General features: G+C 73.3%; 43 protein-coding genes (2 of these 43 cut by a window edge). 28 read left to right on the top strand and 15 right to left on the bottom strand.

Annotation, left to right across the window (positions count from 1 at the left end):
- From ACZ7LB_RS26960 to ACZ7LB_RS26950, 3 genes are all read left to right on the top strand, one after another.
- Nucleotides 1-1339, top strand: partial view of an FAD-binding oxidoreductase gene (locus ACZ7LB_RS26960; RefSeq protein ID WP_471471816.1) — the 3' portion only. Its footprint begins 167 nt before the window's first position; 1339 of the gene's 1506 nt are visible here — the last part of the coding sequence; its start codon lies off the left edge, out of view; it ends in the stop codon at nucleotides 1337-1339.
- Nucleotides 1340-1385: 46 nt separating this feature from the next.
- Nucleotides 1386-2594 carry an acyl-CoA dehydrogenase family protein gene (locus ACZ7LB_RS26955; RefSeq protein WP_471471815.1) on the top strand — a complete coding sequence of 403 codons (1209 nt, stop codon included), beginning with the start codon at nucleotides 1386-1388 and terminating at the stop codon, nucleotides 2592-2594.
- Nucleotides 2595-3555: 961 nt separating this feature from the next.
- Nucleotides 3556-4956, top strand: a complete 1401-nt coding sequence (locus tag ACZ7LB_RS26950; protein ID WP_471471814.1) for a DUF7507 domain-containing protein — start codon at nucleotides 3556-3558, stop codon at nucleotides 4954-4956.
- 146 nt (nucleotides 4957-5102) lie between these two features.
- Here the strand turns inward: ACZ7LB_RS26950 and ACZ7LB_RS26945 are convergent, their stop codons facing one another.
- On the bottom strand, nucleotides 5103-5456 hold the full coding sequence (locus tag ACZ7LB_RS26945; protein ID WP_471471813.1) for a hypothetical protein: 354 nt from the start codon (nucleotides 5454-5456) through the stop codon (nucleotides 5103-5105).
- 720 nt (nucleotides 5457-6176) lie between these two features.
- Between ACZ7LB_RS26945 and ACZ7LB_RS26940 the strand changes: the two genes are divergently transcribed.
- Nucleotides 6177-7271 carry a response regulator gene (locus ACZ7LB_RS26940; protein ID WP_471471812.1) on the top strand — a complete coding sequence of 365 codons (1095 nt, stop codon included), beginning with the start codon at nucleotides 6177-6179 and terminating at the stop codon, nucleotides 7269-7271.
- 22 nt (nucleotides 7272-7293) lie between these two features.
- Here ACZ7LB_RS26940 and ACZ7LB_RS26935 read toward each other — a convergent pair whose 3' ends face one another.
- Complete coding sequence (locus ACZ7LB_RS26935; protein WP_471471811.1) at nucleotides 7294-8013, bottom strand: DUF981 family protein; 720 nt, start codon at nucleotides 8011-8013, stop codon at nucleotides 7294-7296.
- A 355-nt stretch (nucleotides 8014-8368) separates the two neighbouring features.
- Here ACZ7LB_RS26935 and ACZ7LB_RS26930 point away from each other — a divergent pair, with 355 nt between their 5' ends.
- From ACZ7LB_RS26930 to ACZ7LB_RS26910, 5 genes are all read left to right on the top strand, one after another.
- Nucleotides 8369-10765: a UvrD-helicase domain-containing protein gene (locus tag ACZ7LB_RS26930; protein WP_471471810.1), complete on the top strand. Its 2397-nt coding sequence runs from the start codon at nucleotides 8369-8371 to the stop codon at nucleotides 10763-10765.
- Nucleotides 10766-11115: 350 nt separating this feature from the next.
- Entirely contained in the window at nucleotides 11116-11820 is a 705-nt protein-coding gene (locus ACZ7LB_RS26925) for a TetR/AcrR family transcriptional regulator (protein WP_471471809.1), read from the top strand.
- Nucleotides 11821-12019: 199 nt separating this feature from the next.
- Nucleotides 12020-13555 (top strand): MFS transporter, encoded by a 1536-nt coding sequence (locus tag ACZ7LB_RS26920; protein WP_471471808.1) that lies wholly within the window; start codon nucleotides 12020-12022, stop codon nucleotides 13553-13555.
- Nucleotides 13556-14358: 803 nt separating this feature from the next.
- Nucleotides 14359-15768, top strand: coding sequence for a DEAD/DEAH box helicase (locus ACZ7LB_RS26915; RefSeq protein ID WP_471471807.1), 1410 nt, complete (start codon nucleotides 14359-14361; stop codon nucleotides 15766-15768).
- A 214-nt stretch (nucleotides 15769-15982) separates the two neighbouring features.
- The gene (locus ACZ7LB_RS26910; RefSeq protein WP_471471806.1) at nucleotides 15983-16237 is read left to right on the top strand and encodes a DUF5302 domain-containing protein; all 255 of its coding nucleotides are present in this window, start codon (nucleotides 15983-15985) and stop codon (nucleotides 16235-16237) included.
- 155 nt (nucleotides 16238-16392) lie between these two features.
- Here the strand turns inward: ACZ7LB_RS26910 and ACZ7LB_RS26905 are convergent, their stop codons facing one another.
- The 3 genes from ACZ7LB_RS26905 to ACZ7LB_RS26895 all read right to left on the bottom strand — a co-directional run bounded on the left by ACZ7LB_RS26905 (nucleotide 16393) and on the right by ACZ7LB_RS26895 (nucleotide 18791).
- Nucleotides 16393-16785, bottom strand: coding sequence for a hypothetical protein (locus tag ACZ7LB_RS26905; RefSeq protein WP_471471805.1), 393 nt, complete (start codon nucleotides 16783-16785; stop codon nucleotides 16393-16395).
- A 951-nt stretch (nucleotides 16786-17736) separates the two neighbouring features.
- Nucleotides 17737-18069 (bottom strand): transcriptional regulator, encoded by a 333-nt coding sequence (locus tag ACZ7LB_RS26900; RefSeq protein WP_471471804.1) that lies wholly within the window; start codon nucleotides 18067-18069, stop codon nucleotides 17737-17739.
- Complete coding sequence (locus tag ACZ7LB_RS26895; protein ID WP_471471803.1) at nucleotides 18066-18791, bottom strand: hypothetical protein; 726 nt, start codon at nucleotides 18789-18791, stop codon at nucleotides 18066-18068. Before ACZ7LB_RS26895 ends, ACZ7LB_RS26900 begins: the two co-directional genes overlap by 4 nt.
- A gap of 299 nt (nucleotides 18792-19090) precedes the next feature.
- On the opposite strand from ACZ7LB_RS26895, the gene ACZ7LB_RS26890 reads away from it, so the two are divergent.
- The 9 genes from ACZ7LB_RS26890 (at nucleotide 19091) to ACZ7LB_RS26850 (ending at nucleotide 32120) form a co-directional block, all read left to right on the top strand.
- Nucleotides 19091-20041: a MurR/RpiR family transcriptional regulator gene (locus ACZ7LB_RS26890; protein ID WP_471471802.1), complete on the top strand. Its 951-nt coding sequence runs from the start codon at nucleotides 19091-19093 to the stop codon at nucleotides 20039-20041.
- The gene (locus tag ACZ7LB_RS26885; protein WP_471471801.1) at nucleotides 20041-21177 is read left to right on the top strand and encodes an amidohydrolase family protein; all 1137 of its coding nucleotides are present in this window, start codon (nucleotides 20041-20043) and stop codon (nucleotides 21175-21177) included. Before ACZ7LB_RS26890 ends, ACZ7LB_RS26885 begins: the two co-directional genes overlap by 1 nt.
- Nucleotides 21174-22406: a M20 metallopeptidase family protein gene (locus tag ACZ7LB_RS26880; protein WP_471471800.1), complete on the top strand. Its 1233-nt coding sequence runs from the start codon at nucleotides 21174-21176 to the stop codon at nucleotides 22404-22406. Before ACZ7LB_RS26885 ends, ACZ7LB_RS26880 begins: the two co-directional genes overlap by 4 nt.
- Entirely contained in the window at nucleotides 22390-23736 is a 1347-nt protein-coding gene (locus ACZ7LB_RS26875; protein ID WP_471471799.1) for a type I glutamate--ammonia ligase, read from the top strand. Before ACZ7LB_RS26880 ends, ACZ7LB_RS26875 begins: the two co-directional genes overlap by 17 nt.
- A gap of 41 nt (nucleotides 23737-23777) precedes the next feature.
- Nucleotides 23778-24947, top strand: a complete 1170-nt coding sequence (locus ACZ7LB_RS26870; protein WP_471471798.1) for an NAD(P)/FAD-dependent oxidoreductase — start codon at nucleotides 23778-23780, stop codon at nucleotides 24945-24947.
- On the top strand, nucleotides 24940-27777 hold the full coding sequence (locus tag ACZ7LB_RS26865; RefSeq protein WP_471471797.1) for an FAD-binding and (Fe-S)-binding domain-containing protein: 2838 nt from the start codon (nucleotides 24940-24942) through the stop codon (nucleotides 27775-27777). Before ACZ7LB_RS26870 ends, ACZ7LB_RS26865 begins: the two co-directional genes overlap by 8 nt.
- Nucleotides 27778-27914: 137 nt before the next feature.
- Nucleotides 27915-29351 (top strand): 2-oxoadipate dioxygenase/decarboxylase, encoded by a 1437-nt coding sequence (hglS, locus tag ACZ7LB_RS26860; RefSeq protein ID WP_471471796.1) that lies wholly within the window; start codon nucleotides 27915-27917, stop codon nucleotides 29349-29351.
- A gap of 35 nt (nucleotides 29352-29386) precedes the next feature.
- The gene (gene amaB / locus ACZ7LB_RS26855) at nucleotides 29387-30934 is read left to right on the top strand and encodes an L-piperidine-6-carboxylate dehydrogenase (protein WP_471471795.1); all 1548 of its coding nucleotides are present in this window, start codon (nucleotides 29387-29389) and stop codon (nucleotides 30932-30934) included.
- Nucleotides 30935-30980: 46 nt separating this feature from the next.
- Nucleotides 30981-32120, top strand: a complete 1140-nt coding sequence (locus ACZ7LB_RS26850) for a Glu/Leu/Phe/Val family dehydrogenase (RefSeq protein WP_471471794.1) — start codon at nucleotides 30981-30983, stop codon at nucleotides 32118-32120.
- Between the two features lie 69 nt (nucleotides 32121-32189).
- On the opposite strand, the gene ACZ7LB_RS26845 is transcribed toward ACZ7LB_RS26850, so the two are convergent.
- Nucleotides 32190-33089 carry a LysR family transcriptional regulator gene (locus ACZ7LB_RS26845; RefSeq protein WP_471471793.1) on the bottom strand — a complete coding sequence of 300 codons (900 nt, stop codon included), beginning with the start codon at nucleotides 33087-33089 and terminating at the stop codon, nucleotides 32190-32192.
- Between the two features lie 244 nt (nucleotides 33090-33333).
- Between ACZ7LB_RS26845 and ACZ7LB_RS26840 the strand changes: the two genes are divergently transcribed.
- The 9 genes from ACZ7LB_RS26840 (at nucleotide 33334) to ACZ7LB_RS26800 (ending at nucleotide 46617) form a co-directional block, all read left to right on the top strand.
- Entirely contained in the window at nucleotides 33334-34794 is a 1461-nt protein-coding gene (locus tag ACZ7LB_RS26840) for an APC family permease (RefSeq protein ID WP_471471792.1), read from the top strand.
- Between the two features lie 613 nt (nucleotides 34795-35407).
- Nucleotides 35408-36163 (top strand): (5-formylfuran-3-yl)methyl phosphate synthase, encoded by a 756-nt coding sequence (locus ACZ7LB_RS26835; protein WP_471471791.1) that lies wholly within the window; start codon nucleotides 35408-35410, stop codon nucleotides 36161-36163.
- Between the two features lie 10 nt (nucleotides 36164-36173).
- Nucleotides 36174-37577, top strand: coding sequence for an aldehyde dehydrogenase family protein (locus ACZ7LB_RS26830; RefSeq protein ID WP_471471790.1), 1404 nt, complete (start codon nucleotides 36174-36176; stop codon nucleotides 37575-37577).
- Nucleotides 37578-37579: 2 nt separating this feature from the next.
- Nucleotides 37580-38683 carry an NAD(P)-dependent alcohol dehydrogenase gene (locus ACZ7LB_RS26825; protein ID WP_471471789.1) on the top strand — a complete coding sequence of 368 codons (1104 nt, stop codon included), beginning with the start codon at nucleotides 37580-37582 and terminating at the stop codon, nucleotides 38681-38683.
- 232 nt (nucleotides 38684-38915) lie between these two features.
- Entirely contained in the window at nucleotides 38916-39824 is a 909-nt protein-coding gene (locus tag ACZ7LB_RS26820; protein ID WP_471471788.1) for a class I SAM-dependent methyltransferase, read from the top strand.
- 635 nt (nucleotides 39825-40459) lie between these two features.
- A complete protein-coding gene (locus ACZ7LB_RS26815; protein ID WP_471471787.1) occupies nucleotides 40460-41677 on the top strand; it encodes an eCIS core domain-containing protein in 1218 nt (405 codons plus the stop codon).
- A gap of 605 nt (nucleotides 41678-42282) precedes the next feature.
- Complete coding sequence (locus tag ACZ7LB_RS26810; protein WP_471471786.1) at nucleotides 42283-42771, top strand: GNAT family N-acetyltransferase; 489 nt, start codon at nucleotides 42283-42285, stop codon at nucleotides 42769-42771.
- Between the two features lie 538 nt (nucleotides 42772-43309).
- A complete protein-coding gene (locus ACZ7LB_RS26805) occupies nucleotides 43310-44125 on the top strand; it encodes an ABC transporter ATP-binding protein (protein ID WP_471471785.1) in 816 nt (271 codons plus the stop codon).
- Nucleotides 44122-46617, top strand: coding sequence for an ABC transporter permease (locus ACZ7LB_RS26800; RefSeq protein ID WP_471471784.1), 2496 nt, complete (start codon nucleotides 44122-44124; stop codon nucleotides 46615-46617). Before ACZ7LB_RS26805 ends, ACZ7LB_RS26800 begins: the two co-directional genes overlap by 4 nt.
- A gap of 217 nt (nucleotides 46618-46834) precedes the next feature.
- On the opposite strand, the gene ACZ7LB_RS26795 is transcribed toward ACZ7LB_RS26800, so the two are convergent.
- A complete protein-coding gene (locus ACZ7LB_RS26795; RefSeq protein WP_471471783.1) occupies nucleotides 46835-47080 on the bottom strand; it encodes a hypothetical protein in 246 nt (81 codons plus the stop codon).
- Nucleotides 47081-47367: 287 nt separating this feature from the next.
- Nucleotides 47368-48930: a PH domain-containing protein gene (locus ACZ7LB_RS26790; protein ID WP_471471782.1), complete on the bottom strand. Its 1563-nt coding sequence runs from the start codon at nucleotides 48928-48930 to the stop codon at nucleotides 47368-47370.
- 770 nt (nucleotides 48931-49700) lie between these two features.
- Here ACZ7LB_RS26790 and ACZ7LB_RS26785 point away from each other — a divergent pair.
- Nucleotides 49701-51227, top strand: coding sequence for an MFS transporter (locus ACZ7LB_RS26785; RefSeq protein WP_471471781.1), 1527 nt, complete (start codon nucleotides 49701-49703; stop codon nucleotides 51225-51227).
- Between the two features lie 350 nt (nucleotides 51228-51577).
- Here ACZ7LB_RS26785 and ACZ7LB_RS26780 read toward each other — a convergent pair whose 3' ends face one another.
- The 7 genes from ACZ7LB_RS26780 to ACZ7LB_RS26750 all read right to left on the bottom strand — a co-directional run.
- Entirely contained in the window at nucleotides 51578-52042 is a 465-nt protein-coding gene (locus ACZ7LB_RS26780; RefSeq protein WP_471471780.1) for a hypothetical protein, read from the bottom strand.
- Nucleotides 52043-52392: 350 nt separating this feature from the next.
- Nucleotides 52393-54006 carry a bifunctional 3-(3-hydroxy-phenyl)propionate/3-hydroxycinnamic acid hydroxylase MhpA gene (gene mhpA, locus ACZ7LB_RS26775; RefSeq protein ID WP_471471779.1) on the bottom strand — a complete coding sequence of 538 codons (1614 nt, stop codon included), beginning with the start codon at nucleotides 54004-54006 and terminating at the stop codon, nucleotides 52393-52395.
- On the bottom strand, nucleotides 54003-54722 hold the full coding sequence (locus ACZ7LB_RS26770) for an HpcH/HpaI aldolase family protein (RefSeq protein ID WP_471471778.1): 720 nt from the start codon (nucleotides 54720-54722) through the stop codon (nucleotides 54003-54005). Before ACZ7LB_RS26770 ends, mhpA begins: the two co-directional genes overlap by 4 nt.
- Before the next feature lie 47 nt (nucleotides 54723-54769).
- A complete protein-coding gene (locus tag ACZ7LB_RS26765; protein WP_471471777.1) occupies nucleotides 54770-55234 on the bottom strand; it encodes a nuclear transport factor 2 family protein in 465 nt (154 codons plus the stop codon).
- A gap of 2 nt (nucleotides 55235-55236) precedes the next feature.
- Nucleotides 55237-56031: a 2-keto-4-pentenoate hydratase gene (locus tag ACZ7LB_RS26760; RefSeq protein WP_471471776.1), complete on the bottom strand. Its 795-nt coding sequence runs from the start codon at nucleotides 56029-56031 to the stop codon at nucleotides 55237-55239.
- 13 nt (nucleotides 56032-56044) lie between these two features.
- A complete protein-coding gene (locus ACZ7LB_RS26755) occupies nucleotides 56045-56929 on the bottom strand; it encodes an alpha/beta fold hydrolase (protein WP_471471775.1) in 885 nt (294 codons plus the stop codon).
- A protein-coding gene (locus ACZ7LB_RS26750) for a 3-carboxyethylcatechol 2,3-dioxygenase (protein WP_471471774.1) crosses the window boundary here: on the bottom strand, nucleotides 56926-57671 show its 3' portion. It continues 190 nt past the right edge of the window; only the last 746 of its 936 coding nucleotides appear in the window; the start codon falls outside the window, past its right edge; its stop codon occupies nucleotides 56926-56928. Before ACZ7LB_RS26750 ends, ACZ7LB_RS26755 begins: the two co-directional genes overlap by 4 nt.

The following is a 57671-nucleotide window of genomic DNA, read 5'->3' as shown; positions in this document are numbered from 1 at the left end:
CTCCCGCCGGGTCGCGGCGGTCCTGCGGCCCGCCACCGCCGAGCAGGTCGCCGAGATCGTCGGGCTGTTCTCCCGCACGCCGGACTCCGGGAGCCTGCACGCCGTCAGCACCGGCCGGAACTGGGGCCTCGGATCCCGCGAACCGGCACAGGACGGCGCCACCGTGCTCGACCTCGGCGGCCTCGACCGGGTCCGGGAACTGGACCTGGACGCGGGATGGGCCGTCATCGAGCCCGGCGTCACCCAGGGCGGGCTGTCGCGGCTGCTGGAGGGCACGCCCCGGATCACCAACGTCACCGTCTCCGCCGCGTCGACCAGCGTCCTGGGCAACGCCCTGGACCGCGGCGTGGGCCTGCGCGGTCAGCGCACCGAGGACCTCGCCGGGCTGGAGGTGGTCCTGCCGGGCGGGGAGAGGGTCCGTGTCGGCTGGTGGCCCGCCCCGGGCCGCACCGCACCGCTCTACCCGCACGGCCTGGGCCCCTCCGCGCTGCCCCTGTTCGTCCAGTCCAACCTGGGCGTGGTGACCGCCGCCGTCGTCCGGCTGCCCCCACGGCCCGAGGCCGTCCGGGTGACCCGGCTGACCTTCCGGCACGCCGACCTGGCCGCGGTGACGGACACCGTGCGCCGCTGGGTCGCCCAGGGGCTGACCCGGGGCGTCCCGAGGATCTATGATCCCGCCGCCGCACGCTCCTACGGCGGCGACGGGGACGCGTACATGGCGCACCTCCCGGTCGACGGCACCCCCGCGTCGGTGGAGGCGCTCACCTCCGTCCTGACCGCCGAGGCCCACCGCTGCGGCCTGTTCAACGATGTCAGCAGTACCGAGGGCACCGACCCCGGCCACCCCCTGCACGAGATCACCGGCCTGGTGGAGCGCGCCTACGCGGGCGACCCCGACCTCGCCGACCGCCTCTTCGAGGACAAGATGGGCGTACCGGCCCACGAGGTCGACAGCGCCGCGGGATTCCTCTTCTTCCTGCCGCTGCTGCCCTTCGCCGGCGACGCCGTCGCCCGCGCGGACGGGCTGCTCCGCGAGGTGGCGGAGGAGACCGGGGTACGGCTCTCGGCGACCCTGCACCTGCTCGGCCCCGACCTCATCGACTGCGTGGTGGCGATGAAGTTCCCCCACGAGACGGAGGCCGCCGAGCGGGCCCACCGGGCACTGGACCGGCTGTACGCGGCGTACGCCGCCGCCGGGTTCACTCCCTACCGGCTGGACGTCGACCACGCCGGTGAGCGCGACGCGCTGGCCCCCGACCCCGCCGCCGTCGCCCTCACCCGGCGGCTCAAGGCCCTCCTCGACCCCAACGACGCCATCGCACCCGGGCGTTACCGCTGACCGTGGAACACCGTCGCACCACCGGATGAGACAGGGGACTACGCACATGGCCACACCCCAGGCGCCCGCCACCGGGCGCACCCCCACCGCGCCGGACACGGCGGAGGAACTGCTCCGGCGGGCCGAGGAACTCGTCCCGGTGCTGCGGGCCGCCTCCCCCGACATCGAGGAGGCCCGCAGACTGCCCGGCACGGTCGTCCAACAGCTCCGCGACGCGGGCGTCTTCCGCATGGGCGTACCGGTCGACCGGGGCGGCCCGGGGCTCGACTCCGTCCAGCAGACACTCCTCGTGGAGATCCTCGCCCGCGGCGACACCTCCGCCGCCTGGTGCGCCATGATCGGCATGGACACCCCGCTGTACGCGCAGTTCCTGCCCGAGTCCGTCGCCCGGGACGAACTGGGCGACCCGGACACCGTCACCGCCGGGCTGATCCTGCCCCTGGGCCGGGCGGACCGCGTCCCGGGAGGCTACCGGGTGACCGGACGCTGGCCGTTCGGCAGCGGCATCACCCACGCCGACTGGGTGGTGGCCGGGTGTTTCGTCCACAAGGACGGCCGGCCCGAACCCGGGCCCCCGGGAGCGCCGGGCCTCTGGCGCATCATGCTCGCCCGCCGCGAGGAGTTCGAGGTCCTCGACACCTGGCACACCACGGGCCTGGCCGGCAGCGGGAGCCGCGACTACCGGGCCGAGGACCTGTTCGTCCCCGAGCGGCACTCCTTCAGCCTCGGCTCCCCCCGCGTCTCCGGTCCGTACGCCACCCCGGAGGCGATCCTGCGCAACATGCCCGGGGTACCGCTCGGCGTGGCGCGGGCCGCCCTGGACCACGTGCGCGAACTGACCGCCGGGCGCGTCGAGCGGGCCACCGGCGTCCCGTGGGCCGAGTCCTACCGGGTGCAAGTGGCCGTCGGCGAATGCGAGATGGAGCTGTCCGCGGCCCGGCACGCCGTCTACGGCAGCCTGCGGCGGCAGAGCGCCGTCCTCGCGTCGGGACGCGACCCGCTCCCCGACGAGCGGGTGGACACCGTCCTCGCCCGGGTCAACGCCTTCCGGGTGGCGCGCGGCATCGTCACCCGCCTCTACGACCTCATGGCGACCGCGGCCATCTACCGGCCCTCGCCGCTGGACCGCTGGTTGCGCGATCTGACCACGATGCGCCAGCACGTGATCGCGCAGGACCAGATCCTCCAGTCCGCCGGGGCGCATCTGCTCGGCGGCACCCCGCAGAACCCGTTCAGCCTGGGCCTGGTGCCCTGACCGACCCCTGCGTACCGGCCCCCGCCCGGCAGTTCGCGCGTACCGGCCCCTGCTCGGGGGTCCGTGCGTACCGGCACTCGCTCGGCCCTCCGGGGCGGGGGAGACCCGGCCCGGACCGCCGGGCGGGGGCCGCCGCCCGGCCCGCCGCGCCTGCCCGTCGGCCCGCACCGGATCACGTCGGCCGACGTGTGCGGGTGCGGTGCGGTTCGGGGTGCGTCGGAGGTGGAGGCGGAGGTGGAGGCGGGTGGGGGTGGGGGTGAGGGCGAGGGCGGGGCCGGCCCCGGGGCACGGGCCCCGACTCCCTCCGCACGACCGCGCGGGGGAGTCCCACGCCCCGTGCCGCTCCCGGCCGGGGTGCCTTTGCGCGGGCGGATCCGCGCCCCGCGCCGTCCCTGCTCGTCCCGCCTGCCGTCCCTCCAGCGGGTCCGTCCGGTCCCGTCCGGTCCCGTCCGGTCCCGTCCGGCTCGTCGCCCGGCCGCGCGCCGCTTCCCCGTACGGCCGTGAGCCATCCGGCGGTGAAGCACCGTCCCCCGGGGTTCCGCGCGGCGACGGACGGCGCGCGGCGGGAACCCACGACGATCCGCCCACCCCTCCAGGCCGCTCCTCTCGCCGTCCCGCGCGTCAACACCGGGGCGATTGATTCACCTGCGGAAAGGGTGAACGGAACCTGGAGCGCAGGGGGTGTCCGGTCAGGACCGTCGCGTACGCCGGGGGCGGGAGAGGACAGGTGGGGCGGATGCGACGCGCCCGCCCGCGCCGGAGCGCACGGCGGGCGGGCGCCGTGGGGAACCGCGGGGGCAAACCCACCGGCGCACTTCTGGCCGGTTGCGTACCACCCCTCCTTCACCTTCCCACGCGGATGCGGTGCCCTTCGACGCGTACCGGGCCCGCGTCGGCACACGTACGGACACAGCGGACCGCCGGGCCCATCCAGCAGCCTCGCATCACAGGGGGAAGACCCATGACCACACCTCCTTCCGTTCCGCTGCGCGTCACCCTGGCCAACGGCGGCTTCGAGGAGCCCGCCGTCACCGGGGTGGAGATCCTCCCCGACTCCTCCCAGACCCAGGCCGCCAAGAGGGTCCCGGGCTGGCTCACCACCGCCACCGACCACATGATCGAGCTGTGGCGCTCGGGCTTCCAGGGCGTGCCGTCGGCCGTCGGCGCCCAGTTCGCCGAGCTGAACGCCAACCAGGTCTCCACGCTCTACCAGGACCTGCCCACCACCCCGGGCAGCACGCTCTACTGGCGGCTGTACCACCGCGGCCGGCTTGGCGACGACACCATGGCCCTGGACATCGGCGCACCGGGCGCGGCCGTCGAACAGCGCCGCTTCACCGACGGCAAGAACGCCTGGGGCCACTACACCGGCACCTACACCGTCCCGGCGGGCCAGAACCTGACCCGCTTCGCCTTCCGCTCCGTCTCCGCCGCCGGCGGCAACCAGGGCATCGGCAACTTCCTGGACGGCATCTTCTTCGGCACCGCCCCCCACCTCGTCCTCGACAAGAGCGCGATCCCCGCCGGGCCGCTGGAGATCGGGGACGTCGTCACCTACCGCGTCACCGCCAGGAACGAGGGCGGCGGCGCGGCCGAGAACCTCGTCCTCACCGACGCCGTGCCCGCCGGGACCACGTATCTGCCGGGCTCCCTGCGGATCGTCGACGGCCCCAACGCCGGTCCCAAGACCGACGCCCAGGGCGACGACCAGGCCTACTACGACGCCGCCGGGCGCAAGGTGGTGTTCCGGCTGGGCAACGGTGCGACCGCCGCCGAGGGCGGCAGCCTGCCCAGCACCGAGACCCTCCCGGCGGGCACCACGGCCGAGTACCGGGTCACCATCGACCGCTCCGCCGCGGGCCGGGAGGTCAGCAACACGGCCACCGCCTCCTACGAGAACCGCCTCGGCACGGTGCCGCAGCCCCTGACGGCCACCTCCGAGACCCGGACCACCCGGGTCAGGCCCGCCGCCGACCTGAGTGTCGCCAAGGCGGCCGACGCGACCACCGTCACCGTCGGCCAGACCGTCACCTACCGCGTCACGGTCCGCAACGCGGGGCCGAACGGTGCCACCGGGGTCACCGTCACCGACCGGCTCCCCGAGGGCCTCGTCCTCCTGTCCGCCGACACCGCGAGCGGCACCTACGACCCGGCCACCGACCGGTGGAACGTGGGCGACCTCACCGACGGGGCCTCCGCCACCCTCGTGCTGCGGGCCAAGGCCACCCGGACCGGCCTCGTCACCAACTCCGCCACCGTCACCGCCCGCGAGAAGGACCCCGACACCTCCGACAACACCGACAGCGTCTCCGTCTGCGTCACCCCGGCGCCCTCCTGCTGCACCCCCTGCGCCGGGAAGTAGCCCCGCCGCACACCTGCCGCGCCCCGCCCGGTGCTCCGGGGCGCGGCTCCGCCGTACGCGTCTCCGACGGTTCCGCCGGTGCGCGCCGGCCCGCGCGGTTCCGCCGGGGCGGGCGCCGGCGGAACCGCGCGGAGCGCCCCGGCCCCTCAGCCGTCCCTGCCTCCGACCCCGTCCCCGCCTCCGTCCCCGGAGGGGTCCCGCTGCCAGAGCATCTCCAGGCCCAGCACGATCGCGCACAGCACCGCCGCCGTACCGGGAACGGCCACGAACGCGACATGGATCAGCCGGTTCTCGTCCGGGAGGAAGAGGTCCACCCACCCCAGGGTCAGCGACAGGGCGGCGGAGACCCCGCCGATCCGGGAGGCCCAGGAGAACAGGCGCGCGTGCCACGGACCGGTACCCGGACGGTCCCGTGAGCGCACGTCGATGCTGAAGAAGATCAGCAGCACCGCGAGGAAGGAGATCAGACCGACCATGTCGGCCGACGGCATCGGACGCATCACGCGACCCTAGGCCCGCCGCTCCGGCCGGAGGGGCCCGCGCGTCCCGACACGCTGTCCGGGCCTGTCCGGCACGCGTCCAGGTTCCGCCGGGTACCGCCCCCACCGGGTGACGCCCCGTCTCCTCCCGGCGGTCACCGCGTCCCACCGGTGCCGCCCGGAGTTCCGGGCACCTCGGAGGCGTCGCCCGCGGGGTGCCACCGCCGGGCGACCGGATCCCCCGCCGGACGGGCCGCGGCGTCCCGCCCACGGTGGCCCGGGTGTTGCCGCAACACCCCGGCCCCGTACCGGCGGTGACCTGCGGGACGGGAGTGTTGCCGGACCGCCGCGCGGGACGGCAACGGGCCGGGGATGTTGCCGGTTCACCGGTTGCCCGGCGCAACGGGATCACCAGGGGCCATGGTGTCTCTCATCACCGAGCGTGCCCGTCCGGGGCGCGCCGTCCCGGCCGGTGCCGGCCGGAGTGAGGAGGGCAGGCCCTGATGGAAGGTTCCCTGGTGTCGGTGCGGACGGCACCGGTGCTGTTACTCGTGGTCCGGGCTGGGGTGCGGGCCGGTCGGCCGGCGGCGCCCGCCGGACACGGCCCGGCGGGCGGGGTGCTCGCCGGGCTCGCCGCCGCGGGCGCCGCGGTCCCGGTGCCCCACCGGGCGATCGCCCCGGACCGCGCGCCGGGGGACCGCCCGGCCGTGTGCGGGTCGGACGCGGAGACCGGGGGCGGCCGTGGGTGAACTGCGTCCCCTCGCCGGTGACCTGACGGCGGAGTCCCGGGCCCTCGCCACGGCGCTGCGGGAACTCTTCGAGGGCATGGGCATCTCGGTCCGCCGCTACGCCGCCCGCCGCACCCGGGACGCGGGCACCTTCTCCCGCTACCTCAACGGCACCCGGGTGCCGCCCTGGGAGGTGGTGACGGACCTGTTCACCGACGTTTCCGAGGACCGGGGCGTGGCCGTGACCCCGGAGGCCATGGAACTGGTGCGCCGACTGCACCGGGCGGCCGTGGAGGCGAGCGGCTCGCCCCGGCACGCCGTGGAGGTGCTGGAGCAGCAGCTCGCCGAGGCCGACCGGGTCTCCCGACGGTCCAGCGCCCGGGGCGACGCGCTGGGCGACGCACTGCTGGACCGCAAGCACCGCATCGCCGATCTGGAGGTGCGCCTGAACCAGCTGGAGGCGCGGTGGAGCGCGCAGCGGGAGCGGGCGGAGCGCCTGGCCGCCGCCGGCCCCGACGTCTCCGAACTGCTCCGGGAGCGCGACCGGCTGCACGACGAGGTCACCCGGCTCTCCGCCCAGCTCAGCGACGCCCGCAGGCAGCGCGACGACGCCGAGGAGCGCTGCACCCTGCTGGAGCGGCAACTGGAGGCGGTGGAGCAGGCCCAGACCGTCGCGGCCGTGGAACCGGTGGCGCCCCGGGCCATGCCCAAGGTCCTCATCGTCGACGACCAGCCGGACAACCTGCTGGCCATGACCGCCGTGCTGTCCACCCTCGACCAGGAACTGGTCGCCGTCGCCTCCGGCCGCGAGGCCCTGCGGGCCCTGCTGGACCACGACGACTTCGCCGTGATCATCATGGACGTCCAGATGCCCGACATGGACGGCTACGAGACCGCCGCGCACATCAAACGGCGCCCCCGCACCCGTGATGTGCCCATCATCTTCCTCACCGCCATGGGCACCGACCCCGGGCACTGCGCCCGCGGATACGCGGTGGGCGCCGTCGACTACGTGGGCAAGCCCTTCGACCCGTGGGTGCTGCGCGCGAAGGTGGCGGTCTTCACCGGCATCCACCTCGAACGGCGCCGCCTGGCCGGGGAGCAGTGACCCGCCGGCGCCGGTCCCGGGACTACATGGTGTTGACGATGAGACCGATGTGGGTGAAGTAGTTCAGCGCGCCGAACCCGAGGAACGCGATGCCGCTGAGGGTCCAGCAGACGCCGACGATCCAGGTGGCGGCCTTGCCGCGCCGGTGCAGGAGGGCGGGGAAGACGAGGGCGCCGACGCCGACGAGGACGTAGAGCCCCGACATGAAGCTCGCCTCCAGCATGGGGTGGTCGGCGAACTCCCCGGAGATGGGCTCCTCCGGAGGCGCGGCGAAGAGGGTGTACTTCCACCCGGCGGCGGCGATTCCGAGGCAGGCCAGGCCCAGGCCGAAGACGAAGACGGAGACCGGACCGCTGAGGACGGCGGCGGTCCGCTCACGGTCGGGGGTGGCGTCGAACTGGGCGCCGCGCTTCCAGAGGAAGAGGGAGGCGGCCAGCAGCAGGGTGCCGAAGGCGAGGGAGGGCTCACCGAAGATGATGTTGTCGAAGGGGAAGCCCTGCCCGGCGAGGGGCCAGGTCAGGGTCATGTGGAGACCGGTGGAGAACAGGATGATCCCCAGGACCCCGAAGGCGAGGGCCCAGCTCTCCGAGACGATGGTGTGCCCGTTGACCAGCCGGAACCCGAGTGCCACGACCAGCAGCAGTCCGGCTCCGGCGGCGAGGGACATGATGGTGTTGTAGGTGGGCATGCGCGTCCAGTCGATCTTCAGACCGGTGTCGGCGGCTGCCATGAGGGTGTTCATGGACCGAGGGAACCCGCTCGTGGGACCCCCGGACGGCCCGTCGGCGCGTGTTCCCGCCGGAAACACCCCGAATACCCGTGCGGTGTACTCCGATCGGCGGTGCGGACCGGCCGATGGCCGGTGTACCTTGCCGGGCCCGTGAGCGACGCCGACCCGGGGGAGGGGCGGGGGTCGGGTGCGCGAGAGCCCTCCCGGGCCGCCCGCCGGCGTTCACGGGCCCGGCCGCGCGCCGGTCCGCCGCCCGCCCCGGCCGGAAACGGATACCCGGCGTGCTCCTTGTGTTGACGGGGCGTCAGCCATTGCTCCAGCCTCTGGGGCTGCGGTACATGAAGCCGCGCTTCCCAGAGAGGAATCCATGGCTGTGGAGCCGACGAAGGAGCAGCAGGCCGCCCGGGAGGTCTTCGCCTCCGGCGGGGATCTGGCGCTGATAGCGGGCGCCGGGACGGGCAAGACGTCCACCCTGGTCCTGATGGGAGCCGCGACCCGCGGACGGGGACTGTACGTGGCGTTCAACCGGGCGATCGCGGATGACGCCCGCAGGCGGTTCGGGCCCAACGTGGAGTGCCGCACCGCGCACTCCCTGGCCTTCAGGGCTGTCGGCCACCACTACCGCGAGCGTCTGAACGCCTCGGCGCGGATCCCGGCCAAGCACACCGCCCGCCTGCTCGGCATCACCCGTGACCTCGACGTCAACTCCCGCCAGATCAAGGTCACTCACGCCGCACGACTGGTGATGGGCATGGTGCGCAAGTTCTGCTACACCACCGACCGGCAGGTCATGGCCCGCCACATGGAACCGGTCAACGGCCTCGACGGCCCCGGCCAGGACCATCTCGCCCGCACCCTGCTGCCCTACGCGCACCGGGCGTGGGAGGACATCTGCTCGTCCGAGGGCCGACTGCGGTTCGAGCACGACCACTACATGAAGCTGTGGGCCATGACCGCCCCGCGGCTCGGGGTGGACTTCGTCCTGCTGGACGAGGCCCAGGACACCAATCCCGTACTTGAGGAGGTCTTCCTCGCCCAGGACGCGCAGCGGGTGTGCGTCGGGGATCCGGCCCAGCAGATCTACGGCTGGCGCAACGCGCGCGACGTGATGACCGGCTTCCCGGCCCAGCAGCTCTGTCTGACCCGGTCCTTCCGGTTCGGCCCGGCCATCGCCGAGGTGGCCAACCGGTGGCTGGAGCACGCCGACTCGGAGATGCGGCTGACCGGCCACGGTTCCGGCTCCCGCGTCGGCCCGGTGCCGGGGCCCGATGCGGTGCTGTGCCGGGGCAACGTGGACGCGATGAGGGAAGTCCTGTCCCACCTGGAACTCGGCGTCCCGGTGGCCCTGACCGGCGGTGGCAGCGCACTGCAGCGCATCGCCAACGCCGCGCTCGAACTCAGGGCGGGCCGCCGCACCAGCCACCCGGAGCTGTTCCTGTTCACCTCCTGGGACGAGGTGCAGGAGTACGCCGAACAGGACAAGGCGGGCCAGGACCTCAAGGCGATCGTGCAACTGGTCGACACCTACGGCCCGGACCAGATCATCGCCGCGGTGGACCGCCTCAGTCCGGAGGACCAGGCCCGGGCCACCGTCTCCACCGCGCACAAGGCCAAGGGACGGGAATGGCCGTCGGTACGCATCGGCAAGGGGTTCATGGCCCCGTCGGTGGACGACCAGGGTCTGCAGCGCGCGCTCAACGTGAGCGAGGCCCGCCTGATCTACGTCGCGGTCACCCGCGCCCGCCGTCTGCTCGACACCGAGGGCATCGCGTGGATCGACGCCTACGAGAAGGCCACGGCCGACTCCGGCCGGGACGGCACGGTGGGCGGTCGGCCGATGATCGAGCTGAGCCTGACCGGGCAGCTGAAGTACGACTCCTCGCCGGTCTCGCGGTTCATGGCCCGCCACCTGCCCCGCAGCGAGAACCTGGCCCGTGACTACCAGGCGCGCATCGTGGGCCTGCCGCACCCCGTGCAGCCGATCGACGTGCAGTACCCGAACTGGTCGGCCCTCGGCCACGCCGTCGACTACCGCCTCCGGCTCAGCCTCGGCGGCCGGCTCGGACCGGCCGTCGTCTCCGGCGTCATGCTCCTCGACGGGACCGCACCGCTGCCCGGCGCACCGGCGGGCGGGGCGCGCCGGGCCCTTCACACGGCGGGCCGGGAACTGCTCGCCACCGTCGAGACCCACCTGGCCGGTTCCCGCCGCCCGGACGAGAACGGGCTGATCCGCCTGTGCTTCGTGGCCGGCTTCTTCGAGGACATCGCCCGCACCGGTGAGATCCGCCGCTTCAGCATGCTCGGTTCCGCCGGTCCCGGCACGACCCTGAACGACCTCGTCGCCGGGGTCCCCGGGTACGCCGTGACCGACATCGCGCAGCAGATGCGTCTCGCCGACGGTCCGTTTGCCGCCTTCCGGGCCCTGCCGCCGAGGGCCCGCGTGTGCGGTCCGGTCTTCGCCGGCAGCCAGGACATCGGCGGCGCCGACGCGGACTGCGTCCTCGGCGGTCTGCTGCTGGACTGCAAAGCGACCAAGGACCCCCGGCGACTGGGCCGTGAGGAGATCTACCAGCTCGCCGGATACCTCCTGCTGGACTACGACGACCGGTTCGGCATCGACCAGGTGGGCCTCTACCTCTCCCGCCAGGGCGGCCTGATCACCTGGAAGGCCGCCGACTTCCTGCGGGGGCTCGGCGCGAGCGCCCCCCTGCCGCGACTGCGCGCGCAACTGCGCCGGCACCTGCGCGAAGCGGCCCGCCGCTGACGGCCACGACAGGCAGATCACCACGGTGACGTGGGCGGGAGCCCGGTGCCCGGTTGCCCGGACAAGGCCCCGGCCGGAGGCGTGCGCACCCGGCGGCGCGGGCACCGCCGCCCGTCACGCGGGTGTGTCGCGGCGCCTTGGGGACGAGGGCGGCTTGGGGGACGAGGGCGGCCGCGAGTCCTCCGGGACGGGCGGGTGACGCCGGTCAGCGCCAGACCGCTCAGACGCATGTGACGCACGGCATACGGAGGTCGGGAAATAACCGGGGCCCTTCTCCCCGTTTGAAGCTGCGTCGAATGAAGCGGGGAATCCCTCCCCGGATACTCCCCGTGATTCCAGGAGGTCATGGCGTGACCGCCCTTCCCGGTGCCGTAGCCGGTGCCGCGCCCGAAGCCGTGCCGGACCCCTCGGCCGCGCCCGCCCGTGCGCACCGGCCCCGCGCCGACGCCCTGCGCAACCGCGAGCGGCTCGTGACCGCGGCGCGGGAGATGTTCGTCGAGTCCGGCCCCCATGTGCCGTACGACGAGATCGCGCGCCGGGCGGGCGTCGGGAACGCCACCCTCTACCGCAACTTCCCCGAGCGGGCCCGTCTCGTCCACGAGGTGGTGCTCTCGCTCACCGAGCGCGTCACCGCGCTCGCCGACCGGGCCGCGGAGGAGGAGGCCGACTCCTTCGCCGCGATCCGCCGCTTCACCCACGGCGCCGTGGAGGAGCGCGTCGGCGCCCTGTGCCCGATGCTCGACGGCACCTTCGACAAGGAGCACCCCGAGCTGACCGCCGGCCGGGAGCGGTTCGAACGGGCCGTGCAGAGGCTCTTCGACCGCGCCCACGAGGCCGGGCGGCTGCGCGCGGATGTCGGCGTCGGGGATCTGATGGTGGCGCTCGCCCAGCTCGCCCGCCCGCTGCCGGGCGTGTCCTGCGGCCGGTTCGACCGCTTCGTGCACCGCCATCTCCAGTTGTTCCTCGACGGCCTGGAGGCCCCCGCCCGCTCCGAACTCCCGGGCTCGGCCGTGACCTTGGAGGATCTGAGACACGAATCCTGCCCGTTGTCCTGATGGTTCCGGAGGGTCTCCCCGGACGACCTCTCCCTTCGGGAGAGGTCGTCCGGGGCCCGCCCGTCCGTGATCCGGTTCCCTGAGGACCCGGCCGCCTGAGGCACCCCGGGGCCCCGCTCCCCGGAGACCCGGCCCGCACCCACCCGATTTTTCGAGACGTCCCTTTTCCAGCAGTACGAACCAAGAGGTGGCTTCACCCATGCCGAAAACGCCCGAGAGCGTCACGACCCGACCCGACCCGGGTCGCTGGAAGGCGCTCGTCTTCATCGCCCTCGCCCAGCTGATGGTCGTCCTGGACTCGACGATTGTGAACATCGCCCTCCCCTCCGCCCAGACGGATCTGGGCATATCGGACGGCAACCGGCAGTGGGTCATCACCGCCTACGCCCTCACCTTCGGCGGACTGCTCCTCTTCGGCGGGCGCATCGCGGACCTCTGGGGCCGCAAGCGCACCTTCGTCGTCGGGCTCATCGGCTTCGCCGCCGCCTCCGCCCTCGGCGGTGCCGCGAACGGCGAGGCCATGATGTTCGGCTCCCGGGCGCTCCAGGGCGCCTTCGGCGCGCTCCTCGCGCCCGCCGCGCTCTCGCTGCTCGCCGTGACCTTCACCGACGCCAGGGAACGCGCCAAGGCGTTCGGCATCTACGGCGCGATCGCCGGTGCCGGCGGCGCCGTGGGCCTGGTCCTCGGCGGATTCCTCACCGAGTACCTCGACTGGCGCTGGACCTTCTTCGTCAACATCCCGTTCGCCGTGGTCGCGGCCGTGGGTGCGTACCTCGTCGTCCGGGAGCCCGCGGGCGGGCGCAACCGCGCCGCGCTCGACGTCCCCGGCGTGGTCCTCTCCACCCTCGGCCTGGTCGCGCTCGTGTACGGCTTCACCCGCGCCGAGTCCGAGGGCTGGAGCGACAGCGGCACGGTCGGCCTGTTCGCCGGATCGGCCGTCCTGCTCCTCGCCTTCGTGCTCGTCGAGGCGAGGGTGAAGTCGCCGCTGCTCCCGCTGCGCGTCCTGACCGACCGCAACCGGGGCGGTGTCTATCTGTCGCTGGGCCTCGCGGTCATCGGCATGTTCGGCCTCTTCCTCTTCCTGACGTACTACCTCCAGGTCGTGAAGGGGTACACACCGCTCCGTACGGGCTTCGCGTTCCTCCCGATGGCCGGAGGCATGATCGTCGGCTCCACGCAGATCGGCGTGCGCCTGATGACCCGTGTCCGCCCGCGCCTGCTGATGGCCTCGGGCTTCTTCGCGGCCGCGGTCGCCATGCTGCTGCTGACGCGGCTGGAGACCGGCAGTTCGTACGCCGCCCTGATCATGCCCGCTCAGCTCCTCCTCGGTCTGGGCATGGGTACGGCGTTCATGCCGGCCATGTCGCTGGCGACCCTCGGGGTGGACCCGAAGGACGCGGGGGTGGCCTCCGCGATGGTCAACACCTCGCAGCAGGTCGGCGGCGCCATCGGCACGGCCCTGCTGAACACGATCGCCGCCTCGGCGACCACCGCGTACCTGACGGGGCACGCGGCGGGCGCGACCACCCCGGAGGCGCAGGGGATGCTCCGGCTCCAGGGCATGGTCGAGGGGTACACGTCGGCCATCTGGTGGGCGGTCGGCATCCTGGCGGCGGCTGCCGTGATCGCCTTCGTCCTGATCGACGCGGGCCGTCCGGGCTCCGGGGCGGGCGAGGTCGCGGGCTCCGGCGCGGACTCCGACGCCGAGGTGAAGGTGCCGGTCGTCGCGCACTGAGTCATCGGCGCCGGTTCACGGAGGGCCGGGTGGGCCCGGTGGGCCGAGTCCGAGGGAGCCCGCACCCGGGGCGCACCGGGTGCGGGCTCCCTCGCGCTGGGTTGGGGGAGCGGGGTCGGGCCCCGGCGTGCGGGAGGGTGCCTCCACACTCTGTGTGCCGTCGCGACCGCTCCCGGCGAGGCCCACGAGTGACGAGATCGAGCCCGACGGGGCGGCCGGTACCGTCCGGTGGTGAGCGGAGGGCATCGGGGAGGCCGACGGGGAACCCCCGGGCCGGATGCGCATGGTGGCGGCCGGCGGAAGTCCGCGGAGCTCGACCGGCGCCGGGGTCCCGCTGCCGGCCGTGGCGTACCCGACGAGCGGGCGATCCGATGGCGCCGTTCTCCTGCGAGGGCGGGCGGCGCTCCGGCCGGGGCGGGACTCCCCGCACCGCGACCGGAGGAAGTGCCCCGTCCTCCGCGGGCAGCCCTCAACGGACCGTGACGCCCTCTACTCCCCGCACGCGTGGGAGGCCGGGTCCACCCCCACCGTGTGACGGCCGAAGCGCACCACCGGTCGGTCCCGCCGCGGTGGACCGGACGGGCGCCGGGCCTCCGAGGGTGTGCTGCTTCGGGAGCCTACGAGGGAGGCGCGATCCCCGTCGGGGCACGATCCCCGTCGGGGCGCGATGGCGCGCCCCGTGTTACTCTCACTCGTTTGCGTGGTCGTCGCGGTGGGCGATTCCGTCCGTTCGGTTCCGCTCGTGCGCGGGCTGACCCTCCTGCCGGGCCTTCCTCGGTACGTTCCCCTGCGGAAGGCTGTTCATGAAGCACACCGATGACTCCGGCACCGCCCACGGCGGTCCCGCCCGGCCCGGGAACCCGACTTCGGCGTCGGCCGTCTCCTTCGCCGATCTGGGACTGCCCGCGGAGGTGCTGCGCACACTGGACGGACTCGGGGTGAGCGAACCCTTCCCGATCCAGGCCGCCACACTGCCCGACGCCCTGAAGGGGCGCGACGTCCTGGGGCGCGGACGCACCGGATCGGGCAAGACGCTCGCCTTCGGCCTGCCGCTGCTGACCCGCACGGCCGGGCGGCGTGCCGAACCCAAGCAGCCCCTCGCCCTGATCCTCGTACCCACCCGGGAACTGGCCCAGCAGGTCACCCAGGCGCTGACGCCGTACGCCGAGGCGCTGCGGCTGCGGATGGCCGCGGTCGTCGGCGGGATGTCGATCGGCCGGCAGATCACCGCGCTGCGCGAGGGCGCCGAGGTGGTCGTCGCCACCCCCGGACGTCTGCACGACCTGATCGGGCGCAACGCCTGCCGTCTGGGACGGGTGCGGATCACCGTGCTGGACGAGGCCGACCAGATGTGCGACCTGGGATTCCTGCCGCAGGTCACCGAAGCGCTCGACCAGGTGCGCCCCGACGGTCAGCGGATGCTCTTCTCGGCCACTCTCGACCGCGATGTCGACCTGCTGGTCCGCCGCCACCTCCAGGACCCCGTCGTCCACTCGGTCGACCCGTCCGCGGGCGCGGTCGCGACGATGGAACACCATGTTCTGCTCGTCCACGGTCCGGACCTCTACGCCGTCACCACGGAGATCGCCGCCCGCGACGGCCGCGTCATGCTGTTCCTCGACACCAAGCACGCCGTCGACCAGCTCACCCGCCATCTGCGGGCCGGTGGCGTGCGCGCCGGGGCCCTGCACAGCGGCAAGTCCCAGCCACAGCGCGCGCGGACCCTGGCGCAGTTCAGGAACGGCCAGGTCACCGCGCTGGTGGCGACCAATGTCGCGGCCCGTGGCCTGCACGTCGACGACCTCGATCTCGTGGTCAACGTCGACCCGCCCACCGACCCCAAGGACTATGTGCACCGGGCGGGCCGCACCGCCCGCGCCGGTGAGTCCGGCAGCGTGGTCACACTCGTGACGTCGGCCCGGCGCCGCGAGACGAGCGGCATGCTGGCCGCGGCGGGCATCTCGGCGACCGTCACCAAGGTGCGCTCGGGTGAGGCGGAGCTGAGCCGCATCACGGGCGCCAAGGCTCCGTCCGGCATTCCGCTCGACGGCGGACCCGCCGTACCCCGGCCCAAGAACACCAACGCTCCCTTCCGCGGCCTCGGCACCAGCAAGGACACCTCCCGCGGTGCCGGCGGCAAGTCCCGCAGGTCGGCGGAGGCCCGCAAGCTCGCCGACGCCCGCAAGGCCGCCCTCGTGCGCCGCAACGGCTGACAGCGATCGCGCCGTCGGCGTATCTCCTCGCCGTCGGAGCGACACCCCCGGCCCCGCCCGGAGTCCGTCCCGTGCCGCCCCGCACACGAACGAACACCCCCGGCCGTGAGCGGGAACGTCCGCTGAAACGGAGCGGGACGATGTGCCGGTGCCTCGCACTGCTCCCGGCATGGCAAGCTGTGCTTGCCCCAACCCCCCAACTCAGGAGGTCACCATGACCGCAGAGCCCGTACCCACGGAAGGTTCGGAGCCGGCCGCCTCCGAGACGCCCGCCGAGACGCCCGCCGTGGCGCCGGACGGCGACGGCAACTACGACCTCAAGGCCAAGTTCCGCGAGGCGCTGGCGCGCAAGCGCGGCGCCCAGGCGGAGGCCGCCGATGTCGCCGCCAACCCGGACGCCTCGAAGGTGCGCGCCGCGCACGGCCCGGCCGCGAGCCAGCGGTCGTTCCGGCGCAAGAGCGGGGGCTGATCCGACCGGTCCCGCGGACCCGGTCCCTCGGCCGCTCCGCCGGGCACCGTCCGCCCGCGCATCCCGCGCCGCGGCCCGCAACGCGCGCGTATTCCGTGCGCGTTGCGGGCGAGGCGTGGCGGGGATCCTCGCCCGCGGCGGGCCCTCGCGCCCTGTCAGTGCCCGTGTGAGCGCCTCCACTGCGGTCGGTGCATGGCGGGCCGGCGGTGTCCCGCCACCTCGTCCGCCGTGCTGCCGCCCCGTTCGTCGAGACGGTCGGCCATCATGTCGCGCTCCGCCGTGGCCTGCCTGGCGGTCTCACGGTGTTGGCGGCCCTTCTGGCGGCGGTGCCGCGCCAGCGCCATCCCGGCCATGAGCATCCACATACCCAGGCCGAAGATCAGCGTCAGGGCGATACCGCCGAGGAACGCACCGAGCGTGTTGATCGTGAACGGAGTGCTCCCGAGCAGGGTCACGGTGTAATCCGGACCACCGGACAGGTTGTACGCGATCAGGAGACCTGCGAAGGCAGCGGCGCACGCCATGAGCAGAAGACCAAGCGCCAGCATGTTTCTCACCTCGCTGCATGGGGTTCGTCCAGTCGAGTCACCACGGGCGCGCGGGCAAAACGCGGTCTTCGCGCCCGACGTGGCGAAGGCGTCGGCCTCAGTACCGGGCGGGCGGTCTCACCCGGCCGTGGAGGGGACGGTGGTCGGAGGGGTTGGCGGTGCCGGGTCCGCAGGCGAGTCAGGTCGCAGTGGCCGGGGCGAAGAGGCAGTCCGGCGTGTTGCCGCCCGCGGTGGCTGTTCGCCCGGAATTGTTCCCAGTTGCCGATGGCGCCGCTCCGGCGGGCCCGGAGCATGCCGAAGCGGGTGCCCGTGTCGTGGAACTCCGCGGACACACAGAGGCCGTTGGCCTCGGAGCGCAGCGCCGGGTGAGCACCCTTGTCGTTGGTGTGCGGGGTGAAGGTCTCCCACGGGTCTTCCACGAGCCGAGGCTGCCGGGCACGGCGCAGTCCGATGCCCGGCACGGATCCACGACCGGTCCGTGCCCCGGATGAGCAAGCGACCCCCACACGGCACGGCGGGGGCCCTCGTGCCCCCGTACCGGGGAACCGGCCTGTCGCGGCTCTCCGTCCGAACGGACGCCCGCCGGCAGGATCGGCCGGCCGCGGTCTCCTGCCCGGGGACGGATGGGCCGGCGGGCCGCGCGGGTCGGCACCGCCGCCATGTCCCAGCAGGCGGCCGGCGGCGGCGAACGCCCGCCCGGGCGCGCAGCGGTGCAGCGGAGGGGCCGCGTTCTCCGGCGCGGGCCGGGAGGCTTGCGCCGTGCGCCCGGACGGGGAACTCCGCCCCCGGCTTTTGTCCCGGATCCGTTGCGCATGCCTCGGCCCGGTCCCTCGGTCGCGCGCGGCACACGACCGCGGGCCGCCGGCACCGCCGGCGAAGGGCCGGCTCGGGCAGCGGCTCACGACCGGAGCATCGGATGCCGTCGCTGCGAGGATGCGCGGACCCTCGGAGTCAGGTCGGGCGGAGACCCCTTCGGCCGGCGGCGTGTTCCACCTGCTGGATGAGCTGTTTGAGCTGGTTGATCTCCTCCCGGAGAGCCTTCTCCCCGGCGAGGGTGAGGTTGACCCAGGTACGGGCGCGCTTTCCCTCGTAGCCCTTCTCGATCTCCACGAGTCCGGCCTTTTCGAGCACGGTCAGATGCCGGCTGAGATTGCCGGACGTCAGCCCGAGGGTGTTGCGCAGGAAGCCGAACTCCACACGTCGGGCCTCGTGGGCGATCGTCAGGATGCCCAGCCTGACCCTCTGGTGCACGACGTCGTCGAGTCCGTTGGCGGGATGGGTCATGCCGAGCGCCGCTTGAGCAGGGCGAATCCGACGGCGCCGAGCAGCAGCACGCCGCCGTTGACGACGAGGAGGGGCAGGTCGGCCCAGACCGACGAGGCCGCGACGAACTGGCCGAGGTCACGCGGTCGCAGCACGATCGCCAGGTACGCGAGCGCGAAGGCGAGCAGCGCCCAGCTCCGCTCCGCCCGGGCCAGCACCACCAGGCCCAGTGCGATGGCGACGGCCGGGTTCGCCACGTGGTAGAGGAACTGGACCTCCGGGGCGCTCCCCGCGAGGAGGACGCCGTTGACGCTGACTTCCTGGAGCAGCGGGTGGCGCACCGCCCACAACGAGGCGAAGGTGAGCGCCAGGCCGAGGACGATGCCCACGACGACGTAGGACCGGACGCGGGTGCCGATGCCGCGTCGGCGGGACCTGAGCATGTAGAAGCCGCAGATGACCGCATAGGCCAGTACGAGGGCGATCGGCCAGTAGACGAAGGCGTGGGCGGTGTACTCGGTGCAGAACGCGACGCCGGAGTCACCCACCGGCATGGACGGCCCGCAGGCCATGGAGCGGGGACCGTAGCGATAGACGGGCACCGCGGCGAGGGTCACGAGGCCGAGCAGGAGCAGCGGGAGCCAGGTGCCGCGGTGGGCCTCGCGTACTCGGCGGGTGAGTTCACGGGCCGTGGCCAGGAGCGCTTGGGGGGTGTCCGCTGAGGGCACCGACATGTCTGCCATGCACGTAGGTTTGCATTACAAGCAGATTGGCACAAGAGGGATTACAAGCCGCTCGGCCCCGGATCTCGGACCCCGGCCGCCGCCGGCCCGCTTCCCCGGCGCGGGCGGAGCCGGGAGCCGCACGCCGGTCCCGGATGCCCTCGCGGGTCCGGGAGGGGGGCCCCGCGGAAGGGTCGGAGCGGCGCGGTCGGGGCCGGCGGAGGCGGGGTGGGTGCGGGGCCGTGCGGCGGGAGAGCCCGGCGGAGTAAATTTTTGTAACACCTTGCGCCACATTTACGGGCTCGTGTAAGTTGCGTTACATGACAGAGCGCTCCGTATTCGATGAGCTCGCGCGGATCCTTCCGACGATTCCGCCGGCTGAACGCCGCGTCGCCCGGGAGCTCCTCGCCGAGTACCCCTTCGCCGCGCACCAGAGCATCGGCGATCTCGCCCAGGCCGCCGCGGTGAGCGCGCCGACGGTCCTGCGGCTGGCGAGGCGTCTCGGATACAGCGGCTACCCCGAACTGCGGCAGGCGGTGTGGCGCGACATGGCGGGCCGGACCGCCTCACCGTTGCTGCTCTCCCCCCAGACGGCCCCCGGAGCGGACGAGCACGTGCTGGCGCGCGCCGACGCGCTGTTCGCCGGCGCCCCGGCGCGGCTGAGCGCGACGGTCGACGCCGATCAGTTCGACGGTGTGATCGGCCTGCTCGCGGACCCCAAGCGCCGGATCTACATCGCGGGCGGCCGGTCGTCGCGGCACACGGTGAGTGCCTTCGCGCTCGATCTGCAGGCTGTCCGGCCCTCGGTCCACCTCCTCGCCGAGGACCACGAGCAGGTCCGCTTCCTGCTCGACCTGAAGCACGGCGACGTGCTGATCCTCTCCGACCTGCGCCGCTACCAGCGCAGCGTCATCTCGTTCGGCGAGCGTGCGGCGGAACTCGGCGCCACCGTCGTCGTCATCACCGACCCGTGGATGAGCCCGCTCGTGGCCTGCGCGGCCAAGATGCTGGTGATCCCGGTGCAGACGCTGGGGCCGTTCGACTCCCTCGTCCCGCTGCAGTCGCTGGTCGAGGCGCTCACCGCCGCCCTCTTCGAGAGGCTCGGCTCGGCGACCGAGGAGCGCATGCGCAGGTCGGACGCCCTCTGGGACGAGTACGGCGTTCCGCTGTCCGGCCCCGGTGAGGAGCCCCGGGAAACCGCCGGTCCGGTCGGGGACGACACTCCCGAACCCGCCAAGAAGAGACGTGCGAAGAGAAAGGAACAAGGCTGATGAGCACCGCACTCGACGCGCTCGTCCGGAGCGTCCCCCTGGTGGACCACCACTGCCACGGGGTCATGAGGGACTCGGTCACGCGCGACACCTTCGAGATACTCGCGACCGAGTCGGACTGGCCCGACGACACCTGCTCGGTCTTCGACTCCCAGGTCGGACTGACGTTCCGGCACTTCTGCGCGCCGCTGCTCGACCTCCCGGTGAACTGCGGCGGCGAGGAGTACTGGGACCGGCGCGAGCAGTTGGGACAGGACGAGGTGACCCGTCGCCTCATGCGGAGCACGGGCATCGGGACCTTCCTCGTCGACACCGGCTTCCGCGCCGACGCCATCGTCACGCCCGAAGAGCTCGCCGGTGTCAACGGCGCCCGCAGCGGGCACATCGTCCGCCTGGAGACCGTTCTCGAGGACGTCGCGCGGGGGGCCGGCGCCGGCACCTTCATCGAGGACTTCGACGCCGCCCTGGCCGGCGCGGACCAGTGGGCCCTCGGCTACAAGTCCGTCATCGCCTACCGCTTCGGCCTGGACTTCGACCCGGACGTTCCCACGGCCGCGGAGGTGACGGCGGCCGCGGGCCGATGGCTGAGGGAGATCGCCGGCGGTGCGCCGGTGCGCGTCAGCGACCCCGTCCTGATGCGCCACGCGCTGCACCGTGCGGTGGCCCTGGCCAAGCCGATCCAGTTCCATGTCGGGTTCGGGGACTCCGACATCGTCCTGCCGCGCTGCGACCCGTCCCGGATGACCGAGTTCATCCGGCGGACCCGCACCTCGGGGGCGAGCATCATGCTGCTGCACAACTATCCGTTCGTGCGGGAGGCGGGCTTCCTCGCCCACGTCTACCCGCATGTGTACGTCGACACGGGCGTGATCCTGAACTACACGGGATGGCGCGCCCGCGCGGTCGTGCGCGAGTCCTTCGAACTGACCCCGTTCCACAAGATGGTGTTCTCCAGCGACGCCTTCGGCCTTCCGGAGCTCTACTGCGCCGGCGCGGCACAGTGGCGTCGTGAGGTCGGCGCCCTGTTCGGAGAGTGGGTGGCCGAGGGCCTGATGTCCGGGACGGACGCCGAGAAGTACGTCACCTGGGCGGCCCACGGCAACGCGCGGCGCGTCTACGGGCTCGGCGAGAGGTGAGCGCGCCCCCGGACCCGGAAACCGCGCTCCGCGGCCGTGTCGCCGAGGAGCTTCCGCGCGCCGTCGAGCTGCGCCGGACCCTGCACCGCGAGCCGCGGGTCAGCGGTGAGGAGGGGCCGACGCTCGAGACGCTGGTCCGGGCCCTCGACGGCATCCCGTCCTGGCGCTTCCCCGGCCACGTCGGGATCGCTCGCGCGGGGGCGCGGAGCGGCCACGCCATCGGACTGAGAGTCGAGCTCGACGCGCTGCCGGTGCGTGAGAGGACGGATGCTCCGTGGGCGTCGCGCAACGGCGCCATGCACGCCTGCGGCCATGACGTGCATATGGCCGCGGGCGTGGCGCTGGCCCGCGCCGTGCACGCGACACCGGGCGCGGTGCCGCTGGTCCTGGTCCTGCAACCGCGCGAGGAGCAGGTTCCCTCCGGCGCCGTCGACGTCCTGGCGCAGGGTGTCCTCGACGGTCACGAGATCGCGGCGATGGTCGGCGTCCACGTGCAGCCGATGCTTCCCCGCGGAGAGGTCTCGGCCGTCGCGGGGCCGGTGAACGCGGCCGCGGACACCGTGACGATCACGGTCACCGGGCGTCCGGGGCACGCCGCCTACCCGCACAGGACCGCCGATCCCGTCGTCGCGGCCGCCCACCTGATCAGTACGCTGCAGACGCTGGTGTCACGATGGGCCGACCCGATGAACCCGACGGTCCTCACCATCGGCAGCATCCACGGCGGGGAGTCGCCCAACGTCGTCCCCGCCGAGGTCACGCTCACCGGCACGCTGCGAACCTTCGACGAGGCGGAGCGGACCGAGCTGGCCTCCGCGATCGTCAAGGTCGCCGATCAGGTGTGCGCCGCGCACAGGTGCTCCGCCGACGCCCGGATCGACTTCGGTGATCCGGTCCTCCTCAACGACGCGGACCTCGTCCGTCACACCCTGCCCAGGCTGGCCGCGGCCGGCCTCGAACTGGGCACCGAGCTGCGCAGCTGCGGCGCGGACGACTTCGCCAACTACTGCCCGCACTACCCCTCGTTGATGATCTTCACCGGTGCCGGCCCCGGGCCGTCGGGACCCGGTCTGCACCACCCGTCCTTCCTCCCCTCGGAGGGCGACATCGACGCGGTCGTCCGTTCGATGCTGGCCGGCTACCTCGGCGCAGTCGACCGGCTTCGCGCGCTGCCGTCCTCCGCACCCTTCCTGCCATCCTCAGGAGCCATGAATGACCTGGTCCAGTGACGCCAACACCGGCCTCGCCGACGAGCTGATCGCCCAAGGCGCGAAGGCGCTGGTCGCGACGGTGGTCGACAACTCTGGCGCCATCCGCGCGAAGCTCGTTCCCGCCGAGCGCATCGCCTCCGTCGCCTCCAGCGGATTCGGCCTGTCGTCGCTCTTCGCCGTGATGGGCGTGAGCGGCCGGATGACCTCGACCAAGGACTTCGGCGGGCCGTCGGGCGACATGCGCCTGATCCCGGACCTCTCGGCCGCGGCGTGCATCGACGCCGGCAAAGGGCTGTGGTGGGCCCCCGTCTACCAGTTCACCCAGGAACAGGAGCCGGTGGCCACGTGCCAGCGGGCGATCCTGCGTCGGCACGAGGAACTCGGCCGCGACCGCGGACTCGAGCTCAAGATGTCCTTCGAGCTCGAGTTCACGGCGAGCGGACCGAACGGCCCCGCACACGAGGGCCCGCCCTTCAGCGTGAACGCGCTCCTCGAACTGGAGGACTTCATGCTCGACCTCTCCGCCGCCCTGACGGCCTGCGGAGCGGAACCCGAGCTCGTCCATCCCGAGTACGGCGACGGCCAGGTCGAGTTCTCGGTCCGCCCCACGACCCCGCTGAAATCGGCCGACCGGCAGGTCCTGACCCGCATCGTCGCCCACCGCGTCGGCCGCCGCCACGGGCTGCACGTTTCCTTCAGCCCGGTGACCAGCACGGGGGGAATCGGCAACGGCTGCCACATCCACTTCTCGGCACGCGACTCCGAACGGAACATCTTCGCGTCCCCCGACGGCATCATGCCCCCCGAGGCGGGAGCGGCCATGGTCGCCGGCCTCGTCGAGAACCTTCCGGCCGCGACCGGGCTCTTCGCGCCGAGCGCCATCAGCTACGAGCGGCTGGCACCCGGACACTGGTCCGGCGCCTACGCGGCCTGGGGCGTCGAGAACCGGGAGTGCGCCGTCCGGTACATCCCCGGCACGCGGTCGGCACGTGACGCCGCCGCCAACGTGGAGCTGAAGATCGCCGACGCGACCTGCAATCCCTATCTCGCGGCCGCCGCCATGCTGGCCCTCGCGCTGGACGGCCTCGACCGCAAGGCGGTGCCGCCGCCCCCGATCTCGGCCGACCCCGGCGAGGCCGCGGACCGGGGTCTCGTCGATCCCGGTGTCCGGTCGCTGCCGGGCGACCTCGAAACCGCCCTGCGCCAGGTGGAGGAGTCTGCCCTCCTGCGCACCTGGCTCGGCGACGCGGCCGTCGACGCCTTCGTCGCCGTCCGGCGGACCGACGCCGCGGAGCTCGCCCCGCTCGGCGTCGAACAGCGGATCGCCGTGCTGCGATCCCAGTTCTGAGCCCCCGCCCCCACCACCGATCCTCCAGGAGGAACACTGCCATGCCGATCAATCCCCATCGCGTCGGATGGGACGACGACCCCGTCGCCACGTCGTGGCCGGGTCTCGGCCGGGTCGAGAGCGATCTGACGGCTGACGCCTGCGTCGTCGGGCTCGGAGGGTCGGGCCTCGCGGCCGTCGCCGAGCTGACCGACCGCGGCCTGTCCGTCGTCGGCATCGACGCCGGACGGATCGCGGCGGGCGCGGCCGGCCGCAACGGCGGCTTCCTGCTCGCCGGGCCGTCGAGCTTCCTGCACCGCTCCCTGGCACTGTGGGGGGACGCGGCCATCAGCCTCTACCGCGCGACGCTGGACGAGCTGGACCACCTCGGCCGACTCCTCGGCGACGACGTCATCCGGCGGACCGGGTCGCTGCGCCTCGCGGGCCTGCCGGGACGGATCCGGGACGACGCGGAGGCCGCGGACCGTGAAGCCGAGATCGCGGACTGCGGCAAGCTCGCCGAGACCCTGCGGGACCACGGAATCGCCGTCGAGGACTACGAGGGCCCCCTCGGCCGGGGCATCTACCTGCCGGATGACGCCGCCATGAACCCGGTGCGCCGCGCGCTCGGCATGGCGTCGCTGCTCCGGTCGCGTGCCAGGCTGTTCGAGAACACGGCCGCGGTGCGCATCGACAGCGGTTGTGTGACGACCGCGACGGGCCGGATCAGCGCGCCCCTGATCCTGGTCGCCGTCGACGGGCGGCTCGAGCAGGTCCTCCCCGAACTCGCGGGCCGGGTGCGCACCTCCCGCCTCCAGATGGCGCGGACCGAGCCGGTCGCGACGACGGATCTGCCCTGCCCCGTCTACTGCCGCTGGGGCTTCGACTACGGACAGCAGGACGCGCAGGGACGGCTGTACGTCGGCGGCGGGCGCGACCGGTACATCGACGACGAGTGGACCCTGGACGACGCGCCCACACCCGTCGTCCAGAAGCACATCGAGTCGGTCGCGGAGCGCCTGGCGGGTCGTCCGGTGACGGTGACCGACCGGTGGGGTGCCTCGGTCGGCTTCACCGAGGACGGACGCCCGCTGTGCACCGAGGTGGCATCCGGAGTGGTGGCCTTCGGAGGGTACAGCGGAACGGGCAACCTGGTCGGTCCGGTCACCGCGCGCGCCGCCGTCGCCCTGGCCCTGGACGGCACCCCCATACCCGGCTACCTCAATGGCTGAGCCTCCCGTACGAAAGCAAGCGGCGGCGGACCGCCTCGCGGGCCTGCTGCGCCGCGCGGGCGTGCGGGACGTCCTGTCGGACGACACCACCCGTGCGGCGTACTCCTCCGACGCCTCACTCTACCGGGTCCGGCCGCTTCTCGTGGTGCGTCCCGGTGACGAGGACGAGGTCCGCAGCGTCATGGAGGTCTGCCGGGACGAGGGGGTCCCGATCGTGCCGCGCGGCGGAGGAACGTCCGTGGCCGGCAACGCGATCGGCCCGGGAGTCGTCATCGACTTCAGCCGCCACATGACGAGCATCCTCGGGGTCGACGCCGACCGGCGACTCGCCGTCGTCGAGCCCGGCGTGATCCAGGCCGACCTGCAACGGGCGGCGGCCGCGGCCGGACTCAGGTTCGGGCCCGACCCGTCCACCGTCAGCCGCTGCACGATCGGCGGCATGATCGGCAACAACGCCTGCGGTTCGCGGACCCTGGGCTACGGGCGCACCTCGGACAACGTGCTCGGCCTCCGCGGCTACTTCGGCAACGGCGAGCGGTTCGATCTGGGCTCCGGCACACCGGCGAGCGGCGGCACGACCCTCGACGCGCTCCGGGACGTCGCGCTGAGCAACCTGTCGACGATCCGGACCGAGTTCGGCACCTTCGGCCGGCAGGTGTCGGGCTACGCCCTGGAACACCTCGCCCCCGAGCGCGGATTCGACGTACGACGTGTGCTCGTCGGCTCCGAGGGAACGCTGGCGGTGACCACCGGGGCGACGGTACGCCTCGTCCGCGACCCCGCCCACGCGGTGCTCGTCGTCCTCGGGTACGACGACATCGGCTCGGCCGGCGACGCGACGCCGGACGTGCTCCGGTTCGGCCCGACCGCCTGCGAGGGAATCGACGCGCGCATCGTCGACGTGGTGCGGCAGCGCCGTGGCGCCCACGCCGTTCCCGGACTTCCGCGGGGACGGGCATGGCTCTTCGTCGAGCTGGCCGGCGACGACGCCCCCGAGATCGCGGAACGCGCCCGGTCGCTGATGGAGTCCGCCGGAGCGGTCGACTCGCGGTTGGTGACCGACCGCGACGCGATGACCGCGCTCTGGGGCATCCGCGCCGACGGCGCGGGACTCTCCGGCCGCAGCGCGGCCGGCCTGCCCGCCCACGCCGGCTGGGAGGACGCCGCTGTTCCGCCCGATCGGCTGGGCGCGTACCTGCGGGACTTCGAGGCACTGATGGAATCGGCGGGGGTCGGAGGACTGCCCTACGGCCATTTCGGCGACGGATGCGTCCACATCCGGATCGACTGGCCGCTGGAGAGCGGCGGCGGCACCCGGGTGTTCCGGGAGTTCCTGACCGCCGCGGCCCGGCTGGTGGCCGGCTACGGCGGCTCCCTCTCCGGCGAGCACGGCGACGGCAGGGCCCGCAGCGAGCTGCTGCCGTTGATGTACAGCCCGGAGGCGCTCGCCGCGTTCGCGGCGGTGAAGCGGGCGTGCGACCCCGGCGACCTCCTCAACCCGGGGGTGGTGGTCGAGCCCAGGCCGGTCGACGCGGACCTGCGGGTGCCGGCGGCCCGGCGGCTCCGGGGCGAGTTGGCGCTCACCTACGGCGGTGACGACTTCAACCGCGCGGTGCATCGCTGCACCGGAGTCGGGAAGTGCCGGGCGGACAACAGCGCCTCCGGTGGCGTCATGTGTCCGTCGTACCTGGCCACGAGGGACGAGCGCCACTCGACGCGGGGGAGGGCCCGGGTCCTCCAGGAGATGCTCAACGGCTCCGCCGTCACGGACGGCTGGCGGTCGGCCGAGGTGCACGAGGCGCTCGACCTGTGCCTGTCCTGCAAGGGCTGCACCGCCGAGTGCCCCACCGGGGTCGACATGCCCGCCTTCAAGGCCGAGGTGCTCCACCAGACCTATCGACGGCGGTTGCGTCCGGCCGCGCACTACGGCCTCGGCTGGCTGCCACGATGGGCGCGCCTCGCGAGCACCGCTCCGCGCCTGGCCAACGCCGTGCTGCGGGTCCCGGGACTCGGGCGCTCCGCACGGGCGATGGCCGGCGTCGACGGCCGACGCAGCATTCCGCCCCTCGCCGAACAGACCTTCCGCGACTGGTTCGCCCGCACGCGGGACGAACGCGCGAGCACGGGCACGCCGGTGGCGCTGTTCGTCGACTCCTTCACGAACTACTTCACCCCCGAGGTCGGACGGGCGACCGTCGCCGTTCTCGAGGACGCGGGCTTCAGACCGGAGATTCCCGACCAGCACATGTGCTGCGGCCTCACCTGGATCAGCACGGGACAGCTCGATGCCGCGAAGCGGATCCTCCGCCGTACCGTCGGCGCCCTGGAGAAGTACGCCGAGGCGGGAACGCCCGTCGTGGGGATGGAGCCGTCGTGCACGGCGGTGCTGCGCGGTGACGCGCGGCACCTGATCGGCGCGGGTGCCGAGGCCGTCGCGGACTCTACTCGTACGCTGGCGGAACTCCTCGTCGGGGCCGGGTGGACACCTCCCGACCTCCAGGGCGCCGACGTGGTGGCGCAGCCGCACTGCCATCACCACGCCGTGATGAGCTGGGACGCCGACGCCGCGCTCCTCGAGGCGGCCAACGCACGAGTGCGACGCGTGGGCGGATGCTGCGGACTCGCGGGCAACTTCGGCGTCGAGAAGGGGCATTACGAGGTGTCCGTGGCCGTGGCCGAACAACAGCTGCTGCCCGCCGTCCGGGCCGCTCCGGCCGGCGCCCACCTCCTGGCGGACGGCTATTCGTGCCGCACCCAGCTCGCCGATCTGACCGACGGCGAGGGACTCCACCTCGCCCAGCTGCTCGCCGCCCGCCTGCCCCGGAACTGACCCGGCGCGCCCGCGCATCGGATAGCGGGCCTGATCAATCAGCAGCAGAGTCCGTCGCTTGTTGCCGCGGATCGGCGCTGCAAGGCTTTGCGACAGCAGAGCGCAGAACGATTTGAGACCTCAGGAGCACACCACCCATGGCCCCCCTTCAGCAGTGGCAACTGCGCGCCGAGTTCGCCCGTCGGCTCTCCGACATGTACGCCAAGGAGGTTCCGGCCTACGGCACGCTGCTGGCAGTCAGCCAGGAGATCAACCGGGAGGTGATGGTCGACCAGGGCGCCGACGCCGAGCGCCTGGGCACCATCAGCCGGGTCAGTGCCGAGCGCCACGGTGCCATCCGCCTGGGCACACCGCGCGAGATGGCACAGGCGACCAGGCTCTTCGCCGCCATGGGGATGCACCCCGTCGGCTTCTACGACCTGCGCGAGGCCGCCGGCAGCGCGGTGCCGGTGGTCTCCACGGCCTTCAGGCCCATCGACTCCGAAGAGCTGGCGCTCAACCCCTTCCGGGTGTTCACCTCGATGCTGGTCCCGGGCGACCGCCGGTTCTTCAACGCGGACCTCCAGGCCCGGCTCACCACCTTCCTGGACGGGCGCCGCCTGTTCCCCGACGAGCTGCTGGTCCTCGCCGACCGCGCGGCCGGGCACCGCGAGCTCTCACGTGCGGACGCCGACCGGTTCCTGGATCTGGCGACGGCCGCCTTCGAGCTCTCCCGGGAGCCCGTCGACAAGGCGTGGTACGAGGAACTCCACACGGTGTCGTCGGTCGCCGCCGACATCGGCGGGGTGGCGAGCACACACATCAACCACCTGACGCCCCGGGTGCTCGACATCGACCGGCTCTACGACCGCATGGGCCAGCGCGGCATCACCATGATCGACACGATCCAGGGGCCGCCGCGCTGGCAGGGACCGGACCTGCTGCTGCGCCAGACCTCCTTCCGGGCGCTGGCCGAGGAGCGCGCGTTCCGGACGCCCGACGGCCTCACCACGACGGGCGACCTGCGGGTCCGTTTCGGCGAGGTGGAGGCCCGGGGCATCGCGGCGACCCGAACCGGACGGGAGCGGTACGACGAGCTCTCGAAGCGCGTCCAGCAGGCCATGGCGAACCAGCCCTCCGACGTGCCCGACCACGAGATCCGGAACTCGGTGGCCGCGGACCTCTGGCGCGAGCTGGTGCCCCGCACCGAGACCGAGCTGGCCCTCGACGACCTGGCCTACTTCACCTTCCGCGTCCGCGAGCCGGGCCGGCGCGACGCACAGGTGCCGCCCCGCGACCTCCGCGGCCTGATCCAGGGCGACTGGGTCGTCGCCGAGCCCGTCGTCTACGAGGACTTCCTGCCCAGGTCGGCGGCGGGGATCTTCCAGTCCAACCTGACCTCGGACGGCACCAGGGACGACGGCCGGCAGGGCACCGCGATCGACTCGGAGCGGATGTCCGGCCTGCTGGAGGCGACGATCCACGACCCCTACGAGCTCTACGAGGACATCCGCCGCAGATCACTGACCGAGGTCGCCGACGCACTGTCGATCGACGCGATCCAGACCGGCGCGACCTCCACCACGTCCAACTGACCGGCACGACCGGCCCTGCCCAAGGAAAGCCAGGAATGAGCGACACACACCACATCGAGATCCCGACGACCGACGAGCTGCGCACGCTGGCGCGCACGAGCCTGGAGCGCTGCGGAGCCGACTTCGCCGCGGTCGGGCCGACGGCGTCGGCCCGCATCACGACGCGTACCCCCATCACCGGCGAGAACCTGTTCGACGTGCCGGCCGCCACCGCCCACGACGTCGAGCGGGCCATCGAGGACGCGCACGCCGCCTTCCTCACCTGGCGCACGGTGCCCGCTCCCGTCCGCGGCCAACTGGTCAAGCGGCTCGGCGAACTGCTCACCGAGCACAAGACCGACGTCGCCAACCTGATCAGCATCGAGGTCGGCAAGATCGCCGCGGAGGCGCTCGGCGAGGTGCAGGAGATGATCGACATCTGCGACTTCGCCGTCGGGCTCTCCCGTCAGCTCGAAGGGCGCACCATGCCGTCCGAGCGCGCCGGCCACCGGCTGATGGAACAGTGGCACCCGCTCGGCGTCGTCGGCGTCATCACCGCCTTCAACTTCCCGGCCGCCGTGTGGTCGTGGAACACCGCGCTGGCCGTCGTGTGCGGCGACACCGTGGTGTGGAAGCCCTCGGAGCTCACCGCCCTGACGGCCGCCGCCTGCTCGGCGCTCTTCGACCGCGCGGCCCGCGAGGTCGGCGCACCGGAACACCTCAACGTGACGGTTCCGGCGTCGGCCGCAGACAGCCAGGTGCTGGTCGACAGCCCCGGGGTTCCGCTGGTGAGCGCCACCGGCTCCGAGCGGATGGGCGGACAGATCGCTCCGCGGGTGGCGCAGCGCTTCGGCCGGACCATCCTCGAACTGGGCGGCAACAACGCCGCCGTCGTCACACCCTCGGCCGATCTCGAACTCGCGACCCGCGCCATCGTCTTCTCGGCCGCGGGTACGGCCGGACAGCGATGCACGACGCTGCGCCGCGTCATCGTCCACGAGGACGTCGCCGAGGTCCTGATCGACCGGGTCGTCACCGCCTACCGCGGTCTTCCGATCGGCAGCCCCTTCGACGGGTCGACCCTGGTCGGCCCGCTGATCGACGGGCGCGCCCACGCCGCCATGTCCTCCGCCCTCGCCGACGCGACGGCCGCGGGCGGCACGGTCCTCGTCGGCGGTGGGCGCCGGCCGAGCACGGACGGGTCGTTCTACGTCGAGCCGGCCGTCGTCCGGATGCCCGGCCAGGCCGGCATCGTCCGCCAGGAGACCTTCGCTCCCATCCTCTACGTCATGACCTACTCGACGTTCGAGGAGGCCATCGCGCTGCACAACGAGGTGCCGCAGGGCCTCTCGTCCGCGATCTTCACCCTCGACCAGCGGGAGGCCGAGCGGTTCATCGCCGCCGACGGCTCCGACTGCGGCCTCGTCAATGTCAACATCGGCACCTCCGGCGCCGAGATCGGCGGCGCGTTCGGCGGCGAGAAGACCACCGGTGGCGGACGCGAGTCGGGGTCGGACGCGTGGCGCGCGTACATGCGCCGTACGACCAACACCATCAACTACTCCCGTGAACTGCCGCTGGCCCAGGGCGTCAACTTCGGCTGACCCCGTCGCGGACGGAACAGCCCGACAACGAGAGGAGAGGGACCGAATGCTCGACATGATGGACGAGTGGGGACCGGAGAAGGTCGTCTGCGTCTCCGACCGGCGTACCGGGATGCGGGGCGTGCTGGTCATCGACAACACGGCCCGCGGCATGGGCAAGGGCGGGACGCGGATGACGCCCACCGTCACGACCACCGAGGTGGCGCGGCTGGCGCGCAACATGACGTGGAAGTGGGCCGCGGTCGACCTGTTCTACGGGGGGGCCAAGGCCGGTGTCCGAGCCGATCCGACCGCGGCCTCCAAGGAGGAGGTGCTGCGCGCCTTCGTCCGCGCGCTGCGCAACGAGGTCCCGGAGGAGTACGTCTTCGGGCTCGACGTCGGACTCTCGGAGGCCGACGCCGCCATCCTGCTGGACGAGGTCGGCTCCCGTGCGGGTGCGGTGGGGACCCCCCTCGATCTCGGAGGTCTCCCCTACGACCAGTTGGGGGTCACCGGTTACGGCGTCGCCGAGTCGGTGGACGCCGCGGCGGACCTGGCCGGCCTGGAGACGACGGGGCTGACGGTCGGCATCCAGGGCTTCGGCGCCGTGGGGGCGGCGGCCGCCCGCCGCCTGGCCGAACTGGGTGCGACGGTCGTCGCCGTCTCGACGGCCCGCGGGGGACTCCACCGTCCCGACGGTCTCGACGTGGCTCGGCTCCTGCAACTGCGGGAGGTCCACGGCGACGCGCTGGTCGACCACTACGGCGGCGACGCGAAGCCGCTGGCGGCGGGCGAGGAGCTCCTGGTGCCGGCGGACGTTCTCGTCCCCGCGGCGCTGCAGGACGTCATCGACGACCGCCTGGCCGCGGAGCTGCCGGCGAGGATCGTCGTCGAGGGGGCGAATCTGCCGAGCAGCGCGAGCGCCCAGCAGATCCTGCACGAGCGGGGCGTCGTCGTCGTTCCCGACTTCATCGCCAACGCGGGCGGTGTCGTCGCCGCCGCGGTCGCGATGGACGCGCGCTCCTCGGCGATCCGGCCGGATCCGTCCGCCGTGTTCACGAACATCTCGGCCAAGCTCCGGGCGTGTGCCCAGGAGACGATCCTCGCGTCGCGCACCGGCGGAGTGACGACGCACCGCGCGGCGCGGGCCGCCGCTCAGAACCGGGTCGCCGCGGCCATGCGTCTGCGGGGGATGCTGCGGGACTGACGGGGCTTCGAGCGCGCGTGTCGCCGTGGCGGAACCGGAAGGGGCTCCGCCACGGCGACACGCGCGTCCTCAGCCGACGACGGTGCGTATCGTGTCGGTGACGGCCCGGACCGCCGGTCGTGCCGTGGCGCCGGCGGCGCGGATCAGGACCGTCCGGCGCTCGAAGTGCTCCGTGAGGTCCACGCGCGTCAGCGAGACCGAGTCGTTCAGCGCGAGCATCGTGTCCGTGACGAAGACCGCGCCGAGTCCACGGGCCGCGAGGACCAGGGCGACCGCGGTGTCGACCATCTCGTGACGGACCTGCGGTTCGAAGCCGCTCTGGCGACAGGCGGTCCGCACCGCACGGCCGAAGGGAGTGCTCTCCGGCGGTGCGACGAAGCTCCACTCCCGCGCCTCGCGCAGCGAGATCTCCCGGCCCGTCGGAGCGTGCGCGCCGTCCGCGAAGGCGAGACCGAAGCGCTCGGTGTGCAGCGTGATCGCCTCGATGTCCGGGCTGCGCCGCATCGGGCTGTTGGGGTAGTCGAGGCCGAGCGCCAGGTCGACGCGACCGCGCCGGACGGCGGGCACCACATCGTCCACGTCCAGCTCGCAGGTCCGCAGGTCGACGGCGGGGAAGGCGCGCCGCATCGAGCCCGCGACCGGCGGCACCAGCGCGGCCGCGGTGCTACCGAAGGTGCCCAGCAGGATCGGTCCGGCCGGCACGTCGCGGGCGGACCGGACGGAGTCGAGCGCGATCCGCTCCGCGTCGAGTATGCCCGCCGCGTGCTCGGCGAGCAGCCGCCCGGCGTCGGTGAGCACGACCTTGCGGCCGACCCGGGCGATCAGGGGCGCGCCGACCGCCTTCTCCAGTGCGGCGAACTGCTGGGAGACGGCGCCCGGCGTGTAGCCGAGCTCGTCCGCGACCGCGGCAAGGGTGCCGAGGCGGCAGAGCGCGCGAAGCGCGACGAGATGGGTCAGGTTGAGCGTCACTCACCCCTCCTCGGGGACGGACCTCGGCGGCCCGCGCAGGTCGCGAGCGTAGTGAAACTGTAGTTTCGATGCGGTCAATTATGCAGCGATTCTGTAAGTATCGCTTCTTGACGCGTCGACCGTGACCAAGCACACTTTTTCTCGCCAGGTCATCGCCGCGCAGACGCTGCCGCCGACCTGCTCGCCACGCGTGCCGTCGGGCCGCATGAGGCGTTTCCTCGTCTGTCAACCAAGAGGAGTCGGTGTGTCCGAATCCAGCAGTTCCTCCCCGCTCAGAAGGGACCTGTCTGTCTGGGGCGCCCTGGGGCTCTCGGTCGCCGTGCTCGGGCCGAGCATGGCGGTGAACATCAACCCGCAGGCGCCCGCGGCCCATGTCGGACGCGCGGTGCCGCTGGTGTTCGCGATCTCCACCGTCGCGGTCGTCCTGGTCGCCTACGCCTTCGTCCGGCTCTGCCAGAACTTCGCGCACGCCGGCTCGGTCTACGGATTCGCCGCGGCGACCGTCGGCCCGCGGACGGGCTTCGTCGCGGGCTGGCTGCTGCTGGGCACCTATGTGGCCTTCGCGGTGTGCACCGTCGCCGGCGGCGTCCTGTTCTTCTCCACCTTCCTTGAGCAGGTCGGTATCGGCGGGGGCGCCGGCTGGCTGGTTCCGGCGGCGATCATCCTGGCGGGGGTCGCGTTCCTCGCCTCCCGGCCGGCCAAGAGCGCCACGGCGGTCCTGCTGGTGATCGAGGTCGTCACGATGGTGGTCATCCTGGTCATCGCCGTGGTGATCTTCGTCCGGCTCGCCGCCGGAAACCCTCCGCAGGCGCAGCAGCTCACGGCCTCGATCTTCACCCTGCCCGAAGGCGCGTCCAGTTCGGGGCTCTTCTTCGCCATGACCTTCGGCTTCCTCTCGTTCGCCGGGTTCGAGGCGGCGTCGACCCTGGGGGAGGAGACCCGCAACCCCCGGCGCGACATCCCCGTCGCGCTGATCGGCACCGTCCTGATCGCCGGGGTCTTCTACGTCGTCGTCACCTCCGCCGAGACGCTCGGATTCGGGGCGGACGCGCAGGGCGTGAACGCGCTCATCGCCTCTCCCTCCCTGATGGGGGACCTGGCCACGATGTACGTCGGGAGCTGGCTGGGGCCTGTCGTCACACTCGGCGCCGCCGCGAGCGCGTTCGCGGGCGGACTCGCGTGCACGGTGGGTGCCTCACGTCTTCTCTTCGCCATGGGACGTGACGGATTCGGGCCCCGCCGCCTGGGAGAGGCGCGCGAGCGCGACGGTGTGCCGCAGGCCGCTGTCACTCTGGTGACCTGCGTCGTCGCCGCCGCCTTCGTCCTCCTGCGGCTGTTCGCCGCCGAGAGCGACACCGACGTCTTCTTCTGGGCCGCGACGGTCGGATCGCTCGGCCTGATGTCGGCGTACGCGATGTGCCTCGTCGGCGCGATCCGGTTCCTCTTCTTCGGGGCGACGCCGCGGGTGAGCCGCAGGGAGATCGTGGTGCCGCTCGCCGGTCTCGCCGCGATCGGCTTCATCATCTACACCAACGTGTACCCGCGGCCCGAGGCGCCCTACTCCCTCTTCCCCTACCTCATCGCCGGCTGGATCCTGATCGGCGTCGTCATCGTCCTGTCGGTCCCCGGACTGGCGGCCCGGATCGGAGGGCAGTTCGCGACGGAGTCGGAACAGCCGGCGGACGAGCCGGTACCGGTCGACTGAGCGTGCCCCGCACAGCGGCCACGAGGCACCCGAGGGCGATGCCGCGTTGCTGTACGCCCGGTGAGCCGAGGTGCCGGGGGCGTGGGGGAGTGCGGGTGCCGGCCGACGGTAGCCAGGGCGGTCACTCGGCGAGGGCCTTCGGGGCGGCGAAGTCTTCGGTCGTCCGGGTGCGGTCCCACCCGCCGTGAGGAGGGGCGGCGCGGGCGGAGGTGCGGGGAGAGCACCGACGCCCGCGAACGCACGCGGACACCGCGCGGGGCACGGCGGGCCGCCGCACCGCCGGCCGCCGTCGGAACTCCGGACGCCGCACTCGGGCACGGGCCGCCGGGACGCTCCTCGCTCGCGGCCGGGGGGCGCGCGGGCGGCCCGGGGAAGGCGCGGGCGGCGTCGGGTCGGTCGACCACCCGCCGACACCGGGGTGCCGACGGCTCAGCGCGCGCCGGTTCGAACCGGCGCGCACGGCGCACCGGCGACGCCCTGAACGCACCGCTCGGAGTTCGCGCGCCCTACCGGAGGTCATGGGCTCTGGGAATGATGAGCTGACCGCAGGGGTCCAGGCGACACCGCGCACCTGCCTCCCGGTGAGGCGGACCCGTGGTGGAAGGAGTCCACATTGTTGCTGCTCATCTCCCCGGACGGCGTCGAGGAAGCCCTCGACTGCGCGAAGGCGGCGGACCACCTCGACATCGTCGACGTCAAGAAGCCCGACGAGGGCTCGCTCGGCGCGAACTACCCGTGGGTCATCAAGGAGATCCGTGAGGCGGTCCCGGCGGACAAGCCGGTGTCCGCCACTGTGGGAGACGTGCCGTACAAGCCCGGCACGGTGGCCCAGGCGGCACTCGGCGCGGTGGTCTCCGGAGCCACCTACATCAAGGTCGGCCTCTACGGATGCACGACTCCCGAGCAGGCCGTCGACGTCATGCGGGGGGTCGTCCGCGCGGTGAAGGACCACCGGCAGGACGCCTTCGTCGTGGCCTCCGGATACGCCGACGCCCACCGGATCGGCTGCGTCAACCCGCTCGCGCTGCCCGACATCGCCCTCCGCTCCGGCTCCGACGCGGCCATGCTCGACACCGCCGTCAAGGACGGGAGCAGGCTGTTCGACCACGTGCCACCGGAGAGCTGCGCGGAATTCGTCCGGCGGGCCCACGACGCCGGCCTGCTCGCCGCCCTCGCGGGCAGCGTGAAGAGGGGCGACCTGGGCGAACTGACCCGCATCGGCACGGACATCGTGGGAGTGCGCGGGGCGGTGTGCGAGGGGGGCGACCGCACAGCGGGAAGGATCCGGCCGGAGCTGGTGGCCGACTTCCGGGCGGAGATGGACCGGCACGCCCGGGAACACGGGGCCGCCGCCACCGTCGCGGGCTGACACGGTGGGCATGACGGCACAACGGGACCGTTCCCCGGCCGGGACCTCCGGCAGACGCCTCCGCGTCCTCGATCCCGCGACGGGCGAAGCCTTCGACGACGTCCCCGACCAGCGGCCGGAGGAACTGGACGCCGTCGTGCGCCGGGCCCACGACGCCTGGCGCGGCTGGCGGACCGACCGAGGCGTCCGCACCACCGCGTTGCTCGCGGCGGCCGACGCCGTGGAGGCCGCAGGTCCGCGCATCGCCCCCCTGCTCACCCGGGAACAGGGCAAACCCCTGGCCGAGTCGTTCGCGGAGATCGACCGTACGGCGGCCCGCCTGCGCTACTTCGCCGCGCTCGACCCCGGTCCCCGGCCCCTCAAGGACGGCCGTCCGGTGCGAAGCGAGCTCCGCTGGCGATCGCTCGGACCCGTCGCCGCGATCGTCCCGTGGAACTTTCCCCTCCAACTGGCGTCGGCGAAGTTCGCGCCCGCGCTCGCGGCGGGCAACACGGTGGTGCTCAAGCCCTCGCCCTTCACCCCGCTCGCCACCCTGCTGCTCGGATCCGTCATCGCCGACGCGCTCCCCGCGGACGTGCTCACGATCGTCACCGGAAACGAACCCCTGGGCGCCCGCCTCGCCTCCCACCCGGGGATCCGGCACGTCACCTTCACCGGTTCGATTCCCACCGGACGGGCCGTCGCGGCGGGCGCCGCGCCGTCGCTCGGCCGCGTCACGCTGGAACTGGGCGGCAACGATGCCGCCGTCCTGCTGGAGGACGTGGAGGTGGAGCGGATCGCGGACCGGCTGTTCTGGGCGGCGTTCCGCAACTGCGGGCAGGTCTGCATGGCGGTCAAGCGCGTCTACGCCCCCGCCCGGATCTACGCGGACGTCGTCGAGGCCCTCGCACAGCGGGCCAGGAGCACCGTCGTCGGGTCCGGCCTCGATCCGGACACGCAACTGGGTCCGGTCAACAACATGCCGCAACTCGCCCGGGTCGAACGGTGCACGGCACAGGCGCTGGCCGACGGGGCCCGGGCCGCGGCCGGAGGCCACCGGCCGGACCGGCCGGGATACTTCCACGCGCCGACGATCCTGGCCGACGTCCCGCCCGACAGCCCGGTGGTGACGGGGGAGCAGTTCGGTCCGGTCCTGCCGGTGCTGCCGTACCGGGGCCTCGACGAAGCCGTCGAGGCCGCCAACGGTACGCGCTTCGGGCTGGGCGGCTCGGTGTGGGGAACCGATCTCGACCGGGCCGAGGCGGTGGCGGACCGGCTGGAGTGCGGGACGGCGTGGATCAACCACCACGCCGAACTGTCCCTCGCCCAGCCCTTCGCGGGCGTCAAGGAGAGCGGCGTCGGCGTCGCGGGAGGGCCGTGGGGGCTCTACGGAAATCTCAGACCGTTCGTCGTGCACCGCCCGGAGGAGATGTGACGATGAGGTTCGGCGCGGCGGTACTCCGCTCGTACGAGAGCCGGTTCGCCGTCGAGGAGGTCGTCCTGGAAACGGGACCGGCGGACGGCGAGATCCTGGTGAGGATCGCGGGCTGCGGCATGTGCCGGACCGATCTCGCGGTCCGGCGGTCGGCGGGCCGCTCACCGCTGCCGGCGGTGCTCGGCCACGAGGGGGCCGGCGTCGTCGTGGAGACGGGCGGCGCGCACACCGGTCTGAGCGAGGGCGACCACGTCGTGCTGAGCTTCGACTCCTGCGGACACTGCCGGAACTGCCTCGCCGCCGCCCCCGCCCATTGCGACTCCTTCGCCTCGCTCAACCTCTTCGGAGGGCGCGGGGAGAACGCCGCACGGTTCACCGACGCGGCCGGGGAGGAACTGGCCCCCCGGTGGTTCGGCCAGTCCTCGTTCGCCGAGTACGCCGTGGTCCCGGCCCGCAACGCCGTCCGGACCGATCCCTCGCTGCCCGTCGAACTGCTCGGGCCGCTCGGCTGCGGATTCCTCACCGGTGCGGGCGCGGTCCTCAACTCCTTCGGCATCGGGCCCGGCGACACCCTCGTGGTCCTCGGCGCGGGGGCGGTGGGCCTGGCCGCGGTGATGGCGGCCGGGGCCTGCGGAGCGGTGACCGTGGCCGTCGACCGGCACCCCGAACGGCTCGCCCTCGCCGAACGGTTCGGCGCGATCCCGTTGCCCGCGGCGTCCGCCGACCTCCCCGGCCATGTCCGAAGACTCACCGACGGCGGCGCGCAGTACGCCCTCGACACCACGGCCTGCGCCCGGCTGATCAACGACGCGCTCAGGGCCCTGCGTCCGACCGGCCACCTCGGTCTGGTCGCACGACTCCGCACCGCGCTGCCGCTCGAACCGGGCGTGCTGGACCGGGGCCGGAGGATCTCCCACATCTGCGAGGGGGACGCGGTGCCGCGGCTGCTGATCCCGCGGCTGACCAGCCTGTGGCAGGCAGGCCGGTTCCCCTTCGACGAGCTGATCCGCACCTACCCGCTCACCGACATCAACGAGGCCGAACGTGACTGCGAAGCGGGCCTCGTGGTCAAACCCGTCCTGCTTCCGGAGCCGCTGCACCGGTGAGTCGACGCGCCGGTGCGCCACTGCGCCGGTGTGCCATCGAGCCGGTGGACCGGAGAGCCGGTGGGCCGGAGAGCCGGTGGGCCGGTGAAGGGACGGGCGGGGGGCGACGTTCCCGCCCACCCGCCCGTCCCTGTCCACCGCCGTTCACCCGCCGGTCCTCCCGGCCGGTTCCGGTGATCCAGCAGGCGCATGGTCCGCCGTGCGTCGCCCCAACTCGACCGAAGGAGAACACGTGGTCGGTACGACTTCTCGGAACGCCGGTGCGGAAGGCGTGGAGGGAGGTGTCGGCCTGACCGCGCTGCTCGTCGCCGCGGCACGGGCGATCGAGACCCATCGCCACGACTCCCTGGCACGGGACGTCTACGCGGAGCACTTCGTGCGCGCCGCACCGGCGTGCGCCGACTGGCCGGTTCGGATACAGCAGGTCCCGGACGGGGACAGCGATCCGCTGTGGGGGCGGTTCGCCCGCTACTTCGGTCTGCGGACGAGGGTCCTCGACGACTTCCTCCTCGGGTCGGCGCGTACGGGTGGCGCCCGGCAAGTGGTCCTGCTCGGTGCGGGGCTGGACTCGCGGGCCTTCCGGCTCGACTGGCCCCCCGGCCGCGTGATCTTCGAGATCGACAGGGAGGGCGTGCTGGCCTTCAAACACCGGGTGCTCGACGGGTTGTCGGCCACGGCGAAGGCGGCGAGGGTGCCCGTCCCGGTCGATCTGCGCGCGGACTGGGCCGGAGCGCTCGTCGACGCGGGCTTCGACCCGGCGGTACCGAGCGTATGGCTGGCCGAGGGGCTGCTGTTCTACCTGCCCGCCGCCGCCGAGACGCACCTCGTCGACGAGATAGACCGGCTGAGCACAGGGGGTGGAGCGTTGGCGTTCGAGGTCAAGCTCGACAAGGACCTGCTGGAGTACCGCGACAGCCCGCTGTACACCTCGACCGCCCATCAGATCGGCATCGACCTGCTCGGTCTGTTCGCCAGGGAGCCGCGGCCCGACTCCGCGGGCGCCCTGGCGAGCAGGGGCTGGTCCACATCGGTTCGCACCCCCTTCGACTTCACCCGTCGCCACGGTCGGGGGCCCCTGCCCGAGCGGAACGACGCGCTGGCGGGCAACCGGTGGGTGTTCGCGAACAGACCCCGACCGTGACACGGGCCCCGGCGACCGGCCCGCCGCACGCGCGGCGGACCTCGGCCGCACGAGCGTCGGCCGCCCCGCACCGTCCACGGCCCTTGGCGCCCGCACGACCGGCGGCATCGGCATCGGCCTCGACCCCGGCGCGGGGCCGGACCGGCCGGTAGGTCATCGCGCGCGTGCACGGGTTCGAGCCGCGCGCCCTGGTGCGCGATCCCTTCCACGGCGCCGACGGCGCGCGGCAGGTCCCTCGCGTCCGCCGCTGAAAGCCGTGCCGGCGACCTCCTGAAGCCTTCACTCGGTGATCCAGGACAGCAGGACCGGCCGACCACTGCTCCGGGTCCCAAGGCCCACCCGCCGTTGCCCCTTCGCACCCGCCCTCTCTGCCCTCCGGTGGCGCAACAGTGCCCCGACGCTCCTTGCGCGGCCGGCTCGCGGCGGTCGAGGCTGAACAATCCGTAAGGGAAGGGTGTGAGATGCACGCACAGGACCGGAAGCAGGAAGAGGCGCGGCGGAAGGCCGCACCGGCGCGTGGCCACGACGCGTCCGCCACCGTTCCCGGCACACACCGTCCCGAAGGCGTCGGTGCCCACGGCTCTCGGGGACTTGGGGCCCTGCAGCGCAGCGCGGGCAACGCGGCAGTCGTCCGCATGATCGAGCGGGAGCGGCACGCCCACGGTCCCGGCCGCGGTCACCACGAACAGGAGGCGCCGGTCCAGCGCAAGGCCGTTCACGAAGGACCGCGGGCCCCGGGCAAGCCGCTGGACGAAACCGTCCGCACCGGCATGGAGGCGCGGTTCGGCGCGGACTTCTCCGACGTGTGCCTGCACACCGGACCGGCGGCGGCCGCCCCGGCCACCTCGATCGGTGCCCGCGCCCACATCTCCGGCAGCCGCATCGTGGTGGGGAACGGGGGCGGTGACCGGCACACCCTGGCCCACGAACTGACACATGTCGTCCAGCAGCGCGACGGCTCGGTCGCCGGGAGCGACAACGGGGCGGGGCTGAGCATCAGTGACCCCTCCGACCGCCTCGAACGAGAGGCCGGGGCAACGGTGTCCGAGGTCATGTCGTCGGGCCCGCTCGGGGAGGCGACGGTGCCCGCCGTGCGGCGTTCGGCGCACCCACGCGGCCCCGACTCGCCCCGCTCCGTCCAGCGGGCGCCGAAGGGCCCCTTGATGCAGGGCTACGACCGCCCGGGCATCTCCAACGCGGCGACCGAGGAGATGCTGGAATACCAAGGAGTGACCGGCTCCCCGTCCTCTCGATCACCGCGAGCGGAACAGCGCCTGAAGGAACTCCAGGGCGAGAACCACTTCGACACCGCCCTCGCGGCCAACTGGAAGGCGGGCAAGCGCACCGGCCAGACCCAGGACGGTGTCCCCATCTCACGAAACCACCGGCTGTCGGACCACTACGTCGGTCACGTCATCGAGAGAGCCGCCGAGGCCCGGAGCGAGGCGGACGACGACGGGCTGAAGGTGCTGGCGATCGACACCGCGGTGCAGCGGTTCATCACCGCGTGCGCCCCGTCCGGATCGGTCGACGGCATCATGGACGAGTTCCGCCGGCTCTCCGCGGCGAACTTCCGGGATGTCGTCGGTGCGACCTCGAACAACGGCCGCAACCTGCGAGCGGGCCACGCCCGTGACAACTCCACCATCCAGGAGCACTTCGATCCGGGCATCATCGCGGGAGGCACCGCGACACCGATCACCGAATCCATCATGGAAGCGGTGAAGAACCTGGTCGACGAGAACGTCATCGACAAGGCGCTGTCAGAAGAGGCACTTCAGGCCTACCGGGGCTGGACCTCCTCCGACATCCGGGAACGCGCCCGACGGTCCGGAGCGGTCGACGGGCCGTAGCGGCAGGGTTCGGCGCCGCTCCACCGCCACCGGTACAGCGCCCCTCCCCGGCAGCCGTCACTCTGGTCCGCGGGGCGGCGACCGCCCGGGCCGCGACCAGCGCGACGGTCCCGGGAGCGGCACCGCCGGTGGGCCCGGACCGTCGACGACGAGCCCGCCCGGAGCGCCCGCGACCGCGGTGCGAGGTGGAGGCGCCGGAGCTGTTCAGCGACACCGCGGTCATCGCCGCCTGGGGAGCCGCGGCATGGAGACCGGGGCGACGGCGGCCGCCGGCGCCGCGACCGGGGCGACGGGCAGGAAGGCGGCGCGCCGCCCCCCCACGCTCCCCGCCTGCCCCGCGACGACGCGCAGGGCCGGCAGAACGCCCGGTCCGGGCGTGAGCGCCCATCCGGCCTCGGCCGGTAGGAACGCGGCCGGCCCGCCGCACAGCACGAATCTGCGCGGACAGCGGTTCGGCCGGCCGCGAGGACGGGCGCGCCGAGCGCGAAGGCCGGGAAGCGAACGCGGTGACGAACCGGCCGGCGGTGAGCCAGGAGTGTGGGCAGGGAAACGCCTTTGCGCCCGGTGTGATCGGCGTGGATGCTGGCTTGCCGGAGGTACGGAAGATGACCGACGTCGTGTTGAAGCTGTCGGCCCGTGATCTGACGCATGCGGACCTGGCGTCGTGCGGGTGGGCAGGATCGGACCACCACCTGGCGGGCGTCGCGCGGCAGTTGGAACGTGTCCGGGCCGGCGAGGTCGACTACCTCGCGGTCTGCCCCGCGACGGACATCCCCGTGGCGAAGGGCGGTGTCGACTACCGGGTCAAGAAGGGGGTCGGCACGCTGTGGCAGCTGGCAGTCCATCCCGCGTTGCAGTCGTGCGGGATCGGCACGTTCCTCGTCGAAGCCGCGGAACTGCGGATCAGGACCCGCGGTCTTCGGCAGGCCGAACTCGGCGTGGAGGAGAGCAACCTCCGGGCACGTGCGCTCTACGAGAGGCTGGGCTATGTCGCGTACGGCCGTCAGCCGGACTCGTGGGACGAGCGAGCGCCTGATGGGTCGTTGCGCCGCCACGAGACGATGTGCACGCTGATGCGGAAGGAACTCGCGTAGGCAGAGTCACCTTCGCACGGTCTTCCAGCGGAAGCGGCCTCCCAGGTCATGGCGCCGTCGGATCCGGGGCGCCGTGACCTGGGAGGCCGTCGGCCACGGCGGAGGCCCCCTCCTCAGCTCCAGCCAGGCTCAGCCCCGCAACCGGTCGGACTCGCCGGGCCGGCATTCCGGCCCTCTCCCGCTCCACAGGGCCGAAACGTACTCGTCAGTGCCCCTGCGGACCCACGCCGCACCGCTTCCCCGGCGGTCCCCGGCTCGGCGGCCACGGCCGCGTACCTCCGCCTGCCGCGCGACACAGCGCGACGGCGCCCCCCCGGAACGCCTCCGGGTACGGAGACTGACGTCGCACACGGACCTCGTCCCCTTTCCGGACCATCAGGGTCCGGCGCCACGGTGCCCAAGGGATGTGCCTCCGCCCCCTTCCCGGCCCGGCCTCGGGTTATCCCCACCCCCGGTCCGCCAGCAGCCGCCATGGTCCGCGACGGCCGGGGATCCGTAGCTTTGCGTCATCGGCTCGAAGAGATCGCGAGAGGACGGCATGAGGCGGCGCAGCGGCAAGCAACATCGGACGGACGACCCGGTGGAGGCCCGGGGAACACATGGGCCGGCCGTCGAACTGCGCGGCGTTCGCCGACAGTACGGGCGCGGCACCAGCGCTGTGCACGCCCTCGCGGGCATTGACCTCGCCCTGTCGCGCGGCACGTTCACCGCCGTCATGGGCCCGTCCGGCTCCGGCAAGTCCACGTTCCTGCAGTGCGCCGCCGGCCTCGACCGGCCGTCGGCCGGCTCCGTACGCCTCGGCGGCACGGAGATCACCGGCATGCGCGAGAACCGGCTCACCGAACTGCGCCGCAGCCGCCTGGGCTTCGTCTTCCAGGCCTTCAACCTGCTGCCCTCCCTCACCGTGGAACAGAACGTGCTGCTCCCGATGCGCCTCGCCGGGCAGCGCCAGGACCGCCGCAAGGCGGACGGGATGCTCGCGCGGGTCGGCCTCGCCGACAAGGCGAAGCGCCGGCCGGACGAGCTCTCCGGCGGCCAGCGGCAGCGTGTGGCCATCGCCCGCGCCCTCGTCACCCGACCGGACGTGGTCTTCGCCGACGAGCCCACCGGAGCCCTCGACACCGGCACCGCTGCCGAGATCCTCGGCCTGCTCCGGCACGCGGTCGACACCCTCGGCGCCACCGTTGTCATGGTCACACACGATCCGGTCGCGGCTGCCTGGGCCGACCGCGTGCTGTTCCTCGCCGACGGCGTCTTCACCGGCGGCCTCGAACGGGGCCCGGCGGAGGAGATCGCCGCGCGCATGGCGGCCCTCACCTCTCGTACGGGCGCGACGACAGGGGCCGCGGCGTGAGGAGATTCGCCCCCAACGGCCTCGCCCGCGCGGCCGTTCGCTTCAAACCGGCGTCGTTCGTCGGTACCTTCGTCGCGCTGATGACGGCGGCGTTGATCGTCTCGGCCTGCGGCATCCTCCTGGAGACGGGCGCCCGCGCTTCGGTGCCGGCGAAGCGGTACGCGAAGGCGCCGGTCGTGGTGGCCGCGGACCAGTACGCCCGCCTCGTCGTGGGCGGCGGCGACAGCCGCTTCGAGGTGGCGAGCGCGCTGCCGGACACGGCACGTGTGGACGTCGCGCTGGCCGGCAGGGCGGCCCACGCGCCCGATGTGGAAGCGGCGGTGCCGGACTTCACGTTCCCGGTGCTCCGGGGTGACGGCGCGCTGACCGGACACGGCTGGGGATCGCACGCCTTCACCGGTGCCGCGCTCACCTCCGGGGCCGCGCCCCGCACCGGCGAGGTGGTGCTCGGTACGGCCGCGGCTCGGGCCGCGAAGACCGGCGTCGGTGACACGGTCGCGCTCCGAACCGCCGGCGGGCGGGCCGACTTCCGCGTCTCCGGTCTGGCGAAGGCCGGACCCGGTGATGTGGCCGGGAGCGCCATCGGCTGGTTCGCCGACGTCCAGGCTCCCGCGCTCGCCGGGCATCCCGGCAAGGCCGACGCCATCGCCGTACTGGCCAGGGCAGGGGCCGACGCCGACGTCCTCGCCGCCGGCGTGAAGAAGGCGCTCGCCGGCTCCGGAGCCGAGGTGCACACCGGTGAGGACCGGGGCGCCGTCGAGGACCGCGGGCTCGCGTATGCCAAGGAAGCGCTCACCGGACTCGGTGGATCCTTCGGCGGAATCGCCGCCCTGGTCGCCGTCTTCACGGCGTCCGGCACGGTCGCACTGTCCCTCGCCCAGCGCGCCCGGGAGTTCGCACTGCTGCGCGCCGTCGGCGCCACTCCGCGGCAGATCCGCCGCGCGGTCGCTGCCGAGGCCCTGCTCGTCGCGCCGTTCGCCGGACTGGTCGGCTGCCTGCCCGGGATCGGGCTCGCACACTGGTGGTTCGGGCAGTTGAAGGACCACGGGGCCATCCCGGAGCCCGTGGACCTGTACGTCTCCTGGGTCCCGCTCGTCGTCGCCGTCGGCATGGGGCTGCTGACCGCGCTCGCGGCCGGCTGGGCGGCCGGGCGCCGGCCGGCGAGGATCAAGCCGGGGCAGGCACTCGCCGAGGCGTCGGTGGAGCGCCTGCGGCCGGGGTTGATCCGCTCCGTGCTGGGCCTCGGCGCCCTCGTCGGCGGCGGGCTCCTCACCGCCGTCGCCGCACGGTCGGCGGGGGAGGACGCGGCCAACGCCGCCCTCGGCGTGATCATGTTGTTCATGTTCTCCGTCGCGCTGCTCGGCCCGCTGGTCGCGTGGCTGTGCGCGGCGCTGTTCGGGCTGCTGCTGAGCGGCCGCGGCGCCGCGGCCTCGCTCGCCGCCGCCAACTCCCGTACGAACGCCCGTCGGCTGGCCTCCGCGATCACCCCGATCGTGCTGGCCATGGCCTTCGCCTCGGTGCTGGCCTTCATGCACACGAGCGAGAACCACGTCGCCGCACAGCAGTTGCGCGCCGGCGTCACCGCGGATCACGTGATCACGCACCCCGTCGGGCTGCCCGCCGACGCCGCGGACCGGGCCGCCCGCGCACCGGGGGTCGACGCGGCCGTGGGCCTGCTCGACGCGCAGGTGCTCGTGCCCGTCGGCTCCGGAGACGACCGGTGGCTGCGGGGCTCGGCGATCCAGGGCATCTCCGGCTCCGGCGCACAACTGGCGAAGGTGCAGGACCTCGACGTGCGCAGCGGCAGCCTGGACCGTGTCGGCAAGGGCCGTATCGCCATCGGCGAGACGCTCGCCACATCGGCCGGCGTCGAGGTCGGCGACAAGCTCCCGATGTACCTCCCGGACGGCACCGGGACCAGCCCGGAGGTGGTCGCCGTGTACGGTCGCGGGCTGGGTCTCGCGGCCGTCACCATGGACCGTGCTTCCCTGGCCGCCCACGTCACCTCGGGCTTCGACAGCACAGTGCTGGTACGTGGGGGAGACGCCGGGGCCCTTGCCCCGCTGGGCAAGGTCACCGACGCGTCCGGCTACGCCCTCGAGCGGACCACCGACCGCGAGCTCAACGCCTGGGCGAACTACACCATGGCCGGTGTCCTGGGCGGCTTCGCCGCCGTCGCCGCGGTCAACACCCTCGTGATGACCGTCCTCGACCGTCGCCGCGAGCTGGGCATGCTCCGCCTCGTCGGCGCCACCAGGCGCCAGGTGATGGGCATGCTGCGCTGGGAAGGACTCCTGGTGGCGGTGACCGGCATCGCCCTGGGCACGGCCATCGCCGCGGCCACCCTGGTCCCGATGATGCGGGGTCTGACCGGCGAGGACCCTTACGTACCCCCGCTCGTGTACGGGTCCTTCGCCGCGGCCGCGGTGGGCCTCGCCCTGTTCGCCGTCACCCTCCCGGCGCGCGCGGCGCTCCGCGCCCCGGCGGGCTGACGGGGTATGCGGCCCTGAGGCGCGGGCAGGGACCTCGTCGGGATTCGGCAGCAGGCCCCCTCACCGGCGCCCTCGCCGCCGTGCGGTACGCCCTGCTGGACGAGTTCACCCGGCGTCGCGCGGACATCACCGCCGCCCGCCGGCCGTCCCTCCCGCGTCACCCGGCGATGACCGGGGTGGACGTCGATCACTCCGCACACCGAGGCGGCCGGGTCGATCACGCGATGCCCGCCACGATGTCGCGGGAGGGCTGCGTGCGGTGCGAGCGCGCCGCCGCGATCTGCTCGCGGGCCCGTGGCGCGGTCATCGCGCTCGCGAACCGGCCGGGCCCGGGCTGCGGGGCCCGGCCGACGGCCTTCCGGTCCGGCTGCGGCCTGCCCCTCTCGGAGGCGATGGGGGCAGCGGGTACACGGCCCGACAGCAGTTGCCGCCCCGGACTGACCATCACGTGGGGAACCGACATCCCGGCTCCGGCCAGGAGACCGCACCCGGCGCGGGCACCGGTCACATGGCGGGGGCGGTCTTGCCCCCGGCGACCGGGTCCGTGTTCCGTGGTCGTGGCGACACGCGTCGACATCTGCCGGGCTGCTGCTCATGACCTCAACCCTTGTAACCGGTCGGGCATTTAGGGCGTCCCCGCCGGGCCGGGGCGAGGCCGAACTCCTGCCGGAGATGCGCTCCCGCGGCGACCCAGGCCGGGCCCGAAGCGGTCATCCGGTACAGGGAGGAGCATCGAGGGGCCTGCCGGCCTCAGGCATCCGAGGGTGTGACGTCCGGGGACGTGCCCGCGGTGTCCAGGGCGCGGAGGACGCGGGTCAGGTCGGCCGGGGCCGCCGCGAGGCGCACCGGCTCGCCCGCGTCGTCCAGTTCGGCGACGTGCCAGCCGCGGGGGACCCCGTCACCGTCACCGCCGCGGGGACGCCGCACGCCCTGGACGGTGAGCCGGTGCACCGGAATCGGCCGTGCCGCGAACCGGCCCGGGCCGGGGTGGGGGACGACGGCGGGCGGACCGGCGCCGAGGAGGACGTGGGTGCCGAAGTGGTTCGGGTTGTAGTCGGTGCTCTCCAGGAAGCGGGCGGCGAGGAACACGTCCTCGTCGGCGGAATCCCGGGGCGTCGCCCCGGCCGAGGCGAAACCCCGGGGCGTGCGGATCCGGGTCGCGCGCCAGGCCGGGACCAGGAGGCCCAGCGTGCCGAGCGTCCCCGCGGCCGCCCAGGCGAGGGGCCCGGGAGAGGAGGGCAGGCCCATGGGGTGGAGGTAGCACAGTGGCAGCAGCCACAGCGCCGTGACGACCAGGACACCCGCGAACGGCAGCGCCGACGGCACGATCTCGTCGTCGGGAAGCCGGCGTGCGCGCCGGTGCTGCACCACCCGGGCCCCCGGCCAGCAGCCCGCGAGGGCGAGCGCGGCGGCGGCCACGGCGACCGGGCCGGCGCCGGTGAAGTGCTCGCGCCACACGCGGTGTTCCCCCGTCACCACCCGCACCTGCCCCCGCCACAGGGTGAGTTCGACATGGTCGCCGGTACGGAATCCCTCGGCGTCCTCCCGCGGGACCGCCACCCGGTCCACGGGCCGGCCGTCGGCGAAGTACAGCCGGCTGGGCCGTTTCCCCTTGCCCACCTCGGTCCGGGCGATCACCGCCGGCAAGGTGGTGAGGCACTCCTCGCGCTCCGTGGACGGCGCCGTGGCCGCGCAGGGGCCGGCCGAGTCCCACGCCTCCTCGGCCGCCCCCGCGACCGGCACGAAGGACGCGGCCAGTCCCGCCCCCGCGAGCAGCAGCACGCACAGGACCAGCGACACGGCGGCGCCGCGCCCCGCGGTGTGCCTGGAGATCACGACGAGGTGGTCCGAATCGGGGTCCCCGTGCCGACGGTGCAGGGCCCGCAGCGCGTCCAGTCTCTCGTCGAAGTCCGGCCGGTCGTTCCGGGAACCGGACACCGGCAGCGGCAGCCGCCGGGTCCGCCCGTCGCGCAGCAGCACCTCGATGCGGAAGTACTCCTCCCCGTGCCGTCCGTACTGGACGCGGACGCGCAGGTCGGCAATGTCGCCCCAGGCCAAGCTCCGGCGACGGCGCAGCAGCGAGCCGTACCGTACGCCGGACGCGTCGGCGCCCACATCGAGGGAGACCCAGTGGAGGAAGACGACCCCCACCAGGGCGGCCAGCAGTCCTCCGCCCACCCACCAGTCCACGAACCGGCCCGAGTGCACCAGGCGCGCCGCGGCCAGGGCCGCCCCGGCCGCGCCCACCCCGACGACCACCCACAGGGGTCGCCTGCGCGGAGGGCGGACGCTCACTTCCCGGTCCATGGCCATGCGCGCATGGTGCCACCGCCCGCTCCGCGCCCGCCTGTGCGGCACCCGGCAGTCTTCGGGCCCTGGGACTGCCGGGACCGGGGGCCGGGGGCCGGCGGACCGGCACCGACGACGCGGGACTCCCCGGACCCGAGGGCGGCCGGGCGGCACCCCGCAGAGCATGGTCCAGGGCGCGGGAGGAGGGGGTCGGGACGGAACCGTGATCCGAGTGCGGTCGCGACCCCCGCAAAGATCGTGGACCGCGGCGGCTTGCGGCCGGGCATGAGAGGGGCGCGGCGGGGCCGGGCTACCGGTTTCCGCCCTGGCGGGCCAGACCCTCGCACCGACGGGTCCCGCCGGTGCGCCGCCGCGCGGGTCACCGCGGTCGCGCACAGCGGGGGTCCCCTGAAGCCCGGATGCCGCTCGCCCGGAGAGCTACGGCGTTCAGCGGGAGCCCCAGCCCCCTCACCGGCCGCGCCCTCCGCCCCGGCGGCCCGCCCTCCGCGCCGTGCGGATCCGGCCGGGGAACCCCTGCCGGATCCCAGTGGCCCGGCCGCCGCGCCGGCCCCGAAGGCCGCTGCCGTCCGCAGCGCACCGGCCCGCCCCGCTCGGTACCACGGCCCCGATGGCACCACCCTCGGTACCACCACCCCGCCCGCTCCCCGGCGGCCCGGTCAGCAGCGGGAGGACGTGCTCGTCACCGGCCGGGTGCACGTCAGCCCCGGTCCGGGAGCCGTGGACCGGACGCGTGCGTTCCGCGGGTTTGATAGCCTGCCAATCCGCTTGGTCACATGGCCAAGGATGGCTTGGCGCCCTGGGACGCCGGTCCGAGGCTCGAAACCTCCGGCTTCATGCAGATGATGAAACTGGAGGGTTTCGTTATGTCCTTCGCCGCGCCCGAGCCACGTCGTTGGTGGTCCTTGGCGGTCATCTCGATGACTCAGCTCGTCATCGTCCTCGATGCCACGATCGTCAATGTCGCGCTTCCGGAGGTGCAGCGCGAGCTCGGGTTGACGGACTCGCAGCGGCAGTGGGTGATCACCGCCTACGTACTGGCTTTCGGCTCCCTGCTGCTCCTGGGCGGCCGGATCGCCGACTCCTGGGGCCGGCGGCGGAGCTACCTGGCCGGCATCGTCGGCTTCGGCGCGGCGTCGGCATGGGGCGGGCTGGCGGGCAGCGGCACCGAGCTGATCATCGCGCGGGGCATCCAGGGTGCCTTCGCCGCCCTGCTGGCGCCCGCCGCCCTCTCGATGCTCACCGTGATCTTCCCGTCCGGCAAGGAGCGGGGAACGGCGTTCGCGATCTTCGGAATCGTGGCCGGTTCCGGAGCGACCGTCGGGCTGGCGCTCGGCGGCATCCTCACCGAGTTTGCGGGCTGGCGCTGGTGCCTGCTGGTCAACCTGCCCTTCACCGTGCTGGGTGTCGTCGGCGCGGTGATGTTCCTGAAGGAGTCGAGGACGGGTTCGGGGGCCGGGCACGATCTGTGGGGCGGCATCAGCGTCACACTCGGATTCGGCAGCCTGGTCTACGGCCTGACACTGGCCGAGGACGGCTGGACCTCGAGCGCCACGGTTGTCTTCCTTGCCCTGGGACTCGGACTGCTCGCACTGTTCGTCGTCATCGAGTCCAGGACCGCCGGCCCCATCCTTCCCCTTCGGATCCTGCGCGACCGAACCAGGGCCGGAGCGTTCTTCGTCCAGGCGGTAGTGGGAACCGTGTACATCGGTTCCACGCTCTTCCAGGCGTACCACCTGCAGATCGTCCTTGAGCTCTCTCCCCTTCTGGCGGGCTTCGCGACGCTGCCCATGGCGGTGTCGACGATGGCCATGGCTTCCGTCTCCACGCGACTGTTCCAACGTTTCGGCGGCAGGTACGTCATGACCGCGGGACTCGTGGTGGCCGCGGCAGGCATGCTCTACCTGTCCCGGCTCACCGTCGACGGCTCCTATTGGGCGGAGGTGTTCCCGGGTCTGCTGCTCATCGGCATCGGCCTCTCCGGGGTTGTCGTCCCGGTCCAGAACGTCGCCCTCACCGGCGTCGGCCGGAACGACGCCGGGGCGGCGTCGGCCGTCGTCAACTCCCTGATGCAGATCGGCGGCTCCATCGGCCTGGCGATCTTCACCGCTCTCTTCATCGGCGCGAGCGGAGGACGGACCACCTACGAGGCGACGGGGGTGGAGGGCTACGCGGCCGTGTACATCGGTGCCGCCGTCGCCCTGCTGGCCGGCGCCGTCGTCGCCTCGGCCCTCATCCGTACACCCGCCACGTCCACGCCGACCGCCCCGGAACAGGAGACGCACCACGTACCCGTGGGGTGACCCGGACACCGAGCGGCCGGGCGGGCGTACGGCTGCGACGGTGAGCGTGACGGCTTCCGCGGACGCACCCCGCGGGACGCCCTGACGCCCCGAACCCGCGGCCACGGCCTTCGCGCTGATTCCCCCGGCTCCGTGACGGAGCGGGGGACCAGCCGAAGGCCGCTCGCGCGTTCGGTGGACTGCGAAGGGGCTCAGCGGGTTCGATCCGGGTTCGAACCGCGTTCGGCCCCGGACCGTGAACGGTGCCTACCGGCCCCGGTCGTGCCGCGGGCGGTCCGCGCCGCCGGCCACCGCATCCTCGACAGGGCCGAATCGGCCCGCCGGACCTCGGCGGAGGCGGGCGAGGCGGTTCAGTGGTTCGTGCCCGAGGCCCAGACGGCCCTGCTGCCGTCGTAGACGACCACGTTGCCGTCGTTCTGGACGACCAGGCGGGAGCCCGGGTGACCGGCTGTGTCGGAGGCCCATACCGCTTTGCCGGAGGCCGTGTAGACGACGAAGTTGCCATCGCCCTGGAGGATGGCCGACCAGCCCCGGTCGACGGTGTTCGAGGCCCAGCGGGCCCGGTTGAACTCGTCGTAGATGACGAGGTTGCCGTCGGTCTGCATGGTCAGCCGCGCTGTGTCGGAGCTGAGCGACTCGCCCCGGCCGAGGGTGAACGGCGCATAGCGTGTCTGGTCGGCCAGTACGGACCGCACCGCCGCCGTCCCGGTGGCGGTCGCCGGGGAGTCGTGCGAGGGGGCCGCACTCGCCTGGCTGCCGAGTGTCAGGGTGGTGATGGCGGCTGCCGCGAGAAGTGCGGCGACTCTCTTCCTCATGAGCGAACTCCTTGAGTCAGGTAGTTCAGCCGACGGTGCCCGGCCGGGCACCCCCACCGAACTCTGACACCGCGGCCGCACGGAAGAAGTCGCTCCGCCGGGCCGTGACGTGTTTGCGTCCCCGCATTGACCTGAACACCGGGGCCACCGGCGGACTTCCCCCACACCGCGGGTGCCACCCCGGCTCGCCACACCACCCCGGACCGGCCCACCACGCGGCATCCGGGCGGTGCCGCCGGCGAGGCCCTCCCCCGCGCCGCCCCTGCCGGCCGTGGCCCCATGCCGCCGCGGGGCCACGATCCGGCGAGGGGCGGTACGGCGGGCCGACGGCCGTCCCCGCCCCGGGCCGGTCAGCCGACGCAGGCGGCGTCCAGTACCCGGGCCACGACGCCGTCGAGTTCCTGGGCCAGGCACTCGGCGGCGATCACATGGTCGGGGCGGACGACGACCGCGCCGACCGGACGGGCGTCGAACCACGCCTGCAGCCCCGACTCGCCGCCGAGGTCGCCCACGACGGTGACGCCGGGGGCGGCCCGCTTGCGCGCCCACGGCAACTGCACCCTCGGCACCACCTGCACGAGGCGCGCGCCGAGCCGGTCGAGCGCCGCCCGCCGCCCGGCCGACAGGAGCACCGCCGGGTCGTTGTTCCAGGTGAGGACACGCCAGCCCTGCCCGGTCGCGTCGTCCAGCAGCATCTCGGCGCCATGCGCGTCGGTGGCCCTCGGCTGGGGGAGGAGCGACCCGGCCAGACGGGGCACATCACGGTCGGGCAGCGTCTTGAGCGTCGGCAGCGGTGTGTGCACGACCACGCCCCGCTCGAACCTCGGCTGCGGCTTGAACGCCTGCCGCTTCTGCGCCTCCCGCTCCTCGGGGGTGCGGCCGGCGGCGATCCGGTCGCGTTCGGCGGCCTTGCGCGGATCGTGGTCGGTCATCTCCCTCGCCATGTCGAGGGAGACGGCCACCATCTGCGTGACGTGGCCCAGCCGTTCGGTCTCGTACGTGTCCAGCAGCCCGTCGGCCGAGAGGCCCCGGACGACGGCGGCGAGCTTCCAGCCGAGGTTGAAGGCGTCGCGGATGCCCGAGTTCCATCCCTGGCCGCCGACGACCGGCATGACGTGGGCGGCGTCACCGGCGAGGAGGATCCGTCCGTGCCGGAACCGCCCGGCGACGCGGGCGTGGTGCCGGTAGACCCGGCGGCGGATGATGTCCAGCGCGGACGGGTCCGGCACATGCGGTGCCAGCAGGCCGAGGACGTACGCGTCGTCGTCGATGTCCGCCGCGGTCTCGTCCTCCAGGAGCGTGAACTCCCAGCGCCGGATGCCGTGGGGCAGCGCGATGGAGGCGTAGCTGCGGGCCGGGTCCCCTCCGAAGACGGCGTGGGGCGTACCGATCGGGTCGTTGGCGACGTCGATCACGATGCCGTCGGTCGGCCGGGTCTCGCCCTCGAAGGAGATGCCCAGGCGCTTGCGGGTGGGGGAGGCTCCGCCCTCGGCGGCGACCGCGTACCGCGCGCGTACCGTCCCGCCGTCCGCGAGGGTGGCGACCACCCCGTCCGCCTCCTCGGCCAGGTCCACGACCTCGGCACCGAAGCGCACGGTGGCGTCGGGGAAGCGGTCCAGGCCGTCGAGCAGCACCCGGTCGACCAGCGGCTGCACGAAGCCGTTGCGGCGCGGCCAGCCGAATTCCCGTGTCGTCGGGTTCACTTCGGAGAGGATCGCCCGGTCCCCGTTGACCATGTAGATCTTCTGGTCGGGGATGGTGTGCGGAAGCACCTCGTCGACCAGGCCGACGGTCTGCATCACGCGCAGCGCCTCGTCGTCGATGCCCACGGCCCTCGGGTAGTCGACGAGCCGGTGCTCCCGCTCGGCGACGAGGACGCCGACGCCCTGCTGCCCGAGCAGGTTGGCCAGGGTCAGGCCGACGGGGCCGGCGCCGATGACCAGTACGTCGCAGGTCTCGGTCATGAGTCGCTCCCAGCGGTACGGGACGGGTCCAGCCCGGCCAGGGTGTCGCCGAACGCGCGGTTCAGCAGGACGAGATCGATGCCCAGCCCCACGTAGTCGACGAGGCCGTCCGCGAAGAGGCCGGCCGCGTACTCCGGCCGCCCGGAGTAGACGCCCAGGGTGATGCCGTGCGCGGTGGTCACCTCGCGCAGGTGCGCGATCGCCTCGCGCACCGGTCCGTCCTCCCAGTCGCCCCGCCCGGGCAGGCCGTGGGAGACGGCCAGATCGGCCGGCCCGATGTAGACCGAGTCCACGCCCGGCACGGAGACGATCTCCTCGGCACGGTCGACACCGGTCCTCGTCTCGATCTGGACGATGGCGGAGACCGCCCGGTTGCCCGCCTCGGTGTACACGTCACCCGGGTACAGGTCCGGTCTGGACGGGCCCAGGCTGCGGTTGCCGACCGGCGGGTACTTGGCCGCGGCGACCAGTTCCTCGGCCTGGGCACGGGACTCGACGGTGGGTGCGATGACACCGCGGGCCCCGCTGTCGAGCAGCCGCAGGACGGAGGCGGGATCCAGCGAGCCCACGCGCGCGTACGCGCAGGCGTTCCGCCGCGGGAGGGAGCGCAGGATCCCGCAGGCGGCCTCCAGCCCCAGTTCACCGTGCTGGAGGTCGAGGATCACCCCGTCGTAGCCGGCGGCCACCGCCCACTCCGGCATCGAGAAGGAGGGCACCGTCTGGTGGTACAGAACCGGCCTACCCGCGCCGGTAGCCGCCCGCTTCACCGCGCCGCCCCTTCCCGCCCGGCCAGCCGCGCGGCGTGCGCCGCCGCTGCCCCGCCGCCGAAGACCGGAGTGATCTCACGGCGGGAGAACAGCCACCGGCCGTCGACCCTCCGGTAGCGCTCGCGGAACTCACCGACCGAGGCGGGCTGCGTCCGCGGCTCGTTGGTGTCGCGGAAGGTGAGGTACTGCACCGTTCCCTCGACCTCCTCGCCGTCCCACACCAGACGGATTCCGCCGATGAAGTGGCGGCCGACGATGTCGGTGCGCCGCGCGCGCCGGGCGCCCCAGTCCTTCATGGCCTCGCGGTCCATGTCGCCCATCGGGCCGACCGAGACGCCGTCCTCGGTGTACAGCTCCCAGGCGGTGTCCGCCAGGTCGTGGTCGAGGCGGTAGAGCATCTCCGTGACGAGCTGCTCGATCTCGGCGCGGGTGACCGCGTCCACGGGACAGTAGCCGTTCATGTTCAGCCCTTCGAGTCCGCGGTCGCGACCACGCGACCGAGTCCGGTGATGGTGGCGACGCACTCCACGTCGGCGGGCCACGGCTCGATGGAGCCGATGGACCCGGACAGCAGTACCTCTCCGGCGCGCAGCGGCTCGCCGGTACGGATCGCGGTCGCGGCCAGCCAGACCACCGCGTTGACCGGGTCCCCGAGCACGTTGCCGCCGACGCCGCGGGTGATCTCGGTGCCGCCGCCGGTGATGACCATCTCGACGCGGGACAGATCGGTCCCGCCGTACGGATGGCGCTGCTCGCCGAGGACGACGCCGCTGCAGCCGGCGTTGTCCGCGATGGTGTCGACGATCTGCCCGACCGGCCCGTCGTAGCGGAAGTCGACGATCTCGAACGCGGGGGTCACATGGTCGATCGCGGCCTCGACGGCCTCGCGCGTGGCCTCGAGGACGTCGCTCCCGAGGACGAACGCGACCTCGGCCTCGATCAGGAGGTTGTTGTAGCGGGACAGGGGGAGGCGCACCCCCGAGGCGTGCACCATGTCGTCGTGGATGATGCCGTAGTCGGGCTCGTCGATGCCCACGCGCCGCTGGACGAGCGGGTTGGTCAGCCCGACCTTGCGGCCGGCCCGCCGCACGCCCAGCTCACGCTCCCGGAGGGCGGCGAACTCGGCGGAGATCGCGTAGGCCGCGTCGAGGTCGCGCTCGGGGAGCCGGGGGCTCACTCGGGGCACGGTGCGCACGTCGCGCTTCGCCTCGAACAGCTCGCGCGCGATCCGGGTGACGGTCTCCTGGGGGATGCCCACGGTGGTCCTTTCGTCAGGCGTGTTTCTTGAGGAAGGCGACGGCAGCGGCGTTGAACTCCGCGGCGCCCTCCCACTGCGGCCAGTGCGCGGCGCCGCGGATCAGTAGGAACTCGCCGTCGGGGAGCAGTCCGCACAGGCGCTCGCCCTCGGCCTCGTCGCCGGTGGGCTCGTGGTCGGTCCACACCATCAGGGCCGGGACCGGGACCGCCGCGAAGTCGTCGTCCGTCACCCGGTTGCGCCGGCGGCGCTCCGGCTCCCGCAGGGCGGACACGTACGCCATGCTGAACCCTTCGCGGGCGTAGATCGCCCGGCGGACGCGGACGAGTTCGTCGGTGATGTTCTCCGGATCGTGGATCACGACCTGCAGGCGCTTCCTGACGTTGGCGAAGGTCGGCTCCTCGGCCGCGCGGGCACTCACCGACTGTGCCCTGTCCAACTGGGGTTCCCCGACCACCCGGCCGCCCGGCGCCGAGAGGATCACGGTGCGCAGCCGGCCGGGGTGCCTGGGCGCGAACTTCAGCGCGAGCCAGCCGCCGAGGGACTCGCCCGCGAGGTGCACGCGCTCCAGTGCCAGCGCGTCGAGCAGCGCGAGCAGGTGCTCCTCGTAGTCACGGATCTCCAGCGGCCGGTCGGCCGGCGAGGTGTACCCGTGGCCCGGGTAGTCGTAGCCGATCACCCGGAAGCCCGCCGTCACCAGCGCGCGGACGTTCTGCGTCCACGCCTCGATGTGGCCGCTGGTGCCGCTGGCCAGGACGACCGTCTGCGCGTCGGGGGAGGCCCCGGGGAAGTCGAGGACCCGGGTGCGGTAGCCGCCGGCGTCCACGTACCGCAAGGTGTGCTCCAGGTCCGCGATCCCCTCCCAGAAGGTCGTGAGGCGCGTCCCCGCCGCCCGGCTCACGCGGTCACCGCCGCCTGGATCGCGAAGCCCGCGCCCCACTTCTCGACCGCCCAGTAGCGGTCGACGGCGACGCGGTACGGGCCCGCGGCGGACAGGGCCGCGTAGGCGGCGATCCAGCTGCGCATCTCGTGCGCGGCCGAGCCGCCCTCGGCGGTGAACCAGTCGTTCTCCCAGCCGTCGACGGGGGTGAGGTCGCCGGAGCGGAGGACGTCGAGGACGAGGGTGTCCCATTCCTCGTTCAGCGGGTCGCCCGGTGCCGTGCCGTCGGCGATCGCCTGGATGCCCCCGACGATCATCCGCTCACGCTCGTGCCGTTCCCCGGGGGAGGGCGCGTAGGAGACCAGGCGCTCGCGCACGGTGTCGAGGGCGCCGTCCCAGCGGGGGATCGGCGGGCTGTGGGAGATGCCGCCCGAGGCGAGGAACAGCACCTTCCGGTCCATCGCCAGGGCGGCCCGGCCGAAGGCCTCGCCCATCAGGCGCACCCGCCGCATCGGGGAGAGGGGCAGGCCGATCGCGTTCACGAACACCGGCACGATCGGCTGGGTGAAGTCCTTCCCGAAGACGAAGTCGAGCGGCTGGACCAGGCCGTGGTCGGCCGTCATCCGCTCGCTGCGGCCGATGTCGACGCCCTCGCCCAGCACCGCCGCGTGGAGGGCGCGCGCGGCGCCGCCGTCGACGGGGAGCGGCCCCGCGGTGGTGCCGTAGTCACCGACACCCTCGGCGACCGCGCCGATCACCCACG

The sequence above is a fragment of the Streptomyces sp. NPDC107521 genome, assembly GCF_055598485.1.
This window is presented reverse-complemented; position numbering and strand designations above follow the sequence as displayed.

What these genes read in the sequence shown, in the direction of transcription:
- ACZ7LB_RS26955 (WP_471471815.1), top strand. Translation starts at nt 1,386, where the DNA reads ATGGCCACACCCCAGGCGCCCGCCACCGGGCGCACCCCCACCGCGCCG.
- ACZ7LB_RS26950 (WP_471471814.1), top strand. Translation starts at nt 3,556, where the DNA reads ATGACCACACCTCCTTCCGTTCCGCTGCGCGTCACCCTGGCCAACGGC.
- ACZ7LB_RS26945 (WP_471471813.1), bottom strand. Translation starts at nt 5,456, where the DNA reads ATGCGTCCGATGCCGTCGGCCGACATGGTCGGTCTGATCTCCTTCCTC.
- ACZ7LB_RS26935 (WP_471471811.1), bottom strand. Translation starts at nt 8,013, where the DNA reads ATGAACACCCTCATGGCAGCCGCCGACACCGGTCTGAAGATCGACTGG.
- ACZ7LB_RS26930 (WP_471471810.1), top strand. Translation starts at nt 8,369, where the DNA reads ATGGCTGTGGAGCCGACGAAGGAGCAGCAGGCCGCCCGGGAGGTCTTC.
- ACZ7LB_RS26920 (WP_471471808.1), top strand. Translation starts at nt 12,020, where the DNA reads ATGCCGAAAACGCCCGAGAGCGTCACGACCCGACCCGACCCGGGTCGC.
- ACZ7LB_RS26915 (WP_471471807.1), top strand. Translation starts at nt 14,359, where the DNA reads ATGAAGCACACCGATGACTCCGGCACCGCCCACGGCGGTCCCGCCCGG.
- ACZ7LB_RS26910 (WP_471471806.1), top strand. Translation starts at nt 15,983, where the DNA reads ATGACCGCAGAGCCCGTACCCACGGAAGGTTCGGAGCCGGCCGCCTCC.
- ACZ7LB_RS26905 (WP_471471805.1), bottom strand. Translation starts at nt 16,785, where the DNA reads ATGCTGGCGCTTGGTCTTCTGCTCATGGCGTGCGCCGCTGCCTTCGCA.
- ACZ7LB_RS26900 (WP_471471804.1), bottom strand. Translation starts at nt 18,069, where the DNA reads ATGACCCATCCCGCCAACGGACTCGACGACGTCGTGCACCAGAGGGTC.
- ACZ7LB_RS26895 (WP_471471803.1), bottom strand. Translation starts at nt 18,791, where the DNA reads ATGGCAGACATGTCGGTGCCCTCAGCGGACACCCCCCAAGCGCTCCTG.
- ACZ7LB_RS26890 (WP_471471802.1), top strand. Translation starts at nt 19,091, where the DNA reads ATGACAGAGCGCTCCGTATTCGATGAGCTCGCGCGGATCCTTCCGACG.
- ACZ7LB_RS26885 (WP_471471801.1), top strand. Translation starts at nt 20,041, where the DNA reads ATGAGCACCGCACTCGACGCGCTCGTCCGGAGCGTCCCCCTGGTGGAC.
- ACZ7LB_RS26875 (WP_471471799.1), top strand. Translation starts at nt 22,390, where the DNA reads ATGACCTGGTCCAGTGACGCCAACACCGGCCTCGCCGACGAGCTGATC.
- ACZ7LB_RS26870 (WP_471471798.1), top strand. Translation starts at nt 23,778, where the DNA reads ATGCCGATCAATCCCCATCGCGTCGGATGGGACGACGACCCCGTCGCC.
- ACZ7LB_RS26865 (WP_471471797.1), top strand. Translation starts at nt 24,940, where the DNA reads ATGGCTGAGCCTCCCGTACGAAAGCAAGCGGCGGCGGACCGCCTCGCG.
- hglS (WP_471471796.1), top strand. Translation starts at nt 27,915, where the DNA reads ATGGCCCCCCTTCAGCAGTGGCAACTGCGCGCCGAGTTCGCCCGTCGG.
- amaB (WP_471471795.1), top strand. Translation starts at nt 29,387, where the DNA reads ATGAGCGACACACACCACATCGAGATCCCGACGACCGACGAGCTGCGC.
- ACZ7LB_RS26850 (WP_471471794.1), top strand. Translation starts at nt 30,981, where the DNA reads ATGCTCGACATGATGGACGAGTGGGGACCGGAGAAGGTCGTCTGCGTC.
- ACZ7LB_RS26830 (WP_471471790.1), top strand. Translation starts at nt 36,174, where the DNA reads ATGACGGCACAACGGGACCGTTCCCCGGCCGGGACCTCCGGCAGACGC.
- ACZ7LB_RS26825 (WP_471471789.1), top strand. Translation starts at nt 37,580, where the DNA reads ATGAGGTTCGGCGCGGCGGTACTCCGCTCGTACGAGAGCCGGTTCGCC.
- ACZ7LB_RS26815 (WP_471471787.1), top strand. Translation starts at nt 40,460, where the DNA reads ATGATCGAGCGGGAGCGGCACGCCCACGGTCCCGGCCGCGGTCACCAC.
- ACZ7LB_RS26810 (WP_471471786.1), top strand. Translation starts at nt 42,283, where the DNA reads ATGACCGACGTCGTGTTGAAGCTGTCGGCCCGTGATCTGACGCATGCG.
- ACZ7LB_RS26805 (WP_471471785.1), top strand. Translation starts at nt 43,310, where the DNA reads ATGAGGCGGCGCAGCGGCAAGCAACATCGGACGGACGACCCGGTGGAG.
- ACZ7LB_RS26795 (WP_471471783.1), bottom strand. Translation starts at nt 47,080, where the DNA reads ATGTCGGTTCCCCACGTGATGGTCAGTCCGGGGCGGCAACTGCTGTCG.
- ACZ7LB_RS26790 (WP_471471782.1), bottom strand. Translation starts at nt 48,930, where the DNA reads ATGGCCATGGACCGGGAAGTGAGCGTCCGCCCTCCGCGCAGGCGACCC.
- ACZ7LB_RS26785 (WP_471471781.1), top strand. Translation starts at nt 49,701, where the DNA reads ATGGCCAAGGATGGCTTGGCGCCCTGGGACGCCGGTCCGAGGCTCGAA.
- ACZ7LB_RS26780 (WP_471471780.1), bottom strand. Translation starts at nt 52,042, where the DNA reads ATGAGGAAGAGAGTCGCCGCACTTCTCGCGGCAGCCGCCATCACCACC.
- mhpA (WP_471471779.1), bottom strand. Translation starts at nt 54,006, where the DNA reads ATGACCGAGACCTGCGACGTACTGGTCATCGGCGCCGGCCCCGTCGGC.
- ACZ7LB_RS26765 (WP_471471777.1), bottom strand. Translation starts at nt 55,234, where the DNA reads ATGAACGGCTACTGTCCCGTGGACGCGGTCACCCGCGCCGAGATCGAG.